The organism is Arcicella sp. LKC2W, from assembly GCF_034931005.1.
Taxonomy (GTDB): domain Bacteria; phylum Bacteroidota; class Bacteroidia; order Cytophagales; family Spirosomataceae; genus Arcicella.
Genome location: NZ_JAYGIN010000020.1, coordinates 57,672 through 115,342 on the forward strand (window position 1 = coordinate 57,672; position 57,671 = coordinate 115,342).

38 protein-coding genes (1 of these 38 only partly in view) are annotated in these 57,671 nt (G+C 36.0%); 16 read left to right on the forward strand and 22 right to left on the reverse strand.

Going from position 1 to position 57,671, the window contains the following annotated elements; translation table 11 throughout:
- The first annotated feature begins 67 nt into the window (after nucleotides 1–67).
- Nucleotides 68–1,756: a PHP domain-containing protein gene (locus VB796_RS16710; protein WP_323347711.1), complete on the forward strand. Its 1,689-nt coding sequence runs from the start codon at nucleotides 68–70 to the stop codon at nucleotides 1,754–1,756.
- Nucleotides 1,757–1,875: 119 nt separating this feature from the next.
- Nucleotides 1,876–2,499 (forward strand): hypothetical protein, encoded by a 624-nt coding sequence (locus VB796_RS16715; RefSeq protein WP_323347712.1) that lies wholly within the window; start codon nucleotides 1,876–1,878, stop codon nucleotides 2,497–2,499.
- 218 nt (nucleotides 2,500–2,717) lie between these two features.
- Here the strand turns inward: VB796_RS16715 and VB796_RS16720 are convergent, their stop codons facing one another.
- On the reverse strand, nucleotides 2,718–3,449 hold the full coding sequence (locus VB796_RS16720; RefSeq protein WP_323347713.1) for a TIGR00730 family Rossman fold protein: 732 nt from the start codon (nucleotides 3,447–3,449) through the stop codon (nucleotides 2,718–2,720).
- A gap of 234 nt (nucleotides 3,450–3,683) precedes the next feature.
- Between VB796_RS16720 and rpiB the strand changes: the two genes are divergently transcribed.
- Complete coding sequence (gene rpiB, locus VB796_RS16725; protein WP_323347714.1) at nucleotides 3,684–4,124, forward strand: ribose 5-phosphate isomerase B; 441 nt, start codon at nucleotides 3,684–3,686, stop codon at nucleotides 4,122–4,124.
- 91 nt (nucleotides 4,125–4,215) lie between these two features.
- On the opposite strand, the gene rsgA is transcribed toward rpiB, so the two are convergent.
- Nucleotides 4,216–5,139: a ribosome small subunit-dependent GTPase A gene (rsgA, locus tag VB796_RS16730; protein ID WP_323347715.1), complete on the reverse strand. Its 924-nt coding sequence runs from the start codon at nucleotides 5,137–5,139 to the stop codon at nucleotides 4,216–4,218.
- Complete coding sequence (locus VB796_RS16735) at nucleotides 5,136–6,434, reverse strand: 3-deoxy-D-manno-octulosonic acid transferase (protein WP_323347716.1); 1,299 nt, start codon at nucleotides 6,432–6,434, stop codon at nucleotides 5,136–5,138. The genes rsgA and VB796_RS16735 overlap by 4 nt, the downstream gene beginning before the upstream one ends.
- Nucleotides 6,435–6,942: 508 nt before the next feature.
- Here VB796_RS16735 and VB796_RS16740 point away from each other — a divergent pair.
- Entirely contained in the window at nucleotides 6,943–8,358 is a 1,416-nt protein-coding gene (locus VB796_RS16740; RefSeq protein ID WP_323347717.1) for an APC family permease, read from the forward strand.
- A 242-nt stretch (nucleotides 8,359–8,600) separates the two neighbouring features.
- On the opposite strand, the gene VB796_RS16745 is transcribed toward VB796_RS16740, so the two are convergent.
- The 4 genes from VB796_RS16745 to VB796_RS16760 all read right to left on the reverse strand — a co-directional run bounded on the left by VB796_RS16745 (nucleotide 8,601) and on the right by VB796_RS16760 (nucleotide 12,709).
- Complete coding sequence (locus VB796_RS16745) at nucleotides 8,601–9,971, reverse strand: nicotinate phosphoribosyltransferase (protein ID WP_323347718.1); 1,371 nt, start codon at nucleotides 9,969–9,971, stop codon at nucleotides 8,601–8,603.
- A 47-nt stretch (nucleotides 9,972–10,018) separates the two neighbouring features.
- Nucleotides 10,019–10,900 carry an NUDIX domain-containing protein gene (locus VB796_RS16750; RefSeq protein WP_323347719.1) on the reverse strand — a complete coding sequence of 294 codons (882 nt, stop codon included), beginning with the start codon at nucleotides 10,898–10,900 and terminating at the stop codon, nucleotides 10,019–10,021.
- 166 nt (nucleotides 10,901–11,066) lie between these two features.
- The gene (locus VB796_RS16755; RefSeq protein WP_323347720.1) at nucleotides 11,067–11,768 is read right to left on the reverse strand and encodes an NUDIX hydrolase; all 702 of its coding nucleotides are present in this window, start codon (nucleotides 11,766–11,768) and stop codon (nucleotides 11,067–11,069) included.
- A 362-nt stretch (nucleotides 11,769–12,130) separates the two neighbouring features.
- Nucleotides 12,131–12,709 (reverse strand): hypothetical protein, encoded by a 579-nt coding sequence (locus tag VB796_RS16760; protein ID WP_323347721.1) that lies wholly within the window; start codon nucleotides 12,707–12,709, stop codon nucleotides 12,131–12,133.
- 211 nt (nucleotides 12,710–12,920) lie between these two features.
- Between VB796_RS16760 and VB796_RS16765 the strand changes: the two genes are divergently transcribed.
- Together VB796_RS16765 and VB796_RS16770 are read left to right on the forward strand one after the other, a co-directional pair.
- Nucleotides 12,921–13,568 (forward strand): response regulator transcription factor, encoded by a 648-nt coding sequence (locus tag VB796_RS16765; protein ID WP_323347722.1) that lies wholly within the window; start codon nucleotides 12,921–12,923, stop codon nucleotides 13,566–13,568.
- A 113-nt stretch (nucleotides 13,569–13,681) separates the two neighbouring features.
- The gene (locus VB796_RS16770; protein WP_323347723.1) at nucleotides 13,682–14,125 is read left to right on the forward strand and encodes a LytTR family DNA-binding domain-containing protein; all 444 of its coding nucleotides are present in this window, start codon (nucleotides 13,682–13,684) and stop codon (nucleotides 14,123–14,125) included.
- A gap of 446 nt (nucleotides 14,126–14,571) precedes the next feature.
- On the opposite strand, the gene VB796_RS16775 is transcribed toward VB796_RS16770, so the two are convergent.
- Entirely contained in the window at nucleotides 14,572–15,957 is a 1,386-nt protein-coding gene (locus tag VB796_RS16775; protein WP_323347724.1) for a BamA/TamA family outer membrane protein, read from the reverse strand.
- Nucleotides 15,958–16,248: 291 nt separating this feature from the next.
- On the opposite strand from VB796_RS16775, the gene VB796_RS16780 reads away from it, so the two are divergent.
- Nucleotides 16,249–17,580, forward strand: coding sequence for an MFS transporter (locus tag VB796_RS16780; protein WP_323347725.1), 1,332 nt, complete (start codon nucleotides 16,249–16,251; stop codon nucleotides 17,578–17,580).
- Nucleotides 17,581–17,776: 196 nt separating this feature from the next.
- Here VB796_RS16780 and VB796_RS16785 read toward each other — a convergent pair whose 3' ends face one another.
- The 3 genes from VB796_RS16785 to VB796_RS16795 form a co-directional block, all read right to left on the reverse strand.
- Nucleotides 17,777–18,925, reverse strand: a complete 1,149-nt coding sequence (locus VB796_RS16785; RefSeq protein ID WP_323347726.1) for a hypothetical protein — start codon at nucleotides 18,923–18,925, stop codon at nucleotides 17,777–17,779.
- A gap of 71 nt (nucleotides 18,926–18,996) precedes the next feature.
- On the reverse strand, nucleotides 18,997–20,637 hold the full coding sequence (locus VB796_RS16790; RefSeq protein ID WP_323347727.1) for a RagB/SusD family nutrient uptake outer membrane protein: 1,641 nt from the start codon (nucleotides 20,635–20,637) through the stop codon (nucleotides 18,997–18,999).
- Nucleotides 20,638–20,670: 33 nt separating this feature from the next.
- Complete coding sequence (locus tag VB796_RS16795) at nucleotides 20,671–23,928, reverse strand: TonB-dependent receptor (RefSeq protein WP_323347728.1); 3,258 nt, start codon at nucleotides 23,926–23,928, stop codon at nucleotides 20,671–20,673.
- Nucleotides 23,929–24,937: 1,009 nt separating this feature from the next.
- Between VB796_RS16795 and VB796_RS16800 the strand changes: the two genes are divergently transcribed.
- The gene (locus tag VB796_RS16800) at nucleotides 24,938–28,537 is read left to right on the forward strand and encodes a VCBS repeat-containing protein (RefSeq protein ID WP_323347729.1); all 3,600 of its coding nucleotides are present in this window, start codon (nucleotides 24,938–24,940) and stop codon (nucleotides 28,535–28,537) included.
- A 293-nt stretch (nucleotides 28,538–28,830) separates the two neighbouring features.
- Here the strand turns inward: VB796_RS16800 and VB796_RS16805 are convergent, their stop codons facing one another.
- Together VB796_RS16805 and VB796_RS16810 are read right to left on the reverse strand one after the other, a co-directional pair.
- A complete protein-coding gene (locus tag VB796_RS16805; RefSeq protein ID WP_323347730.1) occupies nucleotides 28,831–30,495 on the reverse strand; it encodes an AMP-binding protein in 1,665 nt (554 codons plus the stop codon).
- A gap of 521 nt (nucleotides 30,496–31,016) precedes the next feature.
- Complete coding sequence (locus tag VB796_RS16810) at nucleotides 31,017–31,787, reverse strand: biotin--[acetyl-CoA-carboxylase] ligase (protein WP_323347731.1); 771 nt, start codon at nucleotides 31,785–31,787, stop codon at nucleotides 31,017–31,019.
- Between the two features lie 206 nt (nucleotides 31,788–31,993).
- Here VB796_RS16810 and rsfS point away from each other — a divergent pair, with 206 nt between their 5' ends.
- From rsfS to VB796_RS16825, 3 genes are all read left to right on the forward strand, one after another.
- Nucleotides 31,994–32,374 (forward strand): ribosome silencing factor, encoded by a 381-nt coding sequence (rsfS, locus tag VB796_RS16815; RefSeq protein WP_323347732.1) that lies wholly within the window; start codon nucleotides 31,994–31,996, stop codon nucleotides 32,372–32,374.
- 380 nt (nucleotides 32,375–32,754) lie between these two features.
- Nucleotides 32,755–34,791, forward strand: coding sequence for an ATP-dependent zinc metalloprotease FtsH (gene ftsH / locus VB796_RS16820; protein WP_323347733.1), 2,037 nt, complete (start codon nucleotides 32,755–32,757; stop codon nucleotides 34,789–34,791).
- A gap of 811 nt (nucleotides 34,792–35,602) precedes the next feature.
- On the forward strand, nucleotides 35,603–40,720 hold the full coding sequence (locus VB796_RS16825; protein WP_323347734.1) for a sialate O-acetylesterase: 5,118 nt from the start codon (nucleotides 35,603–35,605) through the stop codon (nucleotides 40,718–40,720).
- Nucleotides 40,721–40,996: 276 nt separating this feature from the next.
- Here the strand turns inward: VB796_RS16825 and queG are convergent, their stop codons facing one another.
- Nucleotides 40,997–41,923, reverse strand: a complete 927-nt coding sequence (gene queG, locus VB796_RS16830) for a tRNA epoxyqueuosine(34) reductase QueG (RefSeq protein WP_323347735.1) — start codon at nucleotides 41,921–41,923, stop codon at nucleotides 40,997–40,999.
- Nucleotides 41,924–42,399: 476 nt separating this feature from the next.
- Between queG and VB796_RS16835 the strand changes: the two genes are divergently transcribed.
- From VB796_RS16835 to VB796_RS16845, 3 genes are all read left to right on the forward strand, one after another.
- Nucleotides 42,400–43,830 carry a circularly permuted type 2 ATP-grasp protein gene (locus VB796_RS16835; protein ID WP_323347736.1) on the forward strand — a complete coding sequence of 477 codons (1,431 nt, stop codon included), beginning with the start codon at nucleotides 42,400–42,402 and terminating at the stop codon, nucleotides 43,828–43,830.
- Between the two features lie 300 nt (nucleotides 43,831–44,130).
- Nucleotides 44,131–45,168 carry a phenylalanine--tRNA ligase subunit alpha gene (gene pheS / locus VB796_RS16840; protein WP_323347737.1) on the forward strand — a complete coding sequence of 346 codons (1,038 nt, stop codon included), beginning with the start codon at nucleotides 44,131–44,133 and terminating at the stop codon, nucleotides 45,166–45,168.
- A 324-nt stretch (nucleotides 45,169–45,492) separates the two neighbouring features.
- Complete coding sequence (locus VB796_RS16845; RefSeq protein WP_323347738.1) at nucleotides 45,493–48,462, forward strand: DUF2723 domain-containing protein; 2,970 nt, start codon at nucleotides 45,493–45,495, stop codon at nucleotides 48,460–48,462.
- 123 nt (nucleotides 48,463–48,585) lie between these two features.
- Here VB796_RS16845 and VB796_RS16850 read toward each other — a convergent pair whose 3' ends face one another.
- From VB796_RS16850 to VB796_RS16870, 5 genes are read right to left on the reverse strand one after another with little or no spacing between them, the layout of a single operon-like run.
- Nucleotides 48,586–48,750, reverse strand: a complete 165-nt coding sequence (locus tag VB796_RS16850; protein ID WP_323347739.1) for a hypothetical protein — start codon at nucleotides 48,748–48,750, stop codon at nucleotides 48,586–48,588.
- Between the two features lie 34 nt (nucleotides 48,751–48,784).
- Nucleotides 48,785–49,639: an ABC transporter six-transmembrane domain-containing protein gene (locus tag VB796_RS16855; RefSeq protein ID WP_323347740.1), complete on the reverse strand. Its 855-nt coding sequence runs from the start codon at nucleotides 49,637–49,639 to the stop codon at nucleotides 48,785–48,787.
- Nucleotides 49,640–49,646: 7 nt separating this feature from the next.
- A complete protein-coding gene (locus tag VB796_RS16860) occupies nucleotides 49,647–50,054 on the reverse strand; it encodes a hypothetical protein (protein ID WP_323347741.1) in 408 nt (135 codons plus the stop codon).
- A 4-nt stretch (nucleotides 50,055–50,058) separates the two neighbouring features.
- On the reverse strand, nucleotides 50,059–50,574 hold the full coding sequence (locus tag VB796_RS16865) for a hypothetical protein (RefSeq protein ID WP_323347742.1): 516 nt from the start codon (nucleotides 50,572–50,574) through the stop codon (nucleotides 50,059–50,061).
- Complete coding sequence (locus VB796_RS16870; RefSeq protein WP_323347743.1) at nucleotides 50,571–51,995, reverse strand: hypothetical protein; 1,425 nt, start codon at nucleotides 51,993–51,995, stop codon at nucleotides 50,571–50,573. Before VB796_RS16870 ends, VB796_RS16865 begins: the two co-directional genes overlap by 4 nt.
- A 187-nt stretch (nucleotides 51,996–52,182) precedes the next feature.
- On the opposite strand from VB796_RS16870, the gene VB796_RS16875 reads away from it, so the two are divergent.
- Nucleotides 52,183–52,443 carry a helix-turn-helix transcriptional regulator gene (locus tag VB796_RS16875; RefSeq protein WP_323347744.1) on the forward strand — a complete coding sequence of 87 codons (261 nt, stop codon included), beginning with the start codon at nucleotides 52,183–52,185 and terminating at the stop codon, nucleotides 52,441–52,443.
- A 180-nt stretch (nucleotides 52,444–52,623) separates the two neighbouring features.
- Here the strand turns inward: VB796_RS16875 and VB796_RS16880 are convergent, their stop codons facing one another.
- Entirely contained in the window at nucleotides 52,624–54,351 is a 1,728-nt protein-coding gene (locus VB796_RS16880) for a VRR-NUC domain-containing protein (protein WP_323347745.1), read from the reverse strand.
- A gap of 193 nt (nucleotides 54,352–54,544) precedes the next feature.
- Nucleotides 54,545–55,474 (reverse strand): Rpn family recombination-promoting nuclease/putative transposase, encoded by a 930-nt coding sequence (locus VB796_RS16885; protein ID WP_323347746.1) that lies wholly within the window; start codon nucleotides 55,472–55,474, stop codon nucleotides 54,545–54,547.
- Between the two features lie 116 nt (nucleotides 55,475–55,590).
- On the opposite strand from VB796_RS16885, the gene VB796_RS16890 reads away from it, so the two are divergent.
- Nucleotides 55,591–56,559: a DUF2157 domain-containing protein gene (locus VB796_RS16890; protein ID WP_323347747.1), complete on the forward strand. Its 969-nt coding sequence runs from the start codon at nucleotides 55,591–55,593 to the stop codon at nucleotides 56,557–56,559.
- Between the two features lie 54 nt (nucleotides 56,560–56,613).
- Here VB796_RS16890 and VB796_RS16895 read toward each other — a convergent pair whose 3' ends face one another.
- Nucleotides 56,614–57,671, reverse strand: partial view of a bifunctional UDP-N-acetylmuramoyl-tripeptide:D-alanyl-D-alanine ligase/alanine racemase gene (locus tag VB796_RS16895; protein WP_323347748.1) — the 3' end only. Its footprint extends 1,465 nt past the window's final position; the window shows 1,058 of its 2,523 coding nt (coding positions 1,466–2,523); its start codon lies off the right edge, out of view; the stop codon is at nucleotides 56,614–56,616.

A 57,671-nucleotide genomic window follows, 5' to 3' on the forward strand; every position in this document is an offset into this window, starting at 1 on the left:
GTTTAATCCGTAAAATCTGTGGTCTGATTTTTTTAAAACAACGTTTTAAATCCAATTCCCAAATCCCATGTCCAACGAAGAAATCGTTTCCCTACTCGAATTAACGGTAAAACTCCTTGAATTACACGATGAAAATGAATTTAAAATCAAGAATCTTGGTTTTGCCGCTCGTGCTTTAGATAAAACCACCGAAGATTTATTGAGTCTTTCAGTAGAACAATTGGCGGGTTTACCGAGTGTTGGCAAAAGTATTGCAGGGAAAATTGACGAAATCCGTAGAACAGGCACAACGCAAGAACTTACGGAATTGCTCGCTCGTACTCCCGAAGGTGTGTTGGAAATGCTCCAAATTAAAGGAATTGGTCCTAAAAAAGTACGTACCATTTGGCAGGAATTGGACATTACCGATAATCGTGAATTGCTTTTGGCTTGTGAAAATGGCGAAGTGGCAAAATTGAAAGGTTTTGGCGATAAAATTCAAGCAACTATCAAAGAATCAATTCTTTATGCTCAATCAAATTCGGGGAAATTGAGAATGGAAAAAGGCGAAGAACTCGCTCAAATTCTATTTGATGAACTCGAAAAACAATTTGAGCAAGTTGAAATTGTAGGTGATATTAGACGTAAAAATGAAATTGTTGATTCCATTCAGTTGGTAGTTGGACATTCAAAACCTTGGGAAGTTCAGCAGTTTATCAATGCTTTAAATTATTTACAACAAGACGAAAAAATATCTTCACCTTTTTCATGGAGAGGAAATTTTCAGGAAAAAGAAATTCCTGTTGAAATACAAATTTGTTCGCCACAACAATTTGTAAATCAGGTGTTTATTTATTCATCTTCCGAAAAACATTTGGCTACAAACGGCATTTATAAACAAGTAAATCACCAAATTTTTGAATCGGAAGAAGCCATTTATGAAAGTCTAAATATTCCGTATATCATTCCAGAAATGCGTGAAGGGCGTTTTGAATTTGATTGGGTAAAAAATCATCAAAATGAGGAGTTAGTTACTTGGGATTCTTTGAAAGGAATTTTGCATAATCACTCCACGTATTCCGACGGGAAACATACTTTGGAAGCAATGGCAGATTATTGTCGTGAATTAGGTTTTGAATATCTCGGAATTGCCGACCACTCCAAAACGGCTTCTTATGCCAAAGGGCTTTCGGAAGAAAGAATCTTTGAGCAACACGCTGAAATTGAGAAACTTAATCAGAAATATGCCTCAATGACTGACCGTCCTTTCAAGATTTTGAAGGGAATTGAATCGGATATTTTGGGTGACGGTTCTTTGGATTATGCCGATGATGTTTTGAAATCTTTTGATTACATCGTGGCTTCTATTCATCAAAATTTAAAGATGACTGAAGAGAAGGCAATGTCGAGAATTATTAAAGCTGTTGAAAATCCATATACAACAATTTTAGGTCATCCAACGGGGAGAATTTTATTGTCGAGAGCAGGCTATCCAATTGATTATCAAAAAGTTATTGATGCTTGTGCGGCTAATGGCGTGGTCATTGAAATTAATGCCAGTCCGTACCGTTTGGACTTAGATTGGCGTTGGATTCAGTATGCTTTAGAAAAAAATGTGATGCTTTCTATCAATCCAGATGCTCACGAAAAAGAGGGATATTTTGATATGCACTATGGCGTAGCGGTGGCTCGTAAAGGCGGACTTTTAGCCAATATGACTTTTAATGCCTTGGGATTGAAGGAGATGGAAGCGTATTTGCGTATTCATAATGCTTAACCGCTGACAAAGTTTTTAACTGTTGTCAGGGTTAGGAAACCCAACCCTGATGGCTGTTGAAAACCCCATCAGATGTTAAATGATTGACAATCTGCATTTTAACCTAAATATTATCTACAATGCAACAACATATCACCTTGGAAGGAGGAAAGTTCTATCACATATATAATAGAGGAATTAATGGAGAAGATTTATTCAAAGAAGAACGAAATTATGATTATTTTTTAGAAAGATATGCCCAGTATGTTTCTCCTGTTGTAGATACTTATGCTTACTGTCTCCTAAAAAATCATTTCCATCTTCTTGTCAAAATTAAAGATTTTAATGACGACCCTAAAGAAAATTTGCCTGAATTGATGAAACGCCAAAATTGGGAGCAATATCCAGATGCTTCCAAACAGTTTTCTCACTTTTTCAATTCGTATGCTCAAAGTATTAATACGGCTTATAAACGTACTGGTTCTCTCTTTGAACGTCCTTTTCGACGAAAACTTATTGATAATGAACGCTATTTCAGTAGGGTTATTCTTTATATTCATTCCAACCCTCAAAAACATGGTTTTGTAAAAGATTTTCGAGATTATCCTTATTCATCATTTTGGAGTCATTTATCACAAAAATCGACAAAATTGAAAAGAGAAGAGGTAATAAATTGGTTTGGAGATGCAGAACAATACAGTAAATTTCATGACTATACTGATTTCGTTGCAATGAAAGATGATTTTATAATAGAGTTTGATTAGAAAATGTTAACCGCTGACAAGGTTTTTAACCGTTGTCAGGGTTGTATTAGAAAATGTTAACCGCTGACAAGGTTTTTAACTGTTGTCGTGGTTGTATTAGAAAACGTTAACCGCTGACAAGGTTTTTAACCGTTGCAAGGGTTTGAACAGCTAACCCTGACGGCGGTTGAAAACCCCGTCAGCGGTTAGCAATAGGATTGATTGTAAATACCAAACTCTTAAAAATTCGGTTTCAACAAATACTTCGCATAGAAATCGTCAATAACCTTTACGGCATCCGTTGGATTATCTACGATAGAAATCAAATTCAAATCATCTGCTCCGATATAACCTTGTTCAAGCATGGTATCTTTCACCCAGTCGAATAAACCACCCCAATATTTCTTACCAACTAATACCACAGGGAAACGACCAATTTTTTGAGTTTGCATCAATGTTAATGATTCAAACATTTCATCTAATGTTCCGAATCCTCCAGGCATAATAATAAAGCCTTGCGAGTATTTTACAAACATTACTTTTCGCACGAAAAAGAAGTCAAAATCTATACTTTTATCACGGTCAATATAATCGTTTGGTTTTTGCTCAAAAGGTAATTCAATATTTAAACCTACCGATTTTCCACCCTGTAATTTTGCACCCTTATTCCCCGCTTCCATAATTCCTGGCCCGCCGCCCGTAATTACGCCATATCCGTGTCTTACCAATTTTGCGGCAATTTCTTCTGCCATTGTATAATACGGATTGTCTGGTTTTGTTCTTGCCGACCCAAAAATAGACACGCAAGGGCCGATTTTGGCTAATTTGTCAATGCCTTCTACAAACTCAGACATCACCTTGAATATTCTCCAAGATTCTTCTGAGTGGATTTCTGCCCAAGTGTGGTCAACGAACGCTTTTTTAATTTTCTCATCTCCGCTTAATAGTCGCACGGTTTCTCTTTCTGTCATAGTTTATTGATATTTAATTTTTACAAATATTATTAGTCCGTAACTTTACGGAAATAATGTAACACAGACTTTAGTCTGTATGTTATAAATTCTTACAGACTAAATTCTTACAGACTAAATTCTTACAGACTAAATTCTTACAGACTAAATTCTTACAGACTAAAGTCTGTGTTACATCTGACCGAGTGAAATAACAAAAAAAAACATTAAATTTTACAAATACTTACAAATTTTATGGAATTAGCAAAAAAAATTGCCATCGGAGGCGACCATGCAGGGTTTGAATACAAAGCGGAATTAATCAAAGTATTAACTGCGGAAGGTTACGAAGTGAAAGATTTTGGTCCATTCAGCACTGCTTCGTGTGATTATGCTGATTTTGCTCATCCAGTATCATTGGCGGTTGAAAATCAGGAAGTTACTTACGGGATTTTATTGTGTGGCAGTGCCAATGGCGTAGCAATTACGGCTAATAAACATCAGAAAATTCGTGCAGGATTGGCTTGGAATGTAGAAGTTTCGTCATTGATTCGCTTGCATAATGATGCTAATGTACTGTGTATTCCTGCTCGCTTTGTAACGTTGGAAGAAGCCATCGAAATTACGAATGTATTTTTAGAAACGGCTTTTGAAGGTGGAAGACACCAATTGAGAATTGACAAAATGCCGTGTTAATCTTGTAGTATTAAGTCTCAAGTATTAGGTATTAAGAATATTGGTAACTTCCTCAAAAGCTTAATACTTAATACTTCGTACTTAATACATTTTATCTTCTATTATCATCATCATCCATCATACTCAAATAACTTGAGTAGCGACTTTCTGCGATTTCACCTTCGCTAACTGCTTCTAAAACAGCACATTTAGGTTCGTTGATGTGTTTGCAATTATGATATTTGCATTTTCCCATCATGGCTCTCATTTCTGGGAAAAAGTGCGAAAGTTCTTGTTTCTCAATGTCAATCAAGCCTAATTCTTTGATACCTGGCGTATCAATAATATAAGAATTTTCGGCAATTTCAAACATCGTAGAAAACGTTGTGGTATGAACGCCCTTGTTGGCAAATGTTGAAATTTCCATCGTTTTTAAGTCCAAATCGGGAGAAATTTGATTTACCAAAGTAGATTTTCCTACGCCCGAATGTCCTGAAATTAAAGAAATTTTATCCTTCAAAATATCCTCAAAATGCTGAATTCCAATATTTGCCGTTGCTGAAGTAAACGCACACGAATAACCAATTTCTTCATACATTGCCGCCAAATCCGCCAAGTAATCTTTTTCTTCTTCTGAAAGTAAATCTACCTTATTGAAAATTATGGTCGTCGGAATTCTAAATGATTCTGCCGAAACCAAAAATCTATCTAAAAAACCTAAAGATGTTCTTGGATAATTGAGCGTTACAATGATAACCGCTTGGTCGAGATTTGCCGCTAAAATATGCCCATGAGCCGTTTTATGGACAGATTTACGAATAATATAATTTTCTCTTTGGGTTATTTCGTGGATAATCCCTGTGTTTTCAAGTTTATCTTCAATGTCAAATACCACTCTATCTCCAACCGCAATTGGATTGGAAGTTTTGAGTCCTTTTATTTTAAATTTTCCTCTCAAACGGCATTTCCAAACGTGTTTATTTTCGTCTAAAACTTCGTACCATGAACCCGTCGAACGCATCACTAATCCTTTCATTGTTTGTTTCCGAATTCGAAAGTTCGGGTTACATAATTGATAATTTTATCTGTTCCTCCCAAATTCTCCCGCACATATTGCTGAATAATATTTGTTTTGTCTTGTCTTAACTTTCGGTCTTGATATAATGGAACAAAATTTTGCTCAAACTCATTCGTATTTTCAATGGCTTTTGCACCGCCAAGTCGTTCTAAATCAAGGGCTTCTTGGAATTTCGTATATACTTTATTGCCGAAAAAAATCGGAAGTCCAAAAGTGGCAGCCTCCAAAATATTGTGTAAGCCTTTGCCATAAGCACCGCCAATCCAAGCGAAATCTGCGTATTGATAAAGTGATGAAAGCATTCCGATATTGTCAATAATTAGACAATCAGCGTTTTGAATTTCAGTATTTTTACTTCCAATTTCAGAATATCTTATCGTTTGACCTTTTAATGCTTTTCGCCACGATTCAATCTCTGCATCGTGAATTTCGTGGGGAGCAATAATGACTTTTAAATCAGGTTCAAATTTATTTAAAAAGGGGAGAAGCACCTCAAAATCTTGTTGCCAACACGAGCCAATAATTAATAAAGGTTTTCCATCCTTAAATGTTTCGATGAGGGGCAATTGTTTTCGAGCATTCGCAATTTGCTGAACTCGGTCGAAACGAGTGTCTCCACCAATACTAACATTCTGAATACCAATATTTTGAAGCAAATTTAATGACGATTGATTTTGTACAAAAATATGGCTAAAATATTTTAAAATATTGCGATGAAAACCTCCGTACCATTTAAAAAATATTTGATTTTCTCTGAAAATTGCTGAAAATGAAACAATAGGAATCTGTTTTTCGTGGAGAATGTGGAGGTAATTGTACCAAAATTCATATTTCACAAAAAAGGCAATGGAAGGGTTTATTTTTTCGATAAATGCTCGTGCATTCGTGGGCGTGTCCGAAGGTAAATAACAAATCAAATCTGCTCCTTCATAGTTTTTACGAATTTCATACCCCGAAGGAGAAAAGAACGTCAGGACAATTTTATAATCGGGAAAAGTAGCTCTAAATTTCTCAATGACGGGTCTTCCTTGCTCAAATTCACCCAAAGAAGCACAATGAAACCATGCTGTTTTTTGTTTTTCGATGTTTAATGTTTGATGTTCGTATGCTTTTGAACCAACATCGAATATCGAACTACTAACATCAACTCGTCTTCCTTCAATCCAAAGTTTTGCCTTCTGATTGAACGGACTTACCAACCAGATGATAAACTGATAAGCATAAATAGAAAGATTATAAAGTAGTTTTGCCAATGATATTTGCGTTAATATTTATTTGAAAGTTTTGTTATTCAACGCAGGCAGGGTTCAACCCCCTGCCTGCGTTCATCCAATAAAGTCCTCAAAATTAACTTAAAAGCCACGAAGACACAAAGAATTTATTTTTAGCCTTTCTGAGTGTTTGAACAAAACATGAGTTAATTATTACAATTTTTTTACGGAACTATCTACAATTTGTGGCAGAATAAAATTAGCCCACAGATTGTACTGATTCAACGGATTTACACGGATAAATTTAAAGAAAAATCAGTGTAAATCTGTTTTATCTGTTCTATCCGTGGTCTAATTTTGTCTTGCGACAAATAGTAGATAATTCCGTTTTTTTTTAACGGTTTATAGATGAGCTGTCATCCCGACGAAGGAGGGATGACAAAATCAGTAAAAAAACTCAGCAGAACCACAGAAAACAAACCAAAAATGTAAATTACGTCGGATAAATCCTTAATTTGTAAGCTATATCATAAACACAAAATACCTCTTCATGCAAGAATCTCCTAATAATCAGGGGCAATTAGTCCGTTCTATTGGCTTAACCTCAGCAATCGTTTTAATAATCAGTTCTGTTATAGGGACAGGAGTTTTTAAGAAAGTTGCAGCTATGTCAGCCGAGTTACAATCGCCAAGTTTAGTGTTAATTGCTTGGTTAGTAGCAGGTTTAATCAGTTTGGCAGGAACATTGTCTAACGCAGAAGTTGCCAGTATGTTGGCTGATTCGGGTGGGGATTTTGTATATTTCAAGAAAATTTACAACCGTTTTTTCGCTTTCCTTTTTGGATGGACAAATTTTGCGGTGATTCGTACCGCTTCCATTGCTTCCATTGCGTATGTGTTTGCACAATCGCTGAATAGTCTGATTCCTTTTCCCGAAACATCAAAAGCCTTAGCTGATTTTAGTTTTCTTGGCTTGCACCTTTTTGATAATTTGAGTGTAAAAATGGTTGGAATTAGTTTAATAATTTTCCAGACTTATTTCAATTATCGAGGACTAAAATTAGGCGAAAATCTTAGTCGAATATTGACTGCATTGATGTTTATTGCCATGTTGGTCATTATTGTTTTGGGCTTAACTTCAAGTGTAGGAAGTATTGAAAATATCACAACCAACAGCGTAAAATATAATGCTGATACCATGTCGGGTTCGATTTTGTTTAAGGCTTTGGCTTTGGCGTGTTTGAGTGCTTTTTGGGGTTATGAAGGCTGGGCAAGTGTTGGTTTTATTGGGGGAGAAATGAAAAACCCACAACGAAATTTACCTATGGCACTTATCATCGGAACGTTGATTGTGATGGGGACTTATTTGCTGATGAATTTTGTATATCTCTATATTTTACCGATTGACGAATTTATCAATATCTATGAATCTAAGAATGGAATTGCTGCCGTAGCCGTTGTAAACCGCTTTTTGGGTTCATGGGGAGGCTTGTTGATTTCGTGTTTGATTTTGGTAACGACTTTCAATTGTTCGAGTACGACCATTCTTTTGGCTTCCAGATTATTCTACGCAATGGCTCGTGACAATATGTTTTTCAAGAAAGTAGATTATATCCACCCCAAATACAATACGCCTTCGAGAGCTTTGTTTTTACAGGCAATTTGGACTTCGCTTTTGGTGATGTCTGGAACATTCGACCAATTGACTGATATGTTGGTTTTTGCGGCATTTATTTTCTACGGAGCAACGGCTTTAGGCGTATTTATTCTGCGTAAAAAAATGCCCGATGCACACCGTCCGTACAAAGTAATTGGTTATCCAGTAGTACCCGCTATTTTTATTTTATTCTGTATTGCTCTGATTATTAACACATTAATTGAAAAACCAGAAGAAGCATTAATCGGCTTGGGCTTAATGGCTACGGGCTTGCCATTTTATTTTTATTGGACGAAGAAAAAACAGTAGAGACGTTTCCTGAAACGTCTTCGGACGAATAAATGGAGGATTAATATTTTTCGATTTGTTTTTTGGTAGAGACGTTTCCCGAAACGTCTTCGGACGAATAAATTGAAGATTGAATGTCTCTGATTTATTCTTCCGCAAGACGTTTCAAAAAACGGTTTCGGGGATAAATGGAAGATTTGAATTTGTTCTTCCGCAAGACGTTTCAGGAAACGTCTCTACAATAATATCCGACGCATATTTTATCATAAACTATTATCCTTAACCCCTTGGAAATCAATCTCTCTCAAGATTTCTCCATTCTCAAAAACAGTCTGTAAAATGTCCTCACCGTCTTCGTTAAGGGCTTTGGTGATGTACTTTTCATTTTCTTTTACCAATTTCAAACGACCTCTTTTACTCTTTTTACCGTGGTCTGTTGCGGGGTCTTTGTACACGTCACGGTCTTCGCCATTTACGGTTGCACAACTGCATTTGAAAGCAAATTTTTGGGTATCTCTGTGTACTTTTTGTAGCAAGGCACCACCCATACCAAAAGCCACATTGTCGGCACTCCAACCATGATTTTTGAGGTGTTCCAAAATCTCACCGATACTTTCATAATTCACGCCATCGCCTTGTATAATTCTGATTTTGGGGTTCAGCACTTTGTAGCCTTTTTCATTGACGGTAAAACCAATTTTTTCGCCCAAAATTTGCGTACATTTTAGCACCACATCTTTCGGTTCTCCACTGTCGGGGCGGACTACAAGCGTTCCGTTTCTCTGCAAAATTTCGTCTTTCAAAACCTCTCCCCAAATGTGTTCGCAAGCGTTATAAATATCGTAGCTATCACTCACGACGGCTACCAAACCTTCTGGATATTGTTGGAGCATATTTAGGTAAGCATCCGTTTCATTATCACGTCCCCAACTGGTAATGGTACTGTGTTCCGCCGCAGGAATACTGAAACCAAACATACCGTCGGGAGTATAATATTCTTGAATAAAAGTTAACGCCGCAACGGTGTCTGTTCCCATGAAATTAATCAAGTGAGCCGCTCCGCCAATGCCCGCACTTTGTACACTACTGACCCCTCTAAAACCAAAATCATGGAGTTTGAAATCAACCGTGCTTGGGTCGCCAGTTTCGTTTAAATATTTTGTAATCAGGGTTTTAACTTCTCGACTGATAGTTGCTACCGTACACGGATACCACAGTTGAAGCAAGAGCGTTTCCAAGAAATTAGTAAGCCAAAAACAATTTGGGTCGGTGTTTTCAATGGTCAGCATCACGTTGTGCGTTGGGATTACTGTACCTTCCGCCACCGCTTTTATGCGTACGGGTAGATGCCCATTGTGGGTGTGTAAAATGTATTCCCAACCAGCTTTGTTGAATAATGTTGGATTGCCAAAATGGGCAGCGTAGATTTTATCAGCACGGTCAATTTTCTCTTGCGTAACCACTTGTCCTTCGAGATATTCTTTCAATAAATACTGTAATCCAAAGAAAGTTACGCCTTCAAATTCACCTCCACGACTCTCGAAATAACTATAAATTTGACTTGTTCCCGCAGGATATTGTTTATAATGACTTAGTTTATAACTGTCGGTCAATAAGATTATATTTGGTTGCATGGTTTTAGTTTTTTAGTGTTATGCTTTAAGCATGATATTTTATTTGTTCAGACAAGTTTTTCTTTCAATAATCTCCATAAAACCCGATGTTCAGCCACAAAATCCTCTTCCGTTAAATCACTGATTTTAAACCATTTTAGTTCTGCAATGTCATCTTGGGCAATGGCTTCTCCAGAGATATAATCAGCTTTGAAAAGCGTCGTGATGATTTTATCAACTTCGTGTCTATATCGCCAATCGTCAATTCTTGCCGTGCCAACGTATTGCAAATTTCCTACATCTACACCCGTTTCTTCTTGGGCTTCACGAGTGGCAGCTTGTTCAAAATTATCATCTGTTGGGTCAACGAAACCGCCAATAAATCTGAATAGCGTTTGATGTGGTTTTCGTCCCAATAAAAGTTCGTCACCTTTCACAATGGCAACATCCACCGTCGGAAATGCTTTTGGATATTGATTATAAGCTGCAAAAATTACCCCTGCTCTAAAATCTGGACTTGCTTTTGTCGCCTGACTTACCTCTTTTCTAATTTCTGTGCCTGATAAATTGGTGATTTGTTCGATTTCGGTAGTTTCAAAATTGCCTGAGTAAGCACTTCTAAAACTATCCCGACCGCCGTATAACAAAACCTCTCCGACGGGAGCAGCTTCTCTGATTCTTTTGTCCAATTCTCTGCTCCAATCGGTATCGTACGGCATATCTGGCAAAGCTAAAACGGTTGCGTTTGGAAACAATTTTAAAATCATTTCCTTGCGAGTAATGAAATCAAGCGGGTTTTTCTTGGTTACCAAAACAGGTGTAACACCCAAAAAAATAATTACTCGTTTATGATTATCAATTACTCGTTGAATTAATTCTTGATGAGCGGCGTGCAATTCTGGCACTTGAAAACGCCCAACAATAACGCCTATTTCTTGTATGTTTTTCATGATTTTTTCTCAGGTTTTAGTTTTTAGGTGTTTGGTTTTAGGGAGGTTTATTCGTGACAAGACTAATAACCGCTAAAATCTACCTACAATATTTTGGGTGCTTGGTTTGGGGAGATAAATCTGTAACTGGACACTAACCCCTAAATCCTAACTTCCAACACCTATTCTACACCAACTCCAAATAAATTCCTTCATTCATCAAAACCTCATATCGTTCTCTGTCGAATTGGTAATAGGAGGCGGCTTTGTGGGCTACGTTTTGTTGTTTTTCGGGTAATTGTTTTAGAATTTGCATGGATAATAATTTCTTTCTAAAATTTCGCCTGTCAAGTGTTTTACCTAAAATAGCTTCGTACAATTGTTGCAATTGTGGAATGGTAAATTTGGCATTCATCAACTCAAAACCAATGGGCTGATACCTGATTTTTCCTCTAATTCTGTTAATGGCAGTTTGTAAAATTTGGGAGTGGTCAAAAGCTAAATCCGAGATTGCCGAAATATCTCGCCATTCAATCTGTAATTCGTCGTTTCCTGCAATCAATTCAAAATCAGCCGTTTTTACCAAACCCATATATGCTACCGAAATCACTCGCTCACGAGGGTCTCGGGAGGGCGAACCAAACGTAAAAAGTTGTTCCAAATACACGCCCGAAATATTTCCTTCTTTCTGTAAAACACGTTCTGCACAACTTTCTAAAGATTCTGCTTCCTCAACAAAAGCTCCTGGTAATGCCCACATTTTAGCAAAAGGCTCACTTTTTCTTTGAATAAGCATTACTTTGAGGTTTTGTCCGTCAAAGCCAAAAATTATGCAGTCCACCGTAACGGCTGGGTGAGGATATTGATATTTGTAAAATTGCTCTTTCATTTTTTGATTCAATGTGTAATTGTTACGCAAAGATTATTAATTAAGATTTCATTTCCAAATATTTAAGTGTAAATTTTACACAATGAATTATGTAGCACAGGTTTTAACCTGTTTGTGAATTTTTATAGGCAGAATACAGGCTGAAGCCCGTGTTACGCATTTACAGGCTGAAGCCCGTGTTACGCATTTACAGGCTGAAGCCCGTGTTACGCATTTACAGGCTGAAGCCCGTGTTACGCATTTACAGGCTGAAGCCTGTGTTACTGCATAAAAAAAACTGTCATTGTGGAATGACAGTTTTTTTTATGTAGGTTTTCAACCTGTTACAGATAACATAAACAGATTAGAAATATGTTGTACATTTATTGTAAAATTTTATCTCCACTTTTCGCAAAAATAATTTTCAAACCTGGGTCTTTGGCAGTGCTTACATTTTGTAATAAAAGTTCGTTTTGAGAATCGGATAATTTCCAAGTAGTCATTTTAGAAATTCCTTTTCCTTGACCATATTTTTTGTCGAAATAACCTTTAAACTCATTCATAAGGCTATCAACAGCCGTTTGTCTCTCGATGTAAATGTCAATTGAAATTGCACCAACTTTATTTTCCGTATCTTTTAAATAAGCAATATCCGCAAAATTCAGGTCAGAGCTATCAAAATATTCAGTGAATCCTTTTCCGTTTTCTGGTTGTGTTTCAGCAGGGAGGGTTGTTTCTTGGATAGTTTCGATATTATCTCCGATACTCACACCACGAGCCATGCCTGCATCAGATTTAAGAACGGCTTGAAAGATAACACTGTAATTTTCAAGCGAAGCTACTTTTGCAGTTGTATCAGCGTTAGCAGTGGTATCGGCTTCAGAGGTTTGCTTTTTATCCTGACACGATATTTGTACAAAAGCAACGAATATAATACTAAGATAAACGTAATATTTTTTCACGAATTAATGAGTTAAGTTTAAAATTGGGAATAATACAGAACATTTTTCAGTAATTCTTACCTATTATTTCTGTATAGTGACAAAGGTACAAAAAAAAAGCAACACCAATTCCTGTCATAAATCATCAAATATCACCCAATCATGTGATACCGTTAGATAGATATTTATTGTAATATTGTAGGAGAATATTTAAACGACTCGCCGTAATCCAATGACTCCCTCAGCAATAAAAATAGTAGTGTATGAAGACAATCCTGATTTACGGGAAAGTCTTTCGGTTTTGTTAAGAGGTTCTATGGGATTTGAGTTGGTAGGAGCTTTTGTAAACTGTGAAAAAGTAGCTGAGCAAATGGAAGCTTTACATCCAGATGTAGTATTAATGGATATTGATATGCCTGTTGCTAATGGTATAAAAGGCTTAAAAATTATCAAGAAAATAGCCCCAGAAGTGAATGTTTTGATGTTTACGGTTTTTGAAGATAACGAAAATATTTTTGAGGCAATATGTTCAGGAGCAGTTGGTTATCTATTAAAAAGAACTCCGCCAGTCAGACTTTTAGAAGCAATTAATGATGCTTATAATGGTGGGGCTCCAATGACATCAAGTGTTGCCCGCAAAGTTTTACAAATGTTGCCACCACAACAAAGAACGGCTGATAATATTTCCTATAAATTGACCGAGCGAGAAACTGAAATTTTGAATTTGTTAGTAAAGGGTAATAGTTACAAAATGATTGCCGATAAGTGTGGAATTAGCATGGACACTGTGCGAACTCACATCAAAAAGATATACGATAAGTTGCACGTTCATTCGCAAACGGAGGCAGTAGCCAAGGCAATTCATGAGAATATAGTTTAGAAATATCATATCATCATGTGATTGCTTCGTAAAAATTAACCTGCCAACTTTGTATCACTTACTAACCACATGATAGAGACAATATTATTTATGGAACTAAACTTAAAACTATCATGGTAACAACATTAACAAATACCAACTCTTTTGCAGTCGCAAATTTCAAAAGAGAGTTTAATCATTTTGGAACAGATACTCGTTTATTAAAAGAACCAAGTATTTTGCTACCAATCTCTTGTAAAAAAACAATTTCAGTGGCTTGGAAAGATATTAGCCACCTCGAAGCAATCAGCAATTATACCATGTTTTACTTCAATAATGGAAAAAAATTGCTTGTTTCACGTACAATGAAAGATTTTTTAGCTAAATTAGATGCTGAATTGTTTGTGAGAGTTCATAAATCTTTTGCGATTAATTTGAACTACTTAATTCAATTTGATGTTAAAGAAGAAATGTTTGTACAACTGAAAGATGGTAAAAAGATTTCAGTTTCACGGAGAAAGAAAAAAGCTTTTTTAGAAAAAACTAAGAATTACTTAGGAACTTTACAAGTTTTTTAACTAAATTGCGTTGTAAAAAAACAACAATTAAACAAAGAAATTAGTGGTTAGGTATTTAGGAAACGGGGGCAATCTCTATTGCCCCATGTTTTTAAAACCAACCAATCAAAATATTTAAGATAATAGGTGTAGAACTATTAATTTGCACAGGGGGATGTTTTTAACGTTCCCTTTTGTCTTTTATATGGGTCAAGAAAAGTTTATGAGTGTAGGGGTTTATGAGTGTAGGGGTTATAAGTGTAGAGTTATGGGGTGAAGTGTGATGTAAATTAATGTGAAATTTTATTTGATTCAGGGAACTTAAAACTCGCAATCGGCATTTCTACTACCTACTACCTACTACCTACTACCTACTACCTACTACCTACTACCTACTACCTACTACCTACTACCTACTACCTACTACCTACTACCTACTACCTACTACCTACTACCTACTACCTACTTTAAAACTCCCTACCAATACCGAATACAAAATTTCTTTCTTTTCTGTCATTCAATACGTAACTGAGATGAACTACCATGTTGTAGTATGTTACAAAGTCAAGTCCAAAACCTCCTCCATAAATAGACTTGTTAGCCAATTTACTTTTGTTTACATTAGCATAAGAGTTTTGGACATAACCATAGTCCATGAAAATATTGGGATAAATCCCGATTGGAATGGTGTTAAATTGTTTGATTTTAAGAAATTTGAGCTGAATTTTGCTATTCACCAACTGGAATTTTAAATTATTTCGTGCTAAAAAATAAGAATTTCCATCTACTACATACAACTCATATCCTCTGACTAAATCTCCAAAATAACCTAAACCACGAGTATTAAAAAAAGGCTGACGCTCAGGAAATGAAACTTTACCTTTTAGATATAAACCGTAAAATAGTCTTTTGGAAATTGGTTTATACAGGGAATAAGCTCCTGAAATTTCTAATTGATTGATGTCATCATTTGGAAGTAAGCCTGATTTATTGATAAGTAATTCGTACCGATTACCACGAAGCGGATAAGCTACATTATCCCGAAAGTCATAATTAAAATAATAACTTAATTGCAAATATTTTTGAGTGGTTCGGCTATCTAAGAAATAATCTGGATTTAATTTTTTGATGGTGTCAGCGATGACATTGTTATTATATCGTAATTCTAATGTGTGAGTATCATAAAATCCATAACGTTTGCGGAGGTAAACAGCAGTAGAAAAACGTTTTCGTAAAATTTCCTCGAAATTTTTGAAATAATAAAGGGTGTCGTTTAAACTTTTGAAAGCCAGATTTTTATTGGCAATGTAAGTAAAACTGAATCCTGCACCCGTTTTTTGAGCTTTGTCTATATAAGGGATTCGATAGGCTACTTCAATACGTTGCGTAAAACCTGTTTCCAGTCGGAGATTGATTTTTTCTGCTTTTCCTCTGAAATTTCCGTGAGTTAGGTCAATACCATAAGTTGTACGGCTTAAACTTGCTCCACGTTGCCACCATTCAGCATAATTTCTATCAACAATTTGAAAGATGGGGTATCCTAAAATATACCATTGTTCCATAAGTTTGATGTTGATATTGATTTGATTATTAGATACTTGAGTGTATTTTAGCTCTGCTGAAATAAAAAGATTTGTATTGATAAGTTTTCTACGAGTGAGGTCTAATCTTTTATCAATGTCACTTTTTTTAATAGAATCTCCTGCCACAAAATCCAATTCTCTCAGAATGATACTTTCTTTCGTTTTTTGATTGCCTAAAATATTTATTTGGTTGATAACAAATGAGCTATCAGTCGTTGGAGACGGGATATTTTGAAATAAAAAAGAGCAGAGGAATGTTAAAAGTAGCATAAATAGGATTTACGATTGACCCGATTGTCGAATAAAGTATTAGCTGAACGTATTTTACGACGATGTTAATATTATGTCATTACTTAGTCAAAGATAGGGATTTCAAATGTAAGGTTATTGGGTGGTTTTAGATAATTATTTAGGAGAAGAAAAATCAAAGTTAATCTTCTTAAAAGACAATAAATTGAGTAATATTGTGTAGTAGGTACTGAGTTTTAGATTTTGAATGATAAATGATTTTTCTATTTGCCAAAGCCTATCAATTTTAACCATTTTTATTATACAAAACTTATGTTAAAACCCCGCTTAACTTTTTCCCAAATTATTAATATGAATGTTGGATTTTTTGGCATTCAGTATAGTTTCGGACTCCAACAAAGTGCAGTTAACCCAATTTACGACTTCTTAGGGGCAAATCCCGATGATATTCCTTTTCTGAATTTAGCAGGGCCGATGACAGGGCTTTTAGTTCAGCCAATTATTGGGGCATTGTCCGACAAAACTTGGTCTCCACGTTTTGGTCGTAGAAAACCCTTCTTTTTGATAGGAGCTTTAATGTGTAGTTTGGCTTTATTTGTTTACCCTTTTAGTAGTTCATTATGGATGGCGGCAGGTTTGTTGTGGATTTTGGACGTTGGAAATAATACCGCAATGGAGCCTTATCGTGCTTTTATTGCAGACAAATTGGATGCTTCGCAACAACCAACAGGTTTTCAAGCACAAAGTTTCTTTACGGGTTTAGGACAAACACTTTCTAATCTTTCCTTGTATATTTTCCCATTGATTTTTATTGGTAAAACGGGTGCTTTGCCTACGTGGGTGTATGCGTCGTTTTTCTTAGGAGCAGTTTGTTCGATTGGTTCTATTTGGTGGAGTACAAAAACTACGCCTGAAATACCTCCAACAGATGAAGAATTAGCAGAAATGAAAGCATCTCCCTTGAATGTTTTTTCTCCTTTTACAGATATTTTTACCGCCATTAGAGATATGCCAAATGTGATGTGGCAGTTGGCATTGGTGTATTTGTTTCAATGGTACGCTTTGTTTTGCTACTGGCAAAATTCTTCTAAAAGTATAGCTTTGACGGTTTTTCATGCTACGCCCAAAGATAATCCAGATTTATATAGTGAAGCCGTAAGCTGGACAGGTTTGGTAAATGGTTGGTATAATATTGTGATGTTTCTGGTTGCTTTTAGTTTGGTATATTTTGCCAAAAAATATTCGCCCAAATTGGTACACGCTTTTTGTTTATTGTTGGCAGGATTGGGTTTTATAGCGTTTTCGATGATTGAAAATAAATATTTACTCTTCCCTGCCATTACGGGTTTTGGTATTGGTTGGGCGAGTATGATGGGCATTCCGTATCTGATGGTGGTATCTTCAATTCCGAAAGAACGTTATGGCGTTTATATGGGTATTATCAATATGATGATTGTTATACCGATGTTGATTCAGACGCTTACTTTTGGTTATATTTTAAGAACTTTCTTGAATAATGACCCAAGTAAAGCGGTAACTTTTGCAGGAGTTTTGTTATTGATTGCCGCAGGAGCTACGTTATTGATGAAATCTGGTAAAATTACTGATGACCAAGAAGTTGTTATGAGTGGGGGAGGGCATTAGGGCGTTTTGTGGGTATGAGTAATCTTTCTTTATGAAAAGAATATAGAAATAATGCGTAAAAAATAGACCCTCATAAGTTTTTAACACTTATGAGGGTCTATTTTTTGTACAGGTAGGAACTAAATCCTACCTGTATTAAGGTGTAAAATGCTGGTATTTTTGCAAATTATACACGCTTGTTTGGCGGTTCGAGAATCTACTTTTTAATAAACATTACATCGTCAAAATATAGTGTTTCTGTTTTGTCAGGACCTTGAAGTCTCCATCCAAATTGTTTTAAAGTTGTACCTGGATACCAGAAGTCTAAGTCTGCCAAAGGAATTTTGTAGTAATTCCAGATTTTTGGAGCAACGTCAATTTTGTTTTTATCTAAGTAATTGCCAAAACCAACTTTTGACGCATCTGATTGTATCCAGAATGAAATTGGGTTTTCTCCACCTTTTATGGCAAATGTCAGGAATTTATAGTCAGCCGAATATTCTACTGAAGGCCACCAATTACTGAATGCTGCCATGTGCCAATTGCCTGCTGCAAAGGTTTTTACAAGTGATTTTTTTCCTGCATACGCTTGGTCAGCATTGACCATTAATGGGTCGCCCCAAGAGTTATTTCCAAAATCTTTAGCGAAATCTTCCGTAAAAATTTGTAGTGCTACGTCTGCATTTACAAACTCCAAATCTCTCGTCGTAATTACACCACTTGAATTGGTAATATCCAAAGTAGTTTGGCTGATATTCGTGGTTGGAAATCTCAAAACCATTGTTTCGTTACCCGCTTTATCTTTGGTTTTAGATACAATTTTTACGGCAGTCGTTGTTTTTGAGAAAATGACACTGCTGACATCAGAGAAGTTTTTACCTTTTAAAGTGATGTCTCCTCTATCACTACCGAAAGTGATTTTATCAGTAGAATATACCGCAGGCTTCGCAATTACTTTAAAACTGAAAGTTGCCTCACCATGAGAGGTAACTAATCTAAGTTTATTATCTGCCGTTGAGTCTGTTGGAACTTCTCCTGGTAAAGTGATAATTAAGTGAGTATCAGTGTTATAGGTAGGGTTGAAGGCTGTGTTGTAACCATTAAAATAAGCATTGACAACTCCGCCAATATTTTGCCCATTGATAACCAATAGTTTATATGGTTCTGCTCCAACAATGCTACTGTCTTTGTATCGTGCGATGGTATCTAATAAATAGACTTTCGTAATACTTGGCGTACCCGTAGAAAATTTAGGAATACCCGTTTCGTCTTCAATACAAGATGAAAGGATAGTAACACTCACCAAAGTAACCAGAAGCGTTACGGCGGTAAGTTTACTAAATATAAAATTTATTGTTTTTTTCATTTTTGTAATTGTTTAATGAGTTTGTGCCATTTTTGACACAAGCCCATATAATTTCTTGAGATTGTTGATACCTAAAACTTATACGGAACGGGTGGTTTTAATAAGTTTGGAGCTTGTGCCGTTTCAGTATCAGGAATTGGTAAATAGAATGTTGATGGAATTAATTTGAATGTACTTGGCGTACGACTAATGAAAGTATATTCACGTTTTTTAGTGGCTGTACCCGTTCCTGCTTTAATTCTGATGGCATAATTACCTCTTATTTGTTTCCCAATGATGTCAATAACTTTTTGAGGATTGTAGTAATAAAGTCTTACTAAATTGTACCAAGCATCACCTTCAACGGCAAACTCATAACGTCTTTCGTGCAACAAATCATCAATATTAAATTTCGTTACTGAAGGTAAACCTGCTCTTGTACGAATGGCATTATAATATTGTAATGCTTCAGGGTCAGACGTTGAGGCGTTGTTTCCTAAAATGGCTTCGGCATAAATAAAATAGACATCCGCCAAACGTTGCATATAACTGTTGTTTGGAGCGGCTTGTTGTTGTCCAAGTCCACCATTATCATCAGGCGTACCTACAATGTATTTTTTGAAATGGGCAAAATTCTCCCAACTATCATCCGAAGGAATTGGCTCTCTCCAGCCACCTTTTGCTTTAATTAATTCAGGATAATGATAACCTGGAAGCATAAAAGTAGCTTTTACACGAATGGAGTCTGAAGGATTGGCATTGGCAAGATAATCGTAAGAGGCACCGTTTCCACCTCCCCAACCGTCAGAGAAACCTGTTAGCTGACTATTCGCTGCAAATTGAGATTGAAATTGATTTCCAGAACCATATCCGCCATTGCTAACCCATTGTAAACCAAATAATTGCTCTGGGTTATTGTTGTTTGCCGTCAGGAATAAGTCTGAATAATTTTGCATTAATTGGAAAGGACCATTTTTGATAACGTCTTTTGCGTAATACTTAGCACTGTCTAAATACATTTGACTTCTTTGACCGTTGGTAGAGCCAAGTCCTGAGCGTGTCAAATAAAATCTGGCTAACATTCCTTTCGCTGAATAAGAATTCAATCGTCCAGAACCTGATGGCGATGAGGCAGGAAGTAAACCAATAGCCGCTTGCATATCACGAATGGCAAATTCCCAAACGGTTTCAACTGTATTACGAGTTAAAGTTGTATCAGCACCTTGTTTTAAATTATCTGTAATAATTGGTACTGCTCCCCAGTTTTGGACTAAATACGAATATGCTACACCACGCATATAACGTGCTTCGCCGATGGCTCTTCTTTTTGCTGTTTCCGAAACCGCTGCTTTTGAATACGTATTTACGTTATACATCAACACGTTTGACTGTGCGATAATCGTAAAAAATGAGTTCCAAGAATCTCTTAAATCACTGTTAGTATTGGAAACATTGAACTGATAAAACTGTTGCCAATTTCCGTTGTAAGGACTAATCATGTTGCCCGCACGTCCATCTCCGAAAGACAATAATGCCTGTCCATTTGAACCGAACCACACTTTATTGTAAAGAGCCGAAGTTCCTGCTAATAACTCAGCATCGGTATTGAAAAAGTTGGGTGCTGTTAAGCTTCCTCGTGGAGGAGTATCTAAGAATTCTTCAGAACAACTTGCCAATCCAACTAATGCAGTTAGGGTGACAAATAAGAATTTTATGAAGTTATATTTTTTCATTTTTATGAATAATTTTAAATGGATTTTGTACTATTAGAAATCGAATGACGCTGAGAAAGTGTACATTCTTGACGATGGATAACGTCCATTATCAAAGCCTGGAACGCCAGCCGAAGTACCAACTTCTGGGTCATAGCCGCTATATTTTGTAATAGTGAAAGCATTTTGTACACCTCCCGAAATTCTCAAACCGTTCAGTGGTAAATACTTGTTCAAAAACGTTTTTGGTACGTTATAAGTCAATTGAATATTTTTTACTCGTAAATACGAACCATCTTCAACAAATTGGTCGGTGGCACGTCCATTATTACCGTAGCTTGAATAAGCAATTCTTGGAACGGTTGTTCCTGGATTCAACAAAGTCAAGGTTTCTGTTAAAGTATTGCCACTTGGTACGGCAAAATTGATAGCTTCTTTGTACGCACCGTGAATGAAGTTTCTGAACGCACTATTGTCAAATCTCATTTGATTGAAAATCTGATTTCCGTAAACTCCTTGCATGAAGATTGATAAGTCGAAACCTTTGTAAGAGAAATTATTGGTAATTCCGAAGGTGAATTTTGGCCAAGGATTCCCAATAAAAGTTCTGTCTTTGTCGTCAATTACTTGAATGTTTTTACCTAAAACGGGGTCAAAATATTCCGTTTTATCAATGTTTACGTATTTAATATCTCCAACCCATGCTTGTCCTGGGGCAATTTGTACGTTTGTTGGCAAGGCAGCCGTTGTTAAATCTTGATAATTTTGGATTAAACCATCGGCTTTATATCCATAGAATTGGAAAAGAGGTTGCCCCACAATTGAACGAGAAATTACACGAGTGTACCAAGGAAAACGGTCGATGATTGCTCGGTCGGTGTTTAACTTCAATAATTTATTTCTATCGAATGAAATATTAAATCCACTTTTCCAAGTTAAAGAACCTGCATTTTTTCCTTGAATTGGCGTAGTATTTACAGAAAAACCAAAACCTCTGTTTTCCATATCTCCAATATTAACAACTGGAGCTCCAATACCACCTTGTCCAGATGTTCCTGCGTAAGCTGGCAAAGGTAAATCGGTAATTAAGTCAGAAGTTTTTCTTAAATAAGCATCAAATACAATTTGAACACGGTCTTTTAAAGCGTGCAAATCAAAACCGATGTTGAATGTTTGGGTATTTTCCCATTTGATGTCAGGGTTCGGGAATTTTCCTGCTAAAAATCCTTGTCCCGACTGTGTAGCGGCTGTGCTTAAAGGAGCGTAAGTATTTTTGCCCCAATATTGATTACCAGTTGTACCCATTTCAACTCTCAATTTTAAGTCATTTATAGCGGTAATACCTTGCATAAAAGGTTCTTTGGTAACTCTCCAAGCGGCAGAAACAGAAGGGAAATAACCCCATTTATTGTTGGGTCCAAAATATGACGAAGCATCTGCTCTATAAGTAGCTTGGAAGATATATTTATCATCATAAACATACCCTAAACGAGTAAAATAAGATTCCTGAGAATTATCATCTCTTGTACTTCCACTCAATGACGTTTTGGGGTCACCTAAGCTTAATTCAGATAAAGCATTATTGGTAAATCCTGTAACTCTACCCGATAATTGCTCATAGAAACCATACTGAGCTTCATGACCAACGGTAATATTTACATCGTGTTTTTGTAAGAATTTCTTTGAGTAATTCAAGCGTTGGTTGGTACTCCAATAATAATTGTTTCCAGCGTATCTTTCAGAAGTAGAAATTGGGTTTCTTGCTCCAGCCGTCAAAGCATTTGCTCCAAAAGAATAAGAAGGACGGAAAATAGCTCTGGTGTCGTTACCGAAATTACCATTGAATTCACCATGCAAAGTAAAGTTTTTCAAGAAGGTAAGGTCTGCATAAATAGTACCGAATGAGGTTATACGGTTGAAATCGTTGGTATTTGTATAAGCCAAAGCCACTGGATTGGTAATTTGAGCAGAATAGTTGGTTGAGCCACTTCCTGGAATGGGTACATCCTGTGGACCTCCAAAAGAACCGTCTGGATTATAAACAGGGGCATTTGGCGATTGTTGAATGGCGGTACTAATGATGTTATCTTCGTTGATTGACAGTTTTTCTGACGTTCCAGAAATAGAAAGGTTCGTTCCTATTTTCAAATAATTACGTAATTTACTTTCTACGTTTACTCTGAATGATTTTCTGTCAAATCCTGAATTAGGAGCAATTCCTTCTTGATTCATCAATTCAGCCGAAATATAATAAGTCGTTTTTTCATTACCACCGCTGATTGAAAGTTGTTGTTTTTTCATCGCTGCCGTTTTGAATAAAGCTGATTGCCAGTTAGTTCCTTCTCCCAAAATTGAAGGGTCTGCAAATTGAGCATTGTATCCCGAACCAACCGCTTTTGCCCAAGCATTGCTGTAAGTAGCATATTCTCTCAAATTCATCATTGGTAACTGATTGGGTAAACCTTGTAAGTTGTACATCGACGTAAAATTTACTTTGGCATCACCTGCTTTTCCTTTTTTGGTCGTTACCACAATAACACCATTGGCTGCTTTTGAACCATAAATTGATTGTGCCGAAGGTCCACTCAAAACGTTCATCGACTCAATATCATCAGGGTTTATGCTTGAAAGTATATTTGATTGTCCGTCTGACCCAACCCCTTGAGATGGAGCATCTTGTGGTACAATTTGCACACCATCAATTACGTACATCGGTTGCGTATTACCGTTAATCGTAGAAAGTCCACGAATATAAATAGCCGCTGCACCGCCAGGTTTTCCAGAATTACTGGCTACATATACATTGGGTGCTCGTCCTTGCAAAGCTTGGTCGAGAGTAGTGTTTACCGTTCTTTTTAATTCAGTTTCTCCAATATTTGTTTGAGCACCCGAAAGTAAACGTTTGCTTGAAGAACCATATCCCACAACTACTACTTCATCCAACGACGAAGCATTTTCTTGCAATGAAACATTTACTTTATTCCTACCCGCCACTCTCACTTCCTGCGAAACATAACCTACTGATGAAACCAATAATGTCGCATTGCTTGAAGCCTCAATTGAAAATTCTCCAAGTGAGTTAGCCGTTGTTCCGCTTGATGTTCCCTTAATCATAACGTTAGCTCCAGGAATAGGCTGATTGTCTTGTCCTGAGATAATTTTTCCAGATATTTTCTGGACTGCTCCTGCTGTTTTCTGTGCTGATGTTTCAATAATATGAAACAAGAATAGCAAAGCAATCAACGACAAAGTCGTCAATTTACTTGGTGCTACTTGGGGTGGCAACCCATTTTTTAGAAGAATTTTTTGCATAGTATTTTGAAAAATTGATTGTTGGGATTTTAACTACCAGTTACTGATAAGAATAGTTTTTGAAAAGGGTTTTTGGAAAATTATTACTTGTTCAATACTGTTTTAAAGAATAAAAAATACGAACTGTCTTTCAATAATTGATGTGAGTATTTATAAGAGTTAAGTGTTTTTGTGATATTAATAAAGTTCAAAATTAAATGTAATTTATACCATTTATATCAGCGTTTACCCTTGATTAAAAAACTCAGGGTTTACCCTTAGTTTTTTCGTTTTTTTATGAATGATATTTGATATTTTGCTTATTGATGAACTGACACGAAAATATTCTGGAGGTAAAAGACAAATGAAAATTTATCAGTAAAAAAGGAATACTTAAAGACTTTTGAGAATTGTTTGGAAGGAGGTCATCCTAATTTTTACGGATTGAAAGTCATAAAAATGGATATTGCATGAGGAATAGGGTAGTATTAAAAAGTAATCAGTAATTAATAAAAATTTGCTTTAAATATAGTTAAACACCATATAAGTTGATTTTTTTGCTAAATTATTGAGTATTTGAATCCCTTTGCTGGAAAAACTTTATGGCATTTATTAGCTAATTACCTAACAGGAAAATTGGTAAAAAAAACGCAAATAACAATTTATGATTCTTATTGTTTATAGAATAAATAGCATCAGTATTTTATTACTTCATTCTATTAATCGCCCAACAATATTTTTCTTCCCATTTTTTTTTAAGCAGGTTAGTTCATCATAACATTTGAGTTTTTTTTGAGAAAATTAGGCTTTATCTCTCTAAAACAAATTATTAACTAAGTTATATTTTTCAATCTTTATTTTTTGACTAAAAAATGTGTTTTCAAAATGATAAAAAGCAGATAATTGACTGTTATTATCTCAAAATCACGCTGATATTATTCATAGTTTAGCATCAAAAATATTTTGAAAATTATGCCATTATTTGCTTTCATAACCACAAATTATAATTTTCTTAAAATCTAAAAATCAGATGATTCATAAATTACTCATCGTGTTTTTTGTGTCTTGTTTTTTTTGCTCGTGTAGTAACAAAAAAAACGATACGCTTTTTACAAAACTCCCTGCGGATAGCACTGGAATTACCTTTGCCAATCGGATTGTTGAAACTAACGCTCGTAACGTTTTTAACTTTGAGTACGTATATAATGGAGGAGGAGTTGCCTTGGGAGATTTTAACAATGATAAGTTGGTAGATGTCTATTTTACAGGTAATCAAGTAGAGAATAAATTGTACTTAAATAAAGGAGCAGGGGCAAATTCATCACTAAGATTTGAAGATATAACTGAAAAAAGTAAGGCAACAGGTGAAGGACGTTGGTGTGCAGGGGCAACAGTTGTGGATATTAATAACGATAATTTATTGGATATTTATGTGTCAGCAACGGTTAGTAAAATTCCTGAACGCTTGGCGAATATGATGTATGTCAATCAGGGAATGGATAAAAATGGCATTCCGATTTTTAAGGAAATGGCAAAAGAATATGGTATTGCAGATACTACGCATACCACCAATGCCAATTTTTTTGACTATGATAATGATGGAGATTTAGACTTATTTTTATTGGTAAATGAAATGGAAAAAGTGCGTTTCCCGAACAAATACGTAGATAAAATAGTAGATGGAACTTCAAAAAGGACTGATAGATTGTATGAAAATGACGGAACGAATGCCAAACCACATTTTACCAATATCTCAAAAAAAGCAGGGATTTTAATTGAAGGCTACGGTTTGGGCGTGAACATTACAGACATTAATAGAGATGGTTGGAAAGATATTTATGTGACTAATGATTTTTTGTCGGATGATATTATGTACATCAATAACAAGAATGTAAACGGTTCGTCGCCACAATTTACCGACCACGCCGCTGAATATTTTAAGCATACCTCTTTTTCGGCAATGGGCAACGATGTGGAGGATTTGAATAATGACGGTTTGATGGACATAGTGGCGTTAGACATGGTTCCTGCGGATAATTACCGTAAAAAAATGGTGCTTCCTGCCAACAATTATTCGAATTATCAAAACAGTGAAAAATTCCATTACAATCATCAATATCCAAGAAATACACTTCAGGTAAATCAAGGAATTAATCCGAAAACAGGGCAACCAATATTTAGTGAAATGGGCTTATTGGCAGGAATTGCCGAAACAGATTGGAGTTGGTGTCCGATGGTGACAGATTTTGACAATGATGGTTTGCGAGATATTATTATTTCAAATGGTTTTCCCAAAGACATCACCGACCACGATTATTTGGTTTATCGCTATCAACAAGCCGTGCAAGAACGGGCAACTTTAGAGCAACTTTTAGGAATGTTGCCTTCGGTGAAAGTTCCTAATTTCGCTTTCAAAAATATCACCACAACTAAAGGTGCATCACCCCAATTTGAAGACGTTTCAACCGCTTGGGGAATGGATACGCCCAGTTTTTCCAACGGTTCAGCCTACGCCGATTTGGATAATGATGGAGACTTAGATTTTGTAGTCAATAATATCAACGATTCAGCCTTTGTGTATCGAAATAATGCCATTCAATTAAAGCCAGAAGAAAGCCATTTTTTAAGAATTAAATGTCAAGGTTTAGCCAATAATATTAATGGAATTGGGGCTTGGATTGACATTTCCTACAATCAAGGTGAGCAACAAGTTTATGAAAATACACCGTATCGAGGTTATCTTTCAACGATTGAAAATGTGGCTCATTTTGGCTTAGGAAAGGTAAATGTAATTGATGAAGTAAAAGTGACTTGGCAAAGCGGAAAGGTAAGTATTTTGAAAAATGTCAAAGCAAATCAAACCTTAATTATTGATGAAAATACGGCAGTTAATGCTCTTGAAATAGAAAAAAATAATCAGCAATTGGCTTTATTTCAAGAGGTTACGGGTGATTTGGGTTTTGATTTTATTCATCAAGAAAATGATGCAATTGATTTTAATATTCAAAAATTATTACCGCATAAACTCTCTCAATATGGCCCAGCAATCGCCGTTGGAGATGTAAATGGAGATGGTTTAGAAGACGTTTTTATTGGCGGAGCAACCAATCATAAAGGTATGTTTTTGGTGCAAAATAAATTAGGGAAATTTACGAAAGAAGACTTGATAAAAGGCGAAACCGATGCTACGAAGTTTTCGGAAGATATGGGAGTATTACTCTTTGATGCCGACCATGATAATGACCTTGATTTGTATGTTGTAAGTGGTAGTAATGAGGCTCCTGTTGGGCTTTTTATGTATCAAGACCGTCTGTATGAAAACGATGGAAAAGGGGTTTTTACTGAAAAAATGAAAGCTTTGCCTTCTTTTTTGAAAAGTGGTTCTTGCGTAAAAGCGGTTGATTATGACCACGATGGCGACCTTGACCTTTTTGTGGGCGGGCGTATGGAAGTGAATGCTTATCCAAAACCTGTGAGTAGTTATATTTTGAGAAATGAATCAAAAAATGGGATTCGTTTTACGGATGTTACCGCTCAATTTGCTCCAGAATTACAAAATATTGGCTTAGTTTGTGATGCCCTTTGGACGGATTATGACAATGACGGTTGGCAGGATTTGATGTTAGCAGGAGAATGGATGCCCATTGCAATACTGAAAAATAATCAAGGAAAAGGATTGGAACGTGTTGAGAATAAGGAACTTGACTCTCAAGTAGGTTTTTGGAATAGCATTGCCTCAGGAGATTTTGATAATGATGGTGATACCGATTATGTAGCAGGTAATTTAGGTATCAATACGATGAATAAAGTTTCAGATGAATTTCCGATGTCAGTTTATGGAAAAGATTTTAATGCTGATGGTTTGTATGATGCCATTCCAACGGTATTTTTTCCTGATAAAGACAAAAATCGTTACGAAGTTCCCTTTCATACTCGTGATGATTTGATTAAACAAACAACCATTTTACGTGAAAAATTTGATAATTACGATAAATATGCAAAAGCTAACATTAAAGAGGTTTTATCGGAAAATGACTTGAAAGGTGCTTTAATTTTTAAAGCCAATTCGATGAAAACCAGTTATATAGAGAATTTGGGAGGAGGCAAGTTTAAAATTACCCCGTTACCGATTCAAGCACAAACAGCCCCGATTTTTGGAATGTTGATGGAGGATTTTAATGCCGATGGCAATCTTGATATTTTAATGGTTGGTAATGATTTTGGGAATGAGGTTTCTGTCGGGCGATTAGATGCTTTTAATGGTTTGTTGCTCGCAGGAAATGGACAAGGAAGTTTTAAACCCTTGACGCTTTCTCAAACGGCTTTTTTAGTCTCAGGTGATGCCAAAGGTTTAGTGCGAGTGACCAATGCACAAGGAAATCCACTTTTTATGGCAACTCAAAATAGAGGAGCGTTGAAGTCTTTCAACTTACTAAAGTCTTTGCCGACAAAAACTCTAAAATCGAATGATGCGGTAGTAATTGAAAATTTAAAAAATGGCAAAAAGCGTAAAACGGAAATTAATTACGGAACTTCGTTTTTATCGCAATCATCAAGAAGTATTTTGCTTTCGCCTAATGTGAAATCGGTGGAAGTTGTTGATTATCAAGGGAGAAAGAGGAGGTTGTGATTGTGTCGTCTAAACTATGATGTCGTAGGATTTAGGGATTACAAAGATTTATTCTCGTACACTAATCTTATAATCTCTAAATTTTACATAAACTTGTTGGTAAAGATTTATCCATTAAAAGTCTTCTATAATCCCAAACTTTAAATTCTATGTTTTCTATCTTGCCTATCTGGTTTACTTAATTATCATTGAGGTATGATAGGAAACATAGAATTTGAATCGTTTCGTTTCCGCAAATCATTTTTGTTTAATTATTACATTTTGCTATAATTACAAAATCACAGTTTAAGAAATTACTCAAAAACTACTTTCTCTTCCAACTCATCCCAAGCTTCAACTTTGGCTTTGTAGTATCCCTCAACAACGTTTCGCTTAATTTTCATCGTTGGCGTGAGCATATTATTTTCAACCGTCCATAAATCTTTTACCACTACTGCTTTTTTAAGTGCTTCATAATTTTTAAAGTTAGGATTTACTCGTTTGAGCGTCTCTTCTAAACTTTCCATTAAATTTTCTCTTGGCATATTTTTACCAATTTCCGAAGGCACAACCAAGGCAATAGGCTGTGAAAGTCCCGTGCCAACCACACAAACTTGTTCAATGACAGGATTGATAGACAACATATTCTCAATCGGAGCGGGGACAATATATTCGCCCTTCGCCGATTTGAACATATCTTTCACCCGACCCGTAATTTTCAAATATCCTTCTGAGTCAATTTCGCCCATATCACCCGTACAAAGCCAGCCATCTTTCAAAAGCGATTCCGTCAAAATCGGTTCTTTGAAATAGCCAAGCGTATTCCAAGGGGCTTTCATCTGGATTTCTCCAGTTTTTGAGTCAATTCTCGTAACGACATTTGCATACGGTTTTCCTACTGTTCCGCTTTTTACGGCATCGGCAGGCATGATAGAATGAGCTCCCACATTTTCAGACATTCCGTATGCTTCTCTAATCGTTATTCCCAATTTTTTGTACCAATCTAATAAACTGGGAGGCATTGGGGCGGCACCAGTCAAAATTACTTTTGCGTTAGAAAGTCCTAAACCTTTTTGGATTTTTCCTTTGATAATTGCTTTCACAACAGGAATTTTCAAAAGCATATCTAAACGACTTTGTGGCATTTTGGAAAGGATTCCTAACTGAAATTTCGTCCAAATACGTGGTACTGCCAAAAAGTGCGTTGGCATAGCTGTTTGCAAATTTTTCTGAAAACTTTCGAGCGTATCGACAAAGAAAACCGTTCCGCCCGTAGCCATACTTGCCGATTCCACAATGTTTCTTTCGGCAATGTGACAAAGGGGCAAGTAGGAGAAAAATCGAGCGTTAGGCAAATCCAAAGCAACTTCATTTTTAGTATAGGTAATTGCTTCAATCACAGCACCATACGTGAGCATTACACCTTTGGGTACACCCGTTGTGCCAGAAGTATAAATAATGGTACAAATATCTTCGTATTTGGGTTGAATATTCTCTTGGAGTGGTTCATGAGCGTTAATAATGCTATCCCATTCATCCATTTCAGTGCTTGGACAACCATCATAAAAACTTGGATAGGCAATACATTTTACACTTTCTGGAATGCCTGCTTTCATGGTTTTCCAACTATCTAATTTGCCCACGAATAGCACTTTACATTCAGAATGTACCAAAACCTGATTGATTTGTTCGTCGATTAAAGTAGGGTAAAAAGGAACAGAAATATGTCCAGCCATAGCAATTGCCAAGTCTGAAATAATCCAGTGAGCACAATTTTTAGAGACAATACCGATATGACTTTTTTCGGGCAAATTCAACGCTTTCAAAGCGGCTGCCATTTTACGTGCTTGATTGCCTGTTTCTTTGAAAGAATAATGCTTATATTCGTCACCAATTGGTTGGCTGAGGTAGATGTTGTCGGGCGTGTTAGTTTCCCAATAGTAGAAATTTTCCACAAGGGATTTATATGTTTGAATCATGGTTAAGTGTTTTTAGAAAATACACAATAAGTTATTAAATTTTACGTAATTTAATTATATTTGTTCTTGAAAAATTATTATTTATTGTTTTTTCAATCCTAACCATAAAACACATAATCATGAAATTACAAGCAGTATTTCGTACTCTACTTATTAGTGGTTTGTTACTAATACTTGGATATTTCTTCTTTCAAAGTTTCGATTCTTTTGGTTCTCATGCTTTTAAAAAACCTTAATTTTTTAAGTATGGTGTTTAATTCTACTTTGGCACTTTAAAAAAATGGGGCAAATTTGACTTTTGGAGAACTTCCCGAAAGTTCAAAACTTTCGGGAAGTTGAACGGTAAATGCACAAATTTTCATCTTTTTTTTTAAGTGCCAAAGTAGAATTAATAAGTTATTTACCCACAATGGATATTGTTTCGAGAATTTCTTTCTGATAATTAAGCTTCCTCTAAAAACGTATTATACAGTGTCATAAGTCATAAAAACTCTCTCCTAAATAGAACGACTTACAGACTTTCAAATCACAAACTCGACTTCTTTAAAATCAAAATATAAAACCACGCCTCCTTCTGTTTCAATGCCTAATTTTCCAGTTTCATCAATGCCAATAATTTGCCCTGTGAATTGTTGCCCATCTTTTCTGAAATAATGATATTCTTGAAAACGGTACATATTGGTTAAGTATCTGTTTTTCAGTGACTCGTAGTCTCCGTTTTTAATTCTTAAATAGTTTTTTTCTAAATTTTCTAAGAGTTTAGAGAGCATTTCAGAAAGGTCATATTTTAATGGATTTTGGCTTACTTTTCGTAAGGAAGTTGCCCGTAAATTGTCAAATTCCATTTGATTGATATTGAGTCCAATTCCCACCACCGAATAACCGATGTTATAGCCTTGTAAGGTATTTTCAATCAAGATTCCACCCATTTTTTTGTCTTCACAATAAATATCGTTCGACCACTTAACGCTTAAATTTTCATCAATAAATTCAGACAAAAAATCAAAAACACCGAGAGAAACCGCCACATTGAGTTGAAACTGCTCGCTTGCTTTCAGAAAGGTAGGTTTGAAGATGAGAGAGAAAGTGAGATTTTCGCCGATAATTGCCTCCCAAACGTTGCCCCGTTGCCCTCGTCCAGCGGTTTGATTATCGGTAATTATGACTGTTCCGTCAAAAACGTTAATTCCAGACTGAATCATTTCAGCGGCAATATCGTTAGTTGAATGACACTTTGACAGATATTTCAGCGTTTTGCCAGTAAATAATGTATTGGGTTGAATTTTGTACAAGGTTATTTCGTAATTTTAAAGTCTAAAATGATTATTGAGTTTGACAACTAATTAATTGCCTATCTTGTGAAGTTATGGCTTGTGATTGGAATATCAAAACTCATTCATTACGAAAACTCAAAAATATTAAATTAATAAAAAGTAAAAAAATAGTCAGGTTCTCAAATACATTTCAAAACTCATGACTAAAAGATTACGACTAAAAAATGACAGAAGTTAAAGCGAAAAAAAATATCAGTTCAGAAGAATTGAGCCAGATTGTGGTAAAAGGAATGCAAGAAAGAAAGGCATTGAACATTGTGGTGATGGATATGAGACAGGTGAAAAATGCTTTTACTGATTTCTTTGTGGTGTGTTCGGGTACTTCGGATACGCAAATTGATGCAATTGCGGACTCAGTTGATAAAGAAGTTTGGGAAGCAACCAGCCAAAATCCACGTAGTATGGAAGGAAAAGCCAATCGTGAATGGATTTTAGTTGATTATTACGACGTAATTGTTCACGTATTCAAAAAAGACCGTCGTGAATTCTATAAATTAGAAGAACTTTGGGGTGATGCAGAATTTACCTACATAGAAGAAGAATAGAAGTAGAAGTTATGAGGTGCATGATTTTGAATTAGGTCTTTTCTTATCAGAATTATTTTGTATTATTAATAGTTTAATTAGGCAATTAAATACTCATTATTCATCACTCATAACTTATCATTATTCTCTTCCATTCAAAAGTCTATCTTACCATTCCTCACGAAAAACAAGAGGAAGAAACAAAATTGTTAATCAGTACGTTTTTAAAAAATACAGTTTGAGGCAAATACAACAAATTGTCGATTTGAAAATGTGAAAGTTTGAAAATTAAATCCATAATATCTAAATGATGAGTGTCATTTAATTAATTTTCAAATTATCCCCTTTTTCTATCGACACATTTAACTAACCTAACACCTCAAAATAATAATTATACAAAAATGGCAGAAAATAATAGTGAAGATAACAAACCACAGGGCTTTCCAAAGCGTCGTCCTAATCCAACAGGTAATGGTTTTCAGGGTTGGTTAGTAATAGGATTGGTGATTGCTTTAATTAGTATTTACTTTGTAAGCAAGACTCGTGTCTTAAAACAAGTTGACCAAGCTCAATATGAGCAAATGGTGTTGAATAAAGAAATTTCTAAACTTACGATTCTGAAAGGAAAAGAAGTGGTAGAAGTTACACTCAAGAAAGAATTTTTAAATAAATATAAAGGGGAGTTGACCGAACAAGGAACGTCGGCGGCTGGACCTCAATTTGAAAAAGAAATTACTTCGAGTGACTCTTTCGTAGCAGAATTAAACGAATTACAGAAAGATATTCCTCGTGCAGAACGTGTTCATGCTACCGCAGAAGAGCGTTATGGTATTTTGGAATTTATCATGGGACCTGGATTTTTTATCTTGTTCTTTGTTGCTATTTATTTCATGTTCTTCCGAATGGGCGGAGCAGGTGGACCAGGTGGACAGATTTTCAATATTGGTCGTTCAAAAGCTACTTTGTTTGATGGCGATGCTAAAGTTAAAATCACTTTTAACGATGTAGCAGGACTTGATGAAGCTAAAGAAGAAATTCAAGAGATTGTTGAATTCTTGAAATTCCCGAAAAAATTCACCGATTTAGGTGGTAAAATTCCGAAAGGAGCTTTGTTAGTAGGCCCTCCAGGTACAGGTAAAACCCTTTTGGCAAAAGCCGTTGCGGGTGAAGCAGGCGTTCCATTCTTCTCATTATCAGGTTCAGACTTTGTTGAAATGTTTGTGGGTGTGGGTGCGGCTCGTGTACGTGACTTATTTAAGCAAGCGAAAGAAAAAGCACCTTGTATCATCTTTATTGATGAAATTGATGCCGTTGGTCGTTCTCGTGGACGTGGTTCTATGCCAGGTTCAAATGACGAAAGAGAAAATACCTTGAACTCGCTTTTGGTAGAAATGGATGGTTTTGCAACGGATTCTGGAATTATCATCATGGCGGCAACTAACCGTCCTGATGTATTGGATTCAGCCTTATTACGTCCAGGGCGTTTTGACCGTCAGATTTCAATTGACAAACCAGACATCGTTGGTCGTGAAGCAATTTTTAAAGTTCACTTGAAACCTTTGAAATTGGCAGCCGATATTGACCCTAAAGAATTATCAGCTCAAACGCCAGGTTTTGCAGGTGCTGAAATTGCCAATGTTTGTAATGAAGCTGCTTTAATTGCTGCACGTAGAAGCAAAACAGCGGTTGATATGAAAGATTTCCAAGAAGCGATGGATAGAGTAATCGGTGGATTGGAAAAGAAAAACAAATTGATTTCTCCAGAAGAAAAGAAAATTGTTGCTTATCACGAAGCTGGTCATGCTATTGCAGGTTGGTTCTTAGAACATGCTAATCCATTAGTAAAAGTAACAATTGTACCACGTGGAGTTGCGGCATTGGGTTATGCTCAATATTTGCCGAAAGAACAATTTTTGTATCGTACCGAACAACTGATTGATGAAATGTGCGTAACACTTGGTGGACGTGTAGCAGAAGATATTGTTTTTGGGAAAATCTCAACGGGAGCTCAAAATGACTTAGAGCGTATTACTAAATTGGCGTACAGTATGGTAACGGTTTATGGTATGAACGATAAGTTAGGGAATGTTTCATTTTATGACTCAAAAGGTGGGGATGGATATAATTTCAACAAACCATATTCAGAAGAGACTGCTCGTGAAATTGATGAAGAAGCTCGTAAGATTATCGGACTGGCTTATGAACGTACTAAAGCATTATTGACAGAAAGACAAGATAAATTAGAAATACTGGCTCAAGAATTATTAGTGAAAGAAGTGCTTTTTCAAAATGATTTAGAGCGTTTAATTGGACCTCGTCCATTTGAGCAATTGACAACTTATCAAGAATTTACAAGAAACGAAGATAGAAAAGCGGCTGACCTTGAGAAAGCCAACGCTACAAAGGAAGCAGAAGCTGAATTATCGGCTGAAAGTTAAATTTTATAAGTAGAAATAAAAAGCCCTGTTCAACAATGTTGGACAGGGCTTTTTGTTTGTAGATATTCTTAAAATTAGGACAAATTTAATGAAAGAAAATTTTGAGTAAAATATCTATGAATTTGGCACATAAATAAAACTTGGCATTGTTTATGCAATCATGATGATATGCAACTGCCTTAAATGGAAAATTCCGCCTTCAATACCATTGAAACCAGTTGTTTATTGCCCGCCACAATCACTTTATAAAATGATGTTTGCATAGAGTCAGTAAAGTTTTATCGTTGTTTATTGTTTCAAAATTGACCCAATAATTATATGATTTCGATTAACTACTAACCTGTCATAAATGCTGTAACTACAGCATCATTTTTATAGTACAATCCAACAAAATAATATTACAAGTATTCTGAATTTGAAATGAATATCAGTTATATCTCAGGGAGTATTTCAACCTGTTGAATAACACATTCGTCTGTTTTGGAGTATTAAATCGTACCTGAACGAATTGGAGAATGTCATTTTCTGGGGACAGAGAGATACGAATTGTCTTTGAGGATTCATATTACACATCAATTTAGGAATTAGCTGTTAACATCTAAGTCTATATAAGAACCAATTATAATTTACTACTATGCAGATTACTCGAATTTTATTCCCAGAAAATAGGGTTTTAGGTATTGGTATATCTATACTCTTGTTGATATATGTTTATATAGGACTACCCCTTAATTTATGTGCAAATAATGACGGGAGTAACTTACATAAACCACTACAAACATTCCCATTGAGGACTACTAAAGTTGATGGAATGTTTTTTTTCAACACGCTTAGTTCTGAATTGTCTTTAAATGATAAACTGAAGAGTTTTGAGCTTCACAAGACCTTGCCCAGTTGCGACAATGGTTCTTCTCCATTTAATATTTATTCTGCTGATTATAGTAATGGAATAGTTACTTTTATTTTCAATGCCTCAAATTTGAGTCAAGGCAATTGGAAAGTATTAAAAGATTCCACCATATTTGGGCAGGGAGTTTTTAATCCAAATTCAAATACAATCAACTTATCGGTAGGCAGTTTATCCTCTAATACTTATCAATTAGTAATTGATGGTGTTAGTTGTGTAGGAAGTGCTTCTAAAAGTTTTACGGTAAATAATACGCCACCACCACCGCCTCCACCACCACCACCAGTAGGTATCAGTTGTGATAATGGTTCAACTGCGTTTAAGGTGTTATCAATTGCATATAGTCATGGGAAAACGACTTTTGAGGTAAATGCTAATAATTTTTCTTCTGCAAAATGGTCGCTTTATCAAGATACTACTCTTATCAGAAGTGCTAATTTTTCGGTGAACAATAATATTATGACCCTGAATACGGGAGTCATCACTGAAGGAAATTATAAGTTTCAGTTGGATGGAATTTCTTGTGACGGAAGAAGTCAGAAACCTTTTCGTGTAGCCGCACCCTTTGTTTCCGAAACATCCATTAGCGTAGCTCCTTGCAATACTGATAATATTCTTTTTGTGCTGACGGGAGAAAGTAATGCAGGAGGGCGTGCTTTTAATACTGAATTGAGTAGTATTGAATTATCCCAAAGGGATTCTTTGAAAATTCTCAATAACGAAAATTTACATTTTGAAAGTTTAAAAGTTGGAGAGAATAATCTGGTAGGGCATTTTACGCTTATCAATGGTACAACACATGGTTTGGAAGTTGCGATTGCTAATCGAGTGAGTTTACGAACATTTTATAACAAAAAATCTTATTTGGTTAAAGCAGGACAAGGTAAAAGTTTGATTACGGATTGGGATACCTCTGGAGTTTATTATAAATCTTTAGTAACTCGTATCAACGCTGCCAAGCAAAATTTGACTAATAGTAATATTAGTTATAAAACCGTGATTTTATATTCTCAAGGAATTAACGACTTATTAGCAGGTGTATCAAGTGTCTCTTGGAAAATAAATACAAAAATTCACTTTCAAAATCTAAGAAATGAATTAGGAAGCAACACTCCAATTATCATCACCAAATTTATGCCACAATACAGTGGTTATAATGGAGCTATTGATGAGATTTGTAATGAACTTCCCAATACATTTTCAGTTGATACTTGGGATGCAGGTTTGGCAGATGATAAACACTGGAATGCTAATGGTTTTAAATTGATTGGCGAAAGAATGTTAAATATTGTAGAGTATTTTAACTTTTCCAATGCCAATCGTAGTGCCACCGCATCTTCTCCGTCATTAGTAAATGTCTCTCCTTCAAGCCTTTGTGAAGGGAGCAGTCAGTTATTGACGGCTATTCCTAATAATGGCGGAAGTGCACCGCTTTTTCAGTGGTACAAAAACAGTGAGGCTTTGCCATTCTTTACGAATAAATTTACGACCGACGGTTTGGGTAATAATTTGGTAAATAGTGTTGTAGTAAATACTGATAATAATATTTATGTTGGAACTGCCAGAGGGTTAAGTATTTCAACCGATGGAGGAAACACTTTTACCAATAAAATCACCAATGGAAACCCAAGTAGTAATAGTATTAGAGGGGTAGCAGTATCTGCTTCGGGAGGGATTTTTGTGGCTACTGCATTTGATGGTGTAAATATTTCAACCGATGGAGGAGTGACTTTCTCTTCAAAGAAAACAGCACAAGGTTTAACCAATAATAATACTCGTGGAATTGCCGTAGATGCCAATGGAAAAGTCTTCGTTGCTACCATCAATGGGTTGAGTGTTTCAACGGATGGAGGAAATAGTTTTTCAGGAAGAAATACCAATCATGGTTTGCCTGCTAATAATATCCAATGTGTTTTTGTGGGAAGTAATGGTAAAATATACGTTGGAACAAATTCTGCTGGAATCGGGATTTCTAACGATGGTGGTAATCATTTTACTACTTACAATACGAACAATGGCTTAGGTGATGATAATGTCTTTAATATTTATGTAAGCAATACGGGAAAAATCTACGCTGCTACTGCTTATGGATTGAGTGTCTCTAATGACGGAGGTAATCACTTTGAAAACTTTACAGTATCTAATGGCTTAGGAGATGACTATGTTTATTGCGTTGCGGTAAGTCCTGATAATAGAATATTTGCAGGTACTTATGGGGGAGGTTTGAGTATTTCAAACGATGGTGGTACTACTTTCAACAATTATACAGTAGGGAATGGCTTAGGAGATGACCGTGTGAGAGCAATGAGTATGGATAGTAACGGAAAGTTATTCGTAGGCACAACGGGTAGTTTAAGTATTGGTAATCAGAGTATTTATAATGTTACTAATGCCAAAGCAAATGATAATTATTCGGTGTCAATGTCCACGATTTGTCCAATTACAAATGTCAGTACAGCATCATTTGTCATTAGTCCAGGCCCGTCTTTGCCAACCGTAGCCGATAAAGCTATTTGTTTAGGTACAAGTACAACGCTTACAGGTACTTGTAGTATAGGTACTTTAAATTGGTATAGCTCAAATACAAGTACAACGCCTTTAGGGACAGATACTTATATGACTGAGGTTATTGCTATTGATACAAGTTTTTATGCTGCTTGTCAATCAGGCTCGTGTGTAAGTAACAGAGTAAAATTGACCGTTACAGTAAATGCAATGCCCAATAATCCTATTGTGAATAATCAAAATATTTGTAGTGGAAACAACATTACTTTATCTGCTTATTGTGCAACAGGAACAGTAACATGGTATGCTTCTGCAACAGATACAAGCAGATTAGGAACTAATAATTTAGGTACGCCAATTCTTACTCAAAGTGCCAATTATTATGTCAGTTGTAATTTGCCAGATTTGGGATGTAATAGTAGTCGATTATTAGTTTCGGTTAATGTTTCAAGTACACCACCTGCAGCAATAATTGATGATAAAATAATTTGTAAAGGAAGTTCGACTCTTTTAACGGCTACTTGTACAGCAGGTGTTGCAACATGGTTTAGTACCGCAACAAGTACCACAATTTTGGCAAGTGGTAATTATACAACACCCACATTAACTACTAATACAGATTTTTATGTGGAATGTATCGTTAGCAATAACGTATTAACCTGTAATAGTGCAAGAACGAAAGTTTCCGTTACTGTCAATGAAATTCCAAGTATTCCAACGGCGAATAATACATCAATTTGCTACAATACTACGACATCTTTAACGGCAAATTGTACAACAGGAACTGCAACATGGTACGGAGATGCGACCAATGAAACAGTTTTAGGTTCTGGTAATTTTACAACGCCAAGTTTAACTACAACTACCAATTATTATGTCAGTTGTGAGTCGGGAGGAACAACCAATTGCCGTAGTTCACGAGTTATGGTAACAGTAACAGTAAACCCAATGATTGTTGCTCCTGTGGGTGTTGTCAATCAAAGTGTTTATTTAGGAAATTCAACATCCTTACAAGCAACAGGTTGTAGTGGCTCAGGTTTTTCAGTAAAATGGTACGCTTCAACGAATAACAATTCTGTGCAATTACCATTTTTGCCTACTTCTTCCCAAAACTATTATGCTAAATGTGAGCAAGTTATCAATACTCTAACTTGTACGTCACTACAAAGTGCTGATATTACTTTAACCGTTATTAGAAGAATATTTGTAGATAGTTCCAAAGTATCAGCCGCTACACAAGACGGAAATACATGGGCAACTGCCTTCGGAAAATTATCGACAGGATTGACCGCCGCCAGTAGCGGAATAGAAGTTTGGGTAGCCAAAGGGACTTATAAGCCAACTAATACCACAACCCAAACAATAACTTTTGCAATGCCTTCGGGAGTAAAAGTTTATGGTGGTTTTGTAGGGACAGAAACCTTATTAACTCAAAGAAATTCAAATATTTATCCAACAATATTAAGTGGTGAAATAGGCGATTTAGGCGTAAATACAGATAATTCCTACCATGTAGTGACATTTGATGCCTCCGATAATAATACAATTTTGGACGGTTTTGTAATAACAGGAGGAAATGCCAACTTTACCAATATCAGTGAATTGAGTTTGCCTTACACCGCTACGGCATCAGCTACCGATAATACGGGTGGGGGAATTGTGATTAAAAATACCGCCACGCCGACCATCTCAAATTGTACCATAAAATTAAATAGTGCCAAAGTTGGCGGAGGAATATTCTGTGCTAATGGTAGCGTTGCCAAGATTTCAAGTTGTAAAATTATTGGTAATATTGCCAGTGTTGGTGGGGCCATTTATACACAACAAAATAGTAATATTTCGGTGAAAAGCTCTCAGATTTCTGGTAATAAAGGCAATGGCGAAACCTTCTATAATAATGGTGCGATTCCGTTGGTTGTAAATTGTACAATTGTGGGTTCAGGAGGAAATACTCCTGCTGTTTATAATGGCACAAATAGCCCTTCAGTTTTTCAAAATAGCATTATTTGGGGTTATATAAGTTTATTTAATGATAGCCAATCAATTGTAAATTATTGTAATTTATCGGGAATGTACGCTGGAACGGGGAACACCAATTTAGACCCTCTTTTTGTGAGTTCATTACCAGAAAACAGTAATGTTTCAGTAGGAGGAAACTTTCATTTAACCGCAGTTTCACCCATGATTGATGCGGGAAATAGCGGATTTGTTTCGACAACCGATAAAGACGTTGAATTTTATAATCGGATTTTTGGTAGCGGAAGAGTTGATATTGGAGCTTATGAGTTTCAAGGAGCAAGAACGGGTGGAACTATCACAAGTATCAAAACGGGTAATTGGGAAGATGGCTCAACGTGGGACGCAGGACGCAAACCCTACGCAGGTGACGTGGTAATAATTTCGCCTAATCACATCATTTCAATTAACAGCATCGGTATTGCCAAAACCATTCAATACAATGTAAATTCAAGTCTGAAATTTATGTCGAGCAATACAGGTTTACAGATAGGAATTTAAGTGTTTTAAAAGAAAAATATGGAGTCATCCTAAATTTTGAAATCATGAAAAAGCGGTCTAAATCAGTTTTTAAACCGCTTTTTTATGATTGATGGGATATTGAATTCCTACTGTTTGAGCGCAGCGAGTTTAGGAATTCTTGAATTTTTTGCGGCCGCCGCTGCGGTTACTTTTTGTTTCAAGACAAAAAGTAAGGACGAGAATAAGGCAATAAATTTATAAGTTCCTAAAAATCCCTAATTCAAAAGAAAAATTTGGGATAACTCATGTTTTTGTTTACCCCAAAAACCCAATATTCCTCCTCAAACCATCAAATTTCGTCCGTTTTAAAGGAGATTTTTTGAATATTTCCTTGAAAACATCTTCCGTAATTTCTTGCCAATCGGTATTGGTAAAATGTTGTAAATCAGGATGTAAATTAAAGTTTGGTTCTTGGTGAGGTTTTGAAAAACGATTCCACGGACAAACATCTTGGCAAACATCACACCCAAAAACCCAATTGTCAAACTTTCCTCTCATGTCTATCGGAATGGCTTCTTTCAGTTCAATCGTAAAATAACTGATACATTTCGAGCCATCCACCACAAAGGGTTCAACGATTGCCTCCGTCGGACAAGCGTCTATGCAACGGGTACACGTACCGCAATAATCCTTGATTTCGTGGTCGTATTCCAACTCCAAATCAATGATTAGTTCGGCAATGAAAAAGAAACTTCCTTGTTGCTTATTGATGAGATTTGAGTGCTTGCCAATCCAACCCAAACCGCCTTTTTTAGCCCAAACTTTATCCATGACAGGGGCAGAATCCACAAAAGCACGTCCGCCCACTTCGCCAATTTCCTGATGAATAAAGCTCAAAAAATCTTTTAGTTTATCTTTGATAACAAAGTGATAATCAGTTCCGTAAGCGTATTTGGAGAGTTTTATGTCGTCTTTCCCTTCGGGTAAACGTTGGTCGGGATAATAATTAAAAAGCAAAGAAACCACCGATTTTGCATCATCAACCAATAATCTTGGGTCGAGGCGTTTGTCAAAATGGTTTTCCATGTATTGCATTTTGCCATGCTGATTAGCTTTCAACCAATTTTCTAACCGAGGAGCTTCTTCTTCCAAAAATCCAGCCTTTGAAATACCACAGAAATCAAAACCTAATTCACGTGCCTTTTGCTTGATTTGTTGGGTATATTTTGTTGGGTTTTGCATGGAGTGTTGTTTTTGCCACGAAGGCTGGAAGTTATTGAGGGTTATTGTCACGAAGTTACTATTTTTTGACACCGCTTGCACTGATTTGCAATCAGTGCATAAATGGTATGGCGACTGTGTCGCACTTTCTTTGTAGCGTTAAAAACGCAAGACCAGTTCACTCTCTGATTGCAAATCAGGGTGAGCGAGGATTGAACATTTAGTTATATGATTTAGTAAAAGAACCAAGTTCTTATTTTATAAAATAAATTTTGGCTTTCACCAATTGTAATAGTTGTCTGTGGAGACACAGACAACGGCGAGTGATATGAATCAAAATTAGCGTCTTCATGCCTTCGTGGCAAAAGCTCATCTCTCTAAGTAATTCCACTCAATTTCAATAAAATCAAGATTTTTTAAATGTTACTTCCACATTAAATTTTGTAAAACACCATAAATCTACTAAATTACAAGAACAAGTAAAATTTATAAAGCCTATGAATTTCAGTTTTGAGAATTACCAAACCGAAGGTTTCTTCGATGAAATGTTTGATGCACAGGGAAATGTGCGAATGGGCTATGAAGCATTTAAAGAACGTGCAGAACAGCTAAAAGTAGAAGAATTTATTCGTCGTCACCAAGCCGCCGAACGCTCGTTGATGGCAATGGGAATTACCTTTAATGTATATGCCGAAAATGAAGGTACGGAGCGAATTATGCCCGTTGATATTATTCCGAGAGTGATTGAAGCCGAAGATTGGAAACGTACCGAAAAGGGCTTGATTCAGCGTATTACGGCTTTGAATATGTTTTTGGACGATATTTATCACGACCAAAAGATTTTAAAAGACGGTATCGTACCCCGAGAATTGATTGAAACTTCCAAAGATTTCTTGCGTCCTTGCATCGGAATTCGTCCGCCCAAAGGCATATATATTCATATCACAGGAACAGATTTAATTCGTGGAGACGATGGTAAATTTATGGTTTTGGAAGACAATCTTCGTTGTCCGTCGGGCGTGTCATATATGCTCGAAAACCGTGAGTTATTGAAGCGTACATTCCCCGAAGTTTTGGGTAAAACTCGTGTGCAATCCATCTCCGATTATCCGAATAAGTTACTCCAAATGTTGCAACATATCGGCGGAAGACCCAATCCAACGGTTTGTGTATTGACTCCTGGTATTTATAATTCAGCTTATTTTGAGCATTCGTATTTGGCTCAACAAATGGGCGTTGAATTGGTTGATGCTCGTGATTTAGTAGTACATGACGGTTACGTAAAAATGCGTACTACCAAAGGATTCCAAATTGTGGACGTAATTTATCGTAGAATTGACGATACTTTCCTCGACCCACAAGTGTTTAATCCACGTTCAATGATTGGTATTCCAGGAATTTTTGAAGCGTACAAAAAAGGAAGAATTGCTTTGGCAAATGCTCCAGGAACTGGCGTTGCTGATGATAAGGTAATTTATGCCTACGTGCCAAAAATTATTAAATATTATCTCGGTGAAGATGCCATCATTCCAAACGTAGAAACTTATATCTGCGGAGAGGAAGATGATTGCAAATATGTATTAGAAAATATTGAAAAATTGGTAGTAAAAGAAGCCAACGAAGCGGGTGGTTACGGAATGTTAATTGGGCCAAAGTCAACCAAAGAAGAACAAAATATTTTCAAGGAAAGAATCAAGGCAAATCCGAGAAATTACATTGCACAGCCAACCATTTCACTTTCAAGAGTTCCATGTTTGATTGATGACCATTCAGAAGGTCGCCACGTGGATTTACGTCCGTACATTTTGTATGGTGATGGCGTACAAGTTATCCCTGGTGGTTTGACTCGTGTAGCTTTGCGTAAGGGTTCATTAGTAGTAAATTCATCTCAAGGTGGAGGCTCAAAGGATACTTGGGTTTTGTATTGATGTGAAGATTAATTCTTCTAATACTGATTAGATTGAAGTAATAAAAACTCTTCCAAGGGTTCAAAACCCTTGGAAGAGTTAATTCGGAATATAAAATTACTTTTCGAGGTAATCTGTATAATTTCGAACAGATTTAAGGTGTTTTTACTGAGAAAAAATTGTAAAATCAGTATAATTCCGTTTAGGCAGTAGTCTAATTCTATTGAGAAATCATTACAAAAGAAAAAGGTAAGCCAAGAAATTAGCTTACCTTTTTCTTTTAATACAAAAAATCTAACGACTAATTACTAATTTTGCACCATGCAAGCAAAAATTACCGAAATACAACAGCAAATTGCTGATTTTCAGATTGAGAATAAAGAACAACTCGAAGCCTTCCGTATTGCTTATGTGGGGCGTAAAGGAGTGATTGGTGACCTTTTTGACGGATTGAAAAATGTTCCGCAAGAAGACCGTCGTGCCGTTGGGCAAGAATTGAATGCTTTAAAGGATTTTGCCCAAAATAAATTCAATGAGTTTCAAACATTAATGGAGTCGGCTTCGGATAAGTCGGTGGCTATTGAGTTTGACCTGACTCTCCCGAATATTCCTAACGAAAACGGAACAATTCATCCTTTGACTTTGGTACGTGCCAGAATCATTGAAATCTTTGCAAAAATGGGTTTCAACGTTTCGGATGGCCCAGAAATCGAATCGGATTTTTATAATTTTACGGCTTTAAACTTTGCCGAAAATCACCCTGCACGTGAAATGCAAGATACTTTTTTCATCGAAAAGAAAGGTGGAAATGTTGCTGATGATATGCTTTTAAGAACGCATACTTCTAACGTGCAGATTCGTTTGATGCAAAATCAAAAACCACCATTGCGTTCTATCATGCCAGGACGTGTGTATCGTAACGAAGCTATTTCTGCGAGAGCTCACTGTCTTTTTCATCAAGTGGAAGGGCTTTATGTGGACAAAAATGTTGGTTTCAAAGACTTAAAAGATACGCTTTATTATTTTGCGAAAGAGATGTTCGGGCAAGATACAAAAGTGCGTTATCGTCCTTCATATTTCCCATTTACTGAGCCATCGGCAGAGATTGACATTACTTGTTTAATCTGTAAAGGAAAAGGCTGTAATGTGTGTAAATATTCGGGTTGGGTAGAAATTGCAGGTTCTGGAATGGTTGACCCTAACGTCTTGGAACAGTGTGGAATTGATTCTCAGGAATATACAGGTTTTGCCTTCGGAATGGGAATTGAACGTATAACGATGCTGAAATACCAAATTAAAGACTTACGATTATTTACTGAAAACGATGTAAGATTCTTACGTCAGTTTGAAGGTTTGTAGGTGTGGCACGCAGATGACGCAGATTTTCAAACGCAGATTTACGCAGATTTATAATTTCGTCCGAAATAAAAATCCTCTCAAATCTGCGTTGTTTATCATCTGCGTCATCAGCGTACCATTTAATCGCAAAGCTAAATGTTAAAATCCTCCCTAATTAACACATTTTAACACCCCCATTCTTCACAAGCCAAAGCTATTTTGTATTTTTGGTAACATTATTGTCTATTCGACTCTATATTACCAGTTTGAACATTGAAAATTGTGTGTTGAACAGCTAAAATGTTTTTCGTCCAATTTGAGATAATAACAGTTAAAAAGTCCTCAATGAATAATTTTAAAAGAATTAACGATTTAACAGGTTGGGTCGTTTTTGCCATTTCCTTATTTGTTTTTACCGCTACGGTTGAGCAGACAGCCTCTTTTTGGGACTGTGGCGAGTTTATCGCTTGTGCTTATAAACTTCAAGTACCGCACCCTCCAGGAGCTCCTCTTTTCTTGTTATTGGGACGAATGTTCTCACTTTTAGCAGGTTCGGACGTTACAAGAGTTGCCTATTGGATAAACATGATGTCGGTGCTTTCAAGTGCTTTTACTATTTTGTTTATGCACTGGACAATCGTTATGATTGGACGTAAAATCTATAATAAACCATTCGCAGAACTTTCAAAAGGACAATTGTTGACGCTTTTAGGTGCTGGTGTAATTGGTTCATTGGCTTATGCTTTCTCTGATACTTTCTGGTTTTCAGCAGTTGAGGCGGAGGTTTATGCGATGTCGTCTTTTTTTACGGCTTTGGTGGTTTGGGCAGCTTTCAAATGGGAATTAATTGAGGATGAAGCAGCGGCAAACCGTTGGTTGATTTTAATTGCTTATATCGTTGGACTTTCAATCGGTGTCCACTTATTGAACTTAGTTACTGTTCCTGCATTGGCATTGATGTATTATTTCAAGAAAAATCCAGTACCGACTTACAAAGGTGGTTTTATCGCTCTTTTTGCGGGTTTGGTTATTCTTGGCATTATTAACTCATTGATTATTCCAGGTATTCCTTCAATTGCTTTCCAATTTGAATTAATCTTCACGAATGGACTTGGATTGCCTTATGGATTTGGTGTTGCGGTGTTTTTAATTGTATTTATCGGAGCAATTGTTTGGGGAGTGCTTTATTCTATCCGCAAACAAAAAGTGAATTTGAATATCGGTTTGCTTTCGTTGGTATTCGTTTTGATAGGCTATTTGTCATATACTTTGGCAATGGTTCGTTCAACTTATAATACACCAATCAACGAAAATGACCCAAGTAATATCTTGAATTATGTGAAATATTTGAAGCGTGAACAATACGGTGAGCGTTCATTATTGTATGGTCCAATTTATACTGGAACGGTTGAAAGTGTGGAACAGGGTAATCCTGTCTATAAAATGAAAGACGGAAAGTATGAAGTTTATGACCACAAACAGAAATTAGTATATTCTAAAGATGGGCAAATGTTGTTGCCACGTGTGTATAGTAGTTCGCCTCAACATATTCAGTTATATGAGGAAATGTTAGGTTTGGCTGCGGGCGAAAAACCAAGTTTTGGCGATAATCTTCGTTTCATGTTTACCCACCAAATGGGACACATGTATATGCGTTATTTGCTTTGGAATTTTGTGGGTCGTGAAAGTGATATTCAAGATGCAGGGGTGATTGATTATACTCGCAAAGGTGAATTGCCAGAGTTGTTAGCCGCTAACAAAGCACATAACAATTACTACTATTTGCCATTATTGTTGGGTTTATTAGGTTTCATTTTGTTGGTTCGTAAGTCTGAACAAGATTTCTTAACAACCACTTTGATGTTCCTTTTAACTGGTTTGGCATTGGTTGTATTCTTAAATTCACCACCAACTGAACCACGTGAGCGTGATTATATTTATGTAGGGTCGTTCTATTTCTTCGGAATATGGATTGGTTTGGGCGTGATGCAAATTGCGGAATTTTTAGGTAAATTTTTGTCAAATACCGTAGTAACAGGAGCAGTTGCGACTCTCGCAACCGCAGTTGTACCCGTGATTTTGATTCAGCAAAACTATGACGACCACGACCGTAGTAATCGTTTTCACCAAGTAGATTTTGCGAAAAACTTGTTGAATTCATGTGAGAAAAATGCCATTTTATTTACAGGAGGAGATAACGATACATTCCCATTGTGGTACGTGCAGGAAGTTGAAGGTTTCCGTACTGACGTGCGTGTTTGTAACCTTTCATTATTGGGAACTGATTGGTATATCGACCAAATGAAACGTAAAACTTATGAATCTCAAGGATTGCCAATTTCGATACCAGAAGACCTTTTGAGAGAGTTAGTGAATGAGCAAATTATGTATTATGAAAATCCGAATGTTAAAAATGGAATTAACCTTCAAGAATATTTGAAATTGGTGAGAGACGGTAACGAAGCAATTAAAGTGCCTTTGCAGGATGGTTCGATGATTAATACCTTGCCAACTGAAAATCTTTTCTTACCCATTAATGTTGAGGCAGTGAAAAAGGCAGGATTTGTTCCAAAAGATTTAGAACCATATTTGACCGACCAAATGGTGTGGACAACTGGAAAATCTGGAATTATGAAGCCAGAATTAGCTCAGTTAGACATGATTGCTCAGAATGCGGCAACGGGTTGGAAACGTCCAATTTACTTTGCAACTACTTTGCCATCAGCATCTTATTTGAACTTGAAAGAATATATGCAGTTAGAAGGATATGCGTATCGTTTATTGCCTGTGAAAATTCCAGGAGCAAAAGACGGTTTTGTCAATTCATCATTGATGTATGATAATTTAACGAAAAAGATGTTCTGGAGAGATTTGGATAATCCTAAAACGTATTATCACTCAGATTTCTATTTGCAAGTGCCAATCGTAACGGCTCGCTTGAGTTTCTTACGTTTGGTTGACCAATTAGTTCGTGAAGGAAATATGCCAAAAGCAAAAGCAGCATTAGATTATTGTAATAAAGTGATGCCTGATAACGTAATTCCTTACGACCAATTATCTGCCAATTTCGTAGCACTTTATTTGGCTGCGGGCGATAAAAAAACAGCCTTGAAAGTTGCCGATACCATTATGAATCGTAACAATAAGGCTTTGGATTATTACTTGAATGACCGTAGAAGTAGCGATAGTAGAGAAATTCAAACGGCACTTTATGAAATGAATATCATTGTGGACGGCTTGAAAAATGCCAAAGCACCAGAAGCCGTTAAATACGATGCGATGATGCAAAAGCAATTAGCGAGAGCGAATTCTTAATTAGAGAATAGATTATAGAGTTTAGAGTATAAAAGTCCCTCAAAATTATTTTTGAGGGACTTTTTGATGTTACGTCTTAACTTTCTAATTCCACTCTCCACTCTACTCTTAAAACCTTAGAATTCACATTAATACTTTCGAAAAAGCGTAGCCAAAATAATTGCTGATTTGATAAACTATCCGTTGGTAATCTTCGCTTTCCATTAGCATTACGCCATCGGAAATACTTATTCTTTCAGAGGGATTTATTCCTTCCGAAAAATACACTTTTACGCCTTCTGATAACATAGGATTAATATTTTTGAACGTTAAACAATATACGTTATTCTAGTAAAATTGCTTTTACTCTCAATGAAATATCCTTTAAAGAACTAAGCCTATCCACTATATTTGGAATCATAATGATTCCCGAACTAAACCTAATAATATAGCCATTCACGGCAACTATTTCCTTGATGGAAGTGCCGTCTTTACTGATTAAATAAAGCGACATTCCAATGCCAATGGTAGATAATAATTCCATTCCGCCATAGTTCAAAGCTCCATAATCGGATATTTTAATGAACCATTGTTTAAGTCTATTAAAGTGGTTTTGTATTTCTTGAAAGTCTTTTTGAGCAATGATGGCATACTCTTTTTCAAATTCATTATTTTTCAAAAAATTCAATTCATTCATCTTTTTACCGTAACCAATATTCGGAATAATTGATAGAACAAATAAGCCAATACACAGCCAAATCAACTGATTATCAAGGAAATACAACATTAATAAAGCCCCAATTACACCGTACAATGATTCGATATAGTAGGTTAATTTGTTCTCTAAAAAATCTGTAAACTCATAGCAAAGGCTCGTCAAAGCGAATAGTTTTGAATCATCATCCTTGATATTCAATCGTTTCTGGAACATCTCTAAAACAAGCCTTACATACACATTCGTGAACACACGAGTATCATAACGCCTACGGATATAACCCACCACAATCAAGGCACACTGCAAACTCATAAGATATAACAATCCATCCAAATGTTGGGACAGTAAATCAGAAGTGGCTAATCCTAAAAAATAAGGGCGACTTAGGGCGATGGTGCTTTCTAAAATAATCAGACCGTAGGTAACAGAAAGCCCACGCCGATTCTGTTGAATCAGCCGAGTCAATACATAAAAAGAAGCCATTTTGGGTTTATTTTTTCTGGGTAGCTATTAATGCTTTTTGGGCATTCTCACGGTGTTCACACTTCATATTTTCTAAGACATGATACACCAATTTTGTATCATCCTTATCCATACGCTCAGTATCATAATCAATTCTCTTGACGTAATCTTCCACATCATCCATACCCGTTGGGGTATATTCATACACAAAAAAATAAATTTTAGATGGTTTTTGAGGCAAAGAACCTACCTCAAAAACCACTTTATTTTGATGTTGCCTAACAATAACCCCTTCACTCATCTTTGTCAAAACGCTGTCTGTGGAAGCAATGATTTTCACCACTTTCTTTGATTCGTTTTCAAAAGTAATTTCGCCTTTGTAGCTTGATTGACAAGCGATTAGAGAGAGAAAGAAAAGGAATATTAGTTGTTTCATGTTTCTAATTTTTCAAGATAACTACATCGTAAAGTACGTTATTCAATTCGCTTAATGGAAAACCAAGGTATGTTTTCAGTATTTGTGAAGGATGTTTTCCGTTCACTTCATATTCAGTTTCTTCACCATTTTCGTAATCAATTATTCCGTAATTTTCAGCTATAAATCTTTTTGAACTTCCATTTTCCCAAATATCAATATATGAGCAATCAACTGTATTATTATTAGTGTAAAGTATTGCATTAACATTATTAACAATGCAATACTTTTTAAAAAACTCATGTGTCATTTGTCCCTGTATTACTTTATCGATATATGCAACAAGGAAAATAAAATCATTATGACTCAATATTCCTAATACTATACCCTGATTATCATCATAAAATAAGTTCCACAAACTCTCACTTGTAACCTTATAGATGTATTCATTAGTATATTGTGAAAAATAATTTAGAATATCTTTCAATGAAATATTAGCATCTATTTTTATTGATAAAATATTTATGTCACCTTCTATCATCGTCTTTTTGAAAAATCTATGTAAACACCGTCTCCATAGTAAGATAAACCTCCAAATCCATAACCATTTACTCTATCTTGATTAATTCGATTCGCAAATCCCACTCTTACTTGGTCACCAAAGATAGTACGTTGCATCTTTGATTGCAATATCAATATATTTTTTTCACTCGCTTTATTTTTAATTTCTTCACTTATTCCTATGTCGGACGGTGTAACATAATGAAGAATAGCTGCCCCTGACTGAGATGCTTTTTTAATTATTGGACTACCTAAATCTGTAAATGATTGTAATGGGTCATATGAGAATCTTGCTTCATCTATTCTTCCCAAAACATCTATATACCCTGCTGTTTGGTCAGGATAATCACCTTGCCGTTCATATTCAACATCCCCTGAATTCTTAAATTTTGCATCAATTAATGTTCCTTCTCTCCACCATATTGCTTTATTGACAGTTTTACCACCCCTTCTTTCTTGTATAGTTGCAGCAGATTGCTCAATTGCATCAGGTTCAACAGATTGAGGACGTAAAGATGGATCACTAACAGGAAATCTCTTACGATTTTTTGTTCTACCCAAAGACCGTATTACTACATCTTCAAAAATATTACCTGTTTGGATATTGAATTGTGCGTAAGCATTTCCGATTTGTCCTTGTGGTCCATAATAAGCTATTAAATCTGACAGAACACCAGCTTGTGAACACCGTCCTTTAAACTCTTCTGCAGTCATATCAACCCACCAAAAACCATTATCAAATTCTCCTATATTCCCCCTATTGATTGTTGTCTCTGAACTTAAAAAAGTAACAAATTCATCCTTTTGTAATTCCAACTCAACTAAATCAGCTAATTGCTCAAAAGACATTTGTTGGTTATTATACCACAAATTCCAACCTCTGTTAACTACTTTACTGTAATAGGCAAATACTTCTTGTTCTCCATAATATTCATTGCAAGGATAACCTGCAAGTCTTGTCATTGGGCTTAATCCTATATACAGCCTGTTTTCAATAGCAAGATCCCCACCGTCTTCCCAACCTTCTTTTGATGCTACTGCCGTTGCCAACATTAATTCATAACTACGATAGGGTTCTGACAAGAAAGCAGGTTTATCATTTATGTTAAATTTATTTTGCATAAATCCTTCTGTCCATGTGATAGCTCTAACTGCCAAGAGTCCTTGTCGTCCAGCAAGACCATTTTGATTTGGGTCATTAAAAATATATTGCTGACATTCCCCAGAAATACCTCCCATAGCAAAGGTTGTCTGTCCATTGCCTTCTGGTACTCCCTGCAAACGCATGGTTTTACCTTGTTTAGACTTAGATGTATCTGGTTGAATAGACTCATCAATACTCTTACAGCCAATCATAAAACTAAAAAATAACACACCGAGTAATAAACTAATCTTCTTCATAATAATCAAATTTTAAGGGTTTACGAATTTGTTTTTACAAACTTCCGTAAATTTTGAATTTGACCGTTTACTCTTTCAGGATAAAGCTATCATTAAATATGATAACTTTATCACGCTTTTAACTTGTTTGTATGATTTTTATTGATAATTTTTGTAACAATTGTTTAAACCTTATTATTCTAATATCATGAAAAACGAAGCCTACGCTAACCGCATACGCAAGTATAGAGACGAAAAACACTTTACCCAGGAATTAATGGCATACCGATTAGGAATGAAGCAGAACACCTACTCAATTCTGGAAACTGGGAAAACCAAAATAAAAGCCGAAACCTTAGAAGCAATTGCAGAAATTTTAGAAATCCCACTCAGTAACTTAATAGAAGATTTACCCCAAAAAGATACTAAAATCTTAAAAAATGCTGAAAGTGGTGGGGGGGGCAGATGAACGAAGAAAAAATCATACAGGAAAGAAAACTATGGCAAGCATTAGATGATGCAAGGATTGAAACGATTATAACGTTGAAAAAGTTGGTTGAAGTTTTGCAGAGAAGTGCGTAAAATGAAAAGCCTTGCAGTTTTGAATCTGCAAGGCTTTTGTATTGCGAAAATCTTAAAACCACATAAATCATAATTCAGAAAACTCCACTCTCCATTCAACTCTTAAAACCTTAGAATTCACATTAATACTTTCGAAAAAGCGTAACCAAAATAATTGCTGATTTGATAAACTATCCGTTGGCGATTTTACTTCTATAAAGCTATATTCGCCATCGCCCCACATAAAAAGGTCGGGGAAACCACGTACATTTTCACGGAGATTTCGAGCCATTTCTAAGGTAATTAAACTGATTTGTTCGGGTGAAAGTTTATCTAAAAGTGTCAATATCAAAGGGAAAAGTCCACCGTACCAATCCACCAAAGGATTTGTAATGCCAAATTTCTCAAAGAAAATCCGATTCATATAAACCGTAGTAGCATCTTCATCTTCCAACATTTTAAGGCGTTCTTCCATTTTTTCTTTACGTTTTTCAAAGAAAGTTGGCTTAAATAAATCGGAAGGAGAACGTTGTAAAGGGTGATGAATGGCTAATGAATCAGTATCAAAAATAATATCCCAAAACAGCAAACCAAACAAACTTCGCCAAAGGTGATTTTCAGTAAAAGTTGCCTTTAAACCTCTATTTTCGTAATAATCAATTACGCCAAATTCCACTTGTCGTTTCCACAAAGCATCAATTGTAATAGACTGTGAATTATGAAGCTGTTGCGTAACGGCTTTTTTAGATTTCTTTTTCTGTAATTGAGCTTCCAAACGATTCAAATAATCTTCGGCAAAAAACTGTTCGTCGGCATTTTGTGGTTCAGCTAAAATAGCCTCACAAAGGGCTTTTGCTTCTTCTTTATTTTTCTGTTTATCCAAAATTCGGACTTGACGTTCCCGAGAAGGTGATTCTTCGGTAAGTCTAAAAATGGTCAAGGCTTGGTCTAAATCCTTTTTCTTTTCTAAATAAAGAGCAACTTTTAGCGAAAAACGATTGAACGTTGGAATAGCAATTTCGGCTAATTCTTTTCGGTGAGATTCCGTCCAATCCATGAACCAATTATAAATTTCAATTGTCTCAATTTCAGCTTGTTGCATCAAATAAAAATCCTCACGTGCAAGACTTACTTTCAATTTGTCTTCTACTTCCTGTCGAGTTTGGAAGTACGCTACCATTTTGTCCTCGTCAAATTTTTCATACGACTGAAATCCCAAATCACGGGTGACAAATTCGGTCATATCGCCGTGCCGAGAGCCAAAGAAAAGAAACTTTAGCATTTGGACTTCCATTTCGTGCAATACCTTCACGAGTGAGTGCGGTAGGGCATGAATTTGGGCGTAATCTTCATCATTTAATAGATAAACTATATCGTCCCAATTACCAACCGCCAAGAGCCAATCTAATACTTCGTCTTTCTTCAAAGATGCCTTTCCTCGAGTTTCAAGATTAAGCATTTTCGCCAATTCTATCAATTCCGATTTGCTAAAAATATCCAAAATATCGCCCGCTTGCAAAAGATGGTTCTCAGAAAGTGGCTCGACAAAACCCTTTTCAATCAAAGCATTCAGAGATTCTGGAATATTCTCAATTTCAGCATATTTCAATTTATCCGTTCTGAAAAAAGAGCCTGTACGGTTACAAAAACGGATAAAAAGACATTTTTCATCCTCCGTCAAAGCCTCGAACTCCGTCAAAAACTGCTGTTCTGTTTCATTCAAAATATGCTGATATTTTTTCTGCACAAAATCAATGAGGTACTGAAAATACGTCAGGTAATATTTAGGAGGAAGTTCTATTTTTTCGGGAGACATGGCTATTTTGTGACTGGTTATTGGAAATTGGTTAGTAGGTTTTTTTTAAGGGACTATTCTCAAGTAGGTTTGGTTTAAAGATTGAGACAAATGTACAATTTTTAATACCCGAAATATATTATTGGGGTACAAAAAAAGAGGTCGTAAAACCTCTTAAAATGTGGTGTATGTTTATGATTGAAGCATTTCAATATTAGTTGGAAGATGCTTTAATCTTTTGGATAATTTCTTCTACTTTTTGGATAGATAAGCCAAAAGATTTTGAAATCAACTCTATTGATGCTCCATTTTGAAATAAACCTTTGACATAGTTAAAAGTTGTGTTTTCAAATGTTTCTTCTCTAACTTTATCCGAAACGGATATTCTTATTTGGTCTGCAATCGTCATGGCAATGTCGTTTACGTTGGTGGAAACTTCTGTAAATATAGGCGTTAAATTATCTTGTGTCAAGTTCAGGGCTGTTTCAATGTATAGAAATACTGTTTTGATAAATTCTAATTGTTTATCAGCATCCAAACGGTTTAGTTTTTCTACCCAAAATGAGGTTAATTTTAGGAAATCCTCTTCCTTATCATGACTGTGTTTCAATAACATAGTTGCCATGCTGAGTAGTAAATTTTGGAAATTGGCAATCTGATAATCTTCAATTTTATCAAGGGTAAAAAGCAGATAATCAAATTCTGGAATGAATCTTTCGAGGGAAGGATGTATGTCTTTAAAATAGCTTTTGATAGGTTTGTATTTCCATGTGCCTTCTCCATGATGAATGACAACAGGAATAACGACCGATAACTTCTTTTTCTGCTTACGTTCTTCTTTCCAAATGTTGAGAATATACTGCAAAAGCTGTAAATGCGGATATTTTTGAACGTAAGATTTATGCTCAAATAAGAGTGTTACCAGTGTTTTTTGACCTGCGTATTCTGTTTGATAAACAATATCGGCTAAATATTCTTCTAATTCGTCATCGGTAAAAGAATCATTTATCCGTTTGAGAGATGATAGATTAAGTCTTTCTCGTAAATCGGAAGGAAATACTTCTTCGATAAAACTTTGTGCGACTTCTAAGCGAGAGAAAGTCTCTTTGAAGAATTTATCATGTGGATTATTTAGGTGATTCATGAATATAGGATTTGTTTGATAATTATAGATGAACGCCCAAATTTACCACAGTTTTATGATATTTGAAGGAGAATATTTTTTAGGTATCTTCACGTCAGAATCCAATTTTCAAGTCTATGCAAACCCAAACAATCCTCCAAGACCTCCAACAGAAAGGTATTATTTCTTCTGAACAAAGTGCTGTTGTTTCGGAGTATGAAAAGCAGAAACCTTTTTCGCTTCATTATGAATTGCGGACGGTTTTGTATTTGGGAATTACTTTGCTGACGGGTGGTCTGGGCGTGTTGATTTACCAAAATTTAGATACCATTGGTCACGGAGTGATTGTGGCTTTGATTGCCTTGATTACTTTGGCGTGTTTTGGTTTTGTGTTTTGGAAACGTCAGCCTTTTACTTGGGAGGAGGCTAAAAATGCCCATACTTTCGCTGATTTCGCTCTTTTATTGGCTTGTACTTCGTTCTTGATTTTGGAGGGTTATTTGCAATTTCAGTACGATTTATTTGGCACAAAATATGGCTTGGTGACGATTTTGCCCGCTATTTCATTCTTTTTTAGTGCTTATTTCTTCGACCATCGTGGAGTGCTTTCAATGGCAATTACTGCTTTTGCGTCGTGGGTTGGTGTGTCGATTGCTCCGCTTTCGGTGTTATCGCAAAATGATTTTTCTGCTCCTCATTTTATCAATACTGCCATCGTTTTGGGCTTGGGCTTATCGGCGAATGGCTTAATTTCAGAATACAAAAATCTGAAAAAACACTTTTCGTTTACCTATCTTTTATTGGGCAGTAATTTGACTTTAATCTCTGCTTTGACGGGTATGTTTAGCCAATCGCTTTGGTTTATTTACGCCTTCATTACCTTGATTTTGTGTGTTGGTTTATTTCTGTATGCTCGCAAAACGCAATCATATATTTTCCTGTTGATGGGAATAATTTACGGTTATATCGCCTTGACTTATATCTTATTCAAATTAGTATTTTCAGTCGATAACGAACTCGTATATTCCCTTGCGATGTACTACTTTTTGCTTTCGGGTGTGGGAGTAATTATGTTTTTGCTGAATATTAAGAAAATTTTGAAGTAGGGGCGAATAGCATTCGCCCGTCATCGAACAATATTGGGCGAATGCTATTCGCTCCTACATTTGATAAAAAACTCGTTTTACTCTTTGGCTTACACTTGTCAATATTTCGTAGGCAATTGTCCCGATTTTATTGGCTAATTCAATCATTGTGAGGTCATTACCAAAAATAATCACTTCATCGCCCTCCTGTACGTGTGGCACGTCGGTTACGTCCACCATCGTCATATCCATGCACACATTCCCGATGACCTTGCAACGGTGTCCGTGAATAAGCACTTCGCCTACGCCCCGACTAAATCGGCGGTTGAAACCATCGGCGTATCCAATGGCAATGGTGGCGGTTTTGGTATCTCTCATTAATTCGCCTTTTCTGCCGTAACCAACTGTATCTGAGTTTTTTATATGTTTTATTTGAGAAATTACGGTCTTCAAAGTCCCAACCGTCATGAGGTTTTCTTGGTCTTCGGGTTTTGCTGCCAAACCATATAAACCAACGCCCAAACGTACCATATCCATACGGGCTTCGGGGAAGCGAGCAATGCCTGCGGAATTCGCTAAATGTCGAGATGGTACATAACCAATCGCTTCCGAAATTTGATTAGCCATTTCGGTAAATTGTGAGACTTGATGAAGCGTAAAATCGTCAAATTTGCCTTCGTCTGCCGCCGCTAAATGACTAAAAATGGTAGAAATCCAAAGATTAGGATTCGACTGTAAGGTTTCGATTAGTTCGGGTAATTGTTCTTGTTCAAAACCCAAACGGTGCATTCCTGTGTCTAATTTTAGGTGAATTTTTGAGCTAATGTTCCGATTATCAATGTATTCCGAAAACTGTTTTAAGATTTTAGGATTATAAATTTCAGGTTCAAGCGAAAATTCTACCAATTGTTCAAAGTCATTTTCGGAAGGATTCATGACCATAATGGGCAAATAAATGCCATTTTGACGAAGCGAAACGCCTTCATCGGTATAGGCAACTGCCAAATAATCAACACCATGAAATTGCAACAAATTAGCTACTTCGGTACTACCCGAACCATACGCAAAAGCCTTGACCATCACCATGATTTTGGTTTTTTGTCCGACTTTATCACGGAAATAATTGAGGTTAC

Excerpts from the sequence above, each read along its gene's own strand:
- VB796_RS16770 (WP_323347723.1), top strand. The coding sequence starts at position 13,682 with ATGGTAACAACATTAACAAATACCAACTCTTTTGCAGTCGCAAATTTC.
- queG (WP_323347735.1), bottom strand. The coding sequence starts at position 41,923 with ATGCAAAACCCAACAAAATATACCCAACAAATCAAGCAAAAGGCACGT.
- VB796_RS16775 (WP_323347724.1), bottom strand. The coding sequence starts at position 15,957 with ATGCTACTTTTAACATTCCTCTGCTCTTTTTTATTTCAAAATATCCCG.
- VB796_RS16720 (WP_323347713.1), bottom strand. The coding sequence starts at position 3,449 with ATGACAGAAAGAGAAACCGTGCGACTATTAAGCGGAGATGAGAAAATT.
- VB796_RS16880 (WP_323347745.1), bottom strand. The coding sequence starts at position 54,351 with ATGTCTCCCGAAAAAATAGAACTTCCTCCTAAATATTACCTGACGTAT.
- VB796_RS16850 (WP_323347739.1), bottom strand. The coding sequence starts at position 48,750 with ATGTTATCAGAAGGCGTAAAAGTGTATTTTTCGGAAGGAATAAATCCC.
- VB796_RS16710 (WP_323347711.1), top strand. The coding sequence starts at position 68 with ATGTCCAACGAAGAAATCGTTTCCCTACTCGAATTAACGGTAAAACTC.
- rsfS (WP_323347732.1), top strand. The coding sequence starts at position 31,994 with ATGACAGAAGTTAAAGCGAAAAAAAATATCAGTTCAGAAGAATTGAGC.
- VB796_RS16715 (WP_323347712.1), top strand. The coding sequence starts at position 1,876 with ATGCAACAACATATCACCTTGGAAGGAGGAAAGTTCTATCACATATAT.
- VB796_RS16890 (WP_323347747.1), top strand. The coding sequence starts at position 55,591 with ATGCAAACCCAAACAATCCTCCAAGACCTCCAACAGAAAGGTATTATT.
- pheS (WP_323347737.1), top strand. The coding sequence starts at position 44,131 with ATGCAAGCAAAAATTACCGAAATACAACAGCAAATTGCTGATTTTCAG.
- VB796_RS16740 (WP_323347717.1), top strand. The coding sequence starts at position 6,943 with ATGCAAGAATCTCCTAATAATCAGGGGCAATTAGTCCGTTCTATTGGC.
- VB796_RS16795 (WP_323347728.1), bottom strand. The coding sequence starts at position 23,928 with ATGCAAAAAATTCTTCTAAAAAATGGGTTGCCACCCCAAGTAGCACCA.
- VB796_RS16835 (WP_323347736.1), top strand. The coding sequence starts at position 42,400 with ATGAATTTCAGTTTTGAGAATTACCAAACCGAAGGTTTCTTCGATGAA.
- VB796_RS16780 (WP_323347725.1), top strand. The coding sequence starts at position 16,249 with ATGTTAAAACCCCGCTTAACTTTTTCCCAAATTATTAATATGAATGTT.
- VB796_RS16755 (WP_323347720.1), bottom strand. The coding sequence starts at position 11,768 with ATGAAAGAGCAATTTTACAAATATCAATATCCTCACCCAGCCGTTACG.
- VB796_RS16845 (WP_323347738.1), top strand. The coding sequence starts at position 45,493 with ATGAATAATTTTAAAAGAATTAACGATTTAACAGGTTGGGTCGTTTTT.
- VB796_RS16860 (WP_323347741.1), bottom strand. The coding sequence starts at position 50,054 with ATGAAACAACTAATATTCCTTTTCTTTCTCTCTCTAATCGCTTGTCAA.
- VB796_RS16865 (WP_323347742.1), bottom strand. The coding sequence starts at position 50,574 with ATGATAGAAGGTGACATAAATATTTTATCAATAAAAATAGATGCTAAT.
- VB796_RS16885 (WP_323347746.1), bottom strand. The coding sequence starts at position 55,474 with ATGAATCACCTAAATAATCCACATGATAAATTCTTCAAAGAGACTTTC.
- VB796_RS16790 (WP_323347727.1), bottom strand. The coding sequence starts at position 20,637 with ATGAAAAAATATAACTTCATAAAATTCTTATTTGTCACCCTAACTGCA.
- VB796_RS16750 (WP_323347719.1), bottom strand. The coding sequence starts at position 10,900 with ATGAAAAACATACAAGAAATAGGCGTTATTGTTGGGCGTTTTCAAGTG.
- ftsH (WP_323347733.1), top strand. The coding sequence starts at position 32,755 with ATGGCAGAAAATAATAGTGAAGATAACAAACCACAGGGCTTTCCAAAG.
- VB796_RS16805 (WP_323347730.1), bottom strand. The coding sequence starts at position 30,495 with ATGATTCAAACATATAAATCCCTTGTGGAAAATTTCTACTATTGGGAA.
- VB796_RS16855 (WP_323347740.1), bottom strand. The coding sequence starts at position 49,639 with ATGGCTTCTTTTTATGTATTGACTCGGCTGATTCAACAGAATCGGCGT.
- VB796_RS16765 (WP_323347722.1), top strand. The coding sequence starts at position 12,921 with ATGACTCCCTCAGCAATAAAAATAGTAGTGTATGAAGACAATCCTGAT.
- VB796_RS16870 (WP_323347743.1), bottom strand. The coding sequence starts at position 51,995 with ATGAAGAAGATTAGTTTATTACTCGGTGTGTTATTTTTTAGTTTTATG.
- VB796_RS16785 (WP_323347726.1), bottom strand. The coding sequence starts at position 18,925 with ATGAAAAAAACAATAAATTTTATATTTAGTAAACTTACCGCCGTAACG.
- VB796_RS16825 (WP_323347734.1), top strand. The coding sequence starts at position 35,603 with ATGTTTTTTTTCAACACGCTTAGTTCTGAATTGTCTTTAAATGATAAA.
- VB796_RS16875 (WP_323347744.1), top strand. The coding sequence starts at position 52,183 with ATGAAAAACGAAGCCTACGCTAACCGCATACGCAAGTATAGAGACGAA.
- rpiB (WP_323347714.1), top strand. The coding sequence starts at position 3,684 with ATGGAATTAGCAAAAAAAATTGCCATCGGAGGCGACCATGCAGGGTTT.
- VB796_RS16800 (WP_323347729.1), top strand. The coding sequence starts at position 24,938 with ATGATTCATAAATTACTCATCGTGTTTTTTGTGTCTTGTTTTTTTTGC.
- VB796_RS16745 (WP_323347718.1), bottom strand. The coding sequence starts at position 9,971 with ATGCAACCAAATATAATCTTATTGACCGACAGTTATAAACTAAGTCAT.
- rsgA (WP_323347715.1), bottom strand. The coding sequence starts at position 5,139 with ATGAAAGGATTAGTGATGCGTTCGACGGGTTCATGGTACGAAGTTTTA.